This is a genomic window from Haladaptatus halobius (genome assembly GCF_020618475.1).
In the GTDB taxonomy this organism is placed as follows: Archaea; Halobacteriota; Halobacteria; order Halobacteriales; family Haladaptataceae; genus Haladaptatus; species Haladaptatus halobius.
In genome coordinates this window covers 169,655-227,325 of sequence record NZ_CP085340.1, presented here as the reverse complement: position 1 = coordinate 227,325, position 57,671 = coordinate 169,655, and the positions used below count along the sequence as shown (strand labels likewise).

Genomic DNA, 57,671 nt, shown 5'->3' with positions numbered 1-57,671 from the left:
GAATTCCTTCGTGCGTGGAAAGAGTACAAAGAACACGCATTCGGCCACGATCGACTTAAGCCCCTCTCCGAGACGTATGACGAGTTCTTCCTCGAAGATGAGTCTCTCGGGCTGACGATCATCGAGAGTCTCGACACGATGTATCTAATGGGACTCGACGAGGAACTCTCGATTGCCGTCGAATGGATTGAAGAGAATCTCACCTTCGATTACGACCAAGAAATCCAGGTCTTCGAGGCGACAATTCGACTCGTCGGCGGGCTTATAGCGGGCTATAAGGCGACCGAAAACGAGACGCTGTTAGATCTCGCCCAAGATCTTGCGGATCGACTCCTTCCGGCGTTCGAGAAGTCACCGACTGGGATGCCGTATCGGTTTGTGAACCTTCGGACAGGCGAAGTCAGTAGCGGCTTCTTTGACAACCCCGAAAACTTCATGGCTGAAATCGGCACCCACATCGTCGAGTGGGGCGAACTGTCCGAACTCGTCGGCGACGACAAATACTACAACGCAGCGAAGAACGCTCTTCAGGCGGCCTATGAACGCCGCTCGAATCTCGATTTACTGGGCGCTACAATCAACGTGGAAACCGGGGAATGGACAGACACCCTCGCCCGTATTGGCCCGCCCGTCGACTCGTTTTATGAATACCTTTGGGATGGATGGGCCCTCTTCGGCGATTCTGACCTCTTGGAGTGGTATAGCGTCCTGCTAGACGGGATTTTCGACCACCAGGCGGAGTGGTACAATGACTATCTTTGGTTCAAGCGAGTGGATATGAATACCGGTGAACTCGGTGATAGACAGCAAAGCGAACTCTCTCAATTCTTCGCTGGCCTCCTCGTCGAGTCCGGACAGCCTGACCTCGGCGGCGCCTATCACGACTCCTGGACGCAGGTTCACGAAAAATTCGGATTGCCACCGGGACAGATCAATTACAGCGATCTCTCTGCCGTGTGGCCGTCGTGGTATCTTCGTCCGGAGTACCTCGGCCCGGCACTCCTCCTCTATGACGAAACCGGAGACGAGGTGTACCGTGACCGTGCCTACCGTCACTATCAGCAGATGAAAACGCATTCGCAGGTAGAGAACGGCTATACCGTTATCGAGGATGTCACCACGCGTCCGATGGAGCGGGGTGACCTCACGATGGGCTACTGGTTCTCCGAGAATATGAAGTACTTCTATCTACTGTTCGCCGAACCCGACCGGCTTGATCGAGACAATTACTATCTTACGACCGAGGGGAACGTTGTTCGCGGACTCCAGTAGCGCATCTAGCAATTGGTTTTTCAGTTTCGGTTCGTAAGCTGCTTGGAGTTGGCGGTGTACCACCTAGGAGCTGAAAATGCAAGTGGATCGCCTCAGGGTTGAGTAGTTCGAGACGCTGGAGGCGTCTCGTCATCACGGTAGACGGCCGGTCTTCCGAACGACCCGTGGCATTCGCTTCGTCATTCGGTAAACGGTGTCAGCGGATGTCCCTAGCCGTCTTGGAACCGTCTGGAGAGATTACAGAACCGTCCCCCTCCCGCCTGACTAGCTATCCAAGGAGCGCAGCCCCTCGAAGCAGGTTCCGATCGGGTGATAGCCAGGGCCGGCAGTCGAACCCGGCTCGGTCTCGTAGAAATCGTTCTTCCGGGAGAGTTTCTCGTACCAATTCCCACCCTGGTGCGGTCAGATTCGCCTCGGCGTACTCCCACAGGCGGTCGTACCACTTCCGATATCGTTCATTGCCGACCCGTTTGGACAACGCAGCGGCCGCACCGATCCCCTCCGCGACCGGCCAGCCGTATTTGTCCTCGACGATCGGAGCGCCGTCTCTGTCGAAGGTGTAATAGAAGCCACCGTACTCCGCGTCCCAGCTGTGCTCGATCGTGGCGTCGAACAGCTCTTCGGCCCGGTCGAGCGCCCACGCGGTGTCCGTGTAGCGATCGAAGATCGCCAGCAGCTTCGCCCACTTGATATGGTGGTTGGGCTGGTACCCTCATTGACGGAACTGGTGGCGCGGTTGTACTCGATGTCATGCTCCCAGTCAGTGGTGTAGTGTTCCCACAGCAGTCCGTCGGTCGACTCAGCCTGTCGGACGGTCAGGGCGTGGCCGATGTCGGTGCCCCGGTTGAGGTACCGCTCTTCGCCGTTCACCTCGTGGGCGGCGAGCATGGCTTCGCAGGTGTGCATGTTGGCGTTCTGCCCACGGTAGTCCTCGCTCTCGGTGAAGTCAGGCATGAACGCACTCTTGCAGAGGTCGTAGTTGGGCCCCAGAAGCGCTCTATTCTGCACAGCGACCACCGAGCTAATGATCCGATTCGGTGTCTGCGTGGATTGACCTCCTCCCGCGCCTGAAGACGCGGATATGCGCTATCGGTCTGTATCAAAACCTCGCTGAACATGATCAAAGAGCGGAGACAAAACTGGAGAGAGGGACGTTCGTCAGTCGTCACTCATCGACGGCGGCATGTCGACACTCGAGTGCGGCTCGACACCCCAGTCCGTATTCGGGTCGCTGCCCATCGTCAGTTCGAGTGTTCCTCCATCTTCGAGATCCGCGTGCGTGAACCAGCTTTCGCGATGCGGTTCCCCGTTCAAGTGAGCGGTCTCAATGTAACGGTAATCGTCCGGGCTGTAATCTTGGCCGTTGGTCGTCACCGTAAACGTCCCGCCACCATAGTGGTACTTGGGAAGATTGATCTCCAGTTTCTCGAAGAGTGGGCTCCCGATGATGTACGTCCCTTGCGCCGGTGTGACCGGGTAGAACCCCATCGCGCTCAGTACGAACCAGGCTGACATTTGCCCGACGTCTTCGTTGCCAGGGATGCCGCCTGGACCGGTCGTGTACAGTTGGTTCGTGATATCTTGTACCACCTCCTGTGTCTTCCAGGGCTGCCCGGCGTAGTTGTAGAGGTAGGGGTAGTGGTGGTCGGGTTCGTTCCCCTGCCAGTAGTGGGAGAACGATTCGCCCCATCCTGGATAGATGAACTCCGAGAAATAATGGTCGAGGCGATCGACGAATGTCTCCTTGCCCATCAAGTCGATGAGACCGCCGACGTCCTGGAGGACGTGCCACGTGTACGACCACGAGTTCCCCTCAGTGAATCCGTCCCAGTCCGTTGGATCGAACGGCGTCTTCCACGACCCGTCGGAGAGCCGCGGACGCATGAACTTCGACGCTGGGTCGAAGACGTTCTTGTAGTAGCCGGCTCGCTTGATGAACCGTTTGAAGTCGTCGATTTTGTCCATCTCCTTTGCAACCTGGGCGATAGCGTAGTCGCAGTAGGTGTCCTCGAGCGTCGTTGAGACTGACCCCCACGCGCCACCGGTATCGTCGTGTGGGATATAGCCGTGTTCCTCGTACTGCTGTAGGCCCTGCCGACCGACGAAGTAGGTGTCATCGCCAGGGACCTTCGTGGAGTTCTTGTACATCGCCTCATAGGCCTTCTCAACGTCGTAGTCCCGCAACCCCTTCATGTAGGATTCAGCGATGATGGAGGTCGCATGGTCGGCGATCATCACGTTCGTGTACCGGTTCACGAACTGCCACTTCGGCAGCCACCCACCGTGGTCGTACATGTCTAACAAGGATCGGATGGCGTCGGTCTGAACCTCCGGCTCAATGATGTTTAAAAGGGGGTGCTCGGCACGGAAGGTATCCCATAGAGAGAACATCTGGTAGTGGTGGTAGCGCTCACCCTCCCGCTCAGCGACGTACACCTCATCGTCCATCCCCACATACTCACCGTTGGCGTCCTCGAAGATCGTCGGGCCGAGCATCGTGTGGTACAGTGACGTGTAGAACTTCACCTTGTTTTCGGCGTCCCCGTCGACCTGAATCCGTGAGAGGCGCTCGTTCCACGTTTCACTGGCGTCTGTGCGCACACCCTCGAAATTCCAATTCGGTACCTCGGCTTCGATGTTCGCAAGGGCGTTCTCAACGCTGACGTACGAGATGCCGACCTTCATGATGAGTTCGTCGCCCGCCTCGGTCGCGTACGTCGCGTACGCTCCGACGTCCTGGCCAGAGGCACTGGTCGACCCATCGTCGACGCTCGATCCACTCCAGGTTCCAGCCTCGTCGAAGGATTGCGAGAACGCAGCGGCGAAGTATATTGTGAAGCTCTCGGCGCCACTACAGAACGGATCAGGGACAGTCTGCGATCCGACGATGGTCTGATTATCGCGGATTTCGACGCTCGCATCGTCAAGTCCCGAGTCACCCAAATTATACGATGCATCGAGCGCAACGGTCGCCGTGTCGGTCTCGGGGAACGTATACCGATGGACGCCGACTCGGTCGGTAGCGGTGAGTTCGGCATCGACAGCGTAGTCCTCGAGTGTGACCGCGTAATACCCCGGCGAGGCCGTCTCGCTCTCGTGGGAGAACGCTGAACTCACGCTCGGGAGCTCGACCCCGACAGCGTCGCCGTCACCGTCGAAGGCGAGTGATTTCCTGCTCGCTCCGCTCTCCCACATCGGGTCACCGTAGACGACGCCAGGATGGTCGTGACCGGCGAGATCAGAAATCTGCTCGACGCCAGACTCTTCGAAGGAGAACCGAAAGACGGCGCTCTCACTGGCCGTGGCCGTGCCATCGGCGAGCGTCTGCACTTGGTCGGCAGTGAGGGCAGTGTCGAACAACGTGATCTCGTCAAGGGTCCCTTGGAAGTACTCTCCACCTCTATCAATTGCGGCTCCAATAGACCACGGAAGGCTACTCGGTGTCAGCGACCCGACGTTGTCCGAGGTTGCGGCGACCTTCTCTCCGTCGACGTAGATAGCGGCTCGATTGCCGCTTTCATAGGTTATCGCATAGTGGTGCCACTGATCGTCGGCGTACGTCCCAAAGTCGAACGAGAGGGTCTGAAAGCCATCGGCATCCTCGCTGAAGTATATGAGGTTGCCCGTCTCGCCCCCGTCCCACAGCTGGAGAGGCGTGATGTGTCGATCATGGCGAAAGACCGATGTAATCCCACCGGGCATATCGCCATCAGTCTTGAACCAGAACGACGCTGACACCGCCTCCGTCGGATTCAGCTCAGTACTCTTGAACCGCTCCAGCGGGGCAGTCATCGGCGTCGCCAGGAAGTTCCCCAGACCGAAACAGCCAGTGCCGGAGACGTGCGTGTGGCTGAAGCCAAGTATCTTGTTGTCCTCGAAGTGGTATCCTGCGATGTTCCCTCTCCCTGTGTCGGGACTGAGTTGCACCATCCCGTGGGGCCGCGTCGGCCCCGGAAACATGTTGGGATAGGGCATAGCTTCCCCACCGGATCCCGCAGCTTCCGCCCTCGCGGTGCCGATGAATGGATCGACGTACTCGACCGGCTTCTCCGCTGACGCCGGATCGACCCCAACGGGCCCGGTTCCTCGGTCGGCCGCTGTGGTTCCGAACGACGCGCCAAGGCTGGCGGCGGCCATCGCTTGCAATACCGAGCGTCGCGATAGTGTGTCGTATAGCTGATTCGTATCATCTGTTCCGTGAGTATTATGTGAACTCATGGGTGTTCCGTTTCGGTTTGTTCTTATACGTTATCTATTTGATCTGTCTGGATACGTTCGAGAGTACGTGTTTTGTCTATTTTCTTCTGATTATCTCAAGTAAAACACAGTAATGAAGTTAGATAAAGTTTATCCCTATCATATTATAAAAGCGCTCTAGCTTAGTGTTCACAGGTCGTTTTATTGACACACTGCTAAAATCAAATCGACCTCGCCACGAGACGGCGAACAGCGAGTAGATGATCGCTGACGGCGCTCCCATTCACGACACCACGACAGCCACTGATGACACCACTCGACAGCAACCATGGCGTGAGATGCAAATTAAACAAGTGAAGAGTGCACCAAGACTGGTTGACTGCGTGTCGCTCGTCGGCACCCTTCTCCAGTGCGGATACTGGCACCCCACACAAGCGCTCAGTGGTTTCCTCTTCTGTCCCGGCAGGGCAGACTGTCTACTTTTCTCGTCTGTTGCTCTTCCAAGGGTATCACGGCTATTCTCACCTGTGCTGGCCATCGGTAGTCCTATTCTGCTGTCGCGGGCGCGGTAGCGGTTGCTGTGCTATTGTGGCCTCTCCGCTGTGCGGCACACTGCCTGGTGCTGCTCATGGCGGCTTGCTGCCAGTGTTGTGTCGTTTTCCTGTTGTCATCACGTTGTTCTCAGCTGGCCCGCTGGGCGCATTGTTGGACTGTCCCCTTTTCGTCGGTCTATTCCCCTCAGGGTTCGGTACGGCTTGACTGTCCCACAGTCTCGCTCTCTTGTTTCCTCGTGTGACCTCGGGTAGACTGTCCCACTACTGTAGGTTCTCTTTCCTGTGGTTCTGCATAGTGGACTGTCCCATTCGTCGGCGTGTTCTGTCCGTCGCTTCTCGCGGGATTTGCTCGATCCTGCTGGAAACCCTCTGGGGTGCCACTTTCACTGTGTTGGTGGACGGCTAGATGGTTTAGACGTTATCTTATCTGCTTGACGATAGTTATTCAGACAATGATTTCGAGTGACGCTCAGGTTTTCTTTTCCCAATAGCTACGTTCCTTTGTTTGGTCCTATTGTATTCGCCGTTCTGGATTTGATACGGATTCGATACCAAATTATATACCAAGGGGGAGGGTGCATCAAAATATGGGCAAGGATTCGATACACCCAAAACAAGCACAAATTCTCAAAGTAGCGACCCAACTTACCGCACCAGTGACAACTCGTGACCTCACTAGCGAGACCAATCTCTCAAACAATACGATAGGCTATCACGCTGGTGAGTTGATTGAACAAGGCTACCTGGAGAAGGGCGAGATGCTAGACGTCGGCAGTTCCAATCGAGCGAACTCCTACCGACTCACAGACGAGGGAGCACAGGTAGCTGAAGATATTATGGCACCCGGTGAAACGGTCGAGCAGCTCCAGCAGGACGTCGAAGACCTCCAGGAGAAGAACGAGCAACTGGAGAACGAACTGGAGAACTTTCGGTCGGCAGTCCTGGAGCGGTTTACGGAAGTTGCAGAGAAGATTGACGAGATGGACAAGGATCGTTAGGGACTCGCAGGACCAAGTCCGGCTGCGATGATGAGCAGGACGAAGAAGAGGATATTCCTGAGAATACCACGGATGCCATTCACTGTCTGGGCGTTATGGCGGAATAGAACGATACCAGCGACGATAAGAGTCGCTCCTGAGAGGATTCCCCACGACTCTGAGTTCATAGCTACAAGACCGTAAGCTGCAGTCAGAACTCCGACGAATTTCGCGGCCTTTGCGTCTGCCCGATCGCTGAATATGAGTCCCATGCTCTATTTTCCTTTGGTTTCTATTAGGTTTATTCAGTCGCTTTCGTTATTATTCTTTCGTAGGTCTCGTTGAGCATGGAGAAGGAGTCCTTTCCACGTCATCCCGTGTCGTTCTTTGGTTTCCACGAGTTGATCGTATTGGTCTCGCGGAAGTTTGATATTAATATATTTTTGCTCGTCACTGCCGTCTTCATCAGACATTAGGACAACCTCTGTTGTACCTAAGGTTTATGTTAGTGTACATTATACTGTTTGTTGTGGTCTGTAATAAGCCTGAATTGGGCCATTACGACGCATATCGTGCTACTTGTACAGCATGCCAGATAAAACTCCCCTGATGAACCAATGAAATTCCTAAGTCAAACCCTCGAGCAAACTGGTACAGCAATCAACACGACCTGGAAGCGCATTATGGGCGATAGTATGCCACTCACGGCCGGCCAATTCGGTCAAGTCCTCGGCGCCATGCTCGCGACGCGGGCGACTATCGTCGTCGCTGTCGCCCAAAGTGGCCCCGGTCAAAATATCTGTTCGACCAGTCTCGGTCAGATGATTTCCTGGGGCGTTCCATCTGCCATGATCGTTGGTCTCGCTGGTTGTATCATGGCGATCGCAGGCGGGACAGCCGCTGAACCGTACTCTCGCAGCGGCAGTCAGCACTCCTCGCTGTCCCAGATGAAAGGGAAAGGATGGAAAGGAATCGGACAATTGATGATCCTCATTCCGGTGATTGCGATCGCCATCTCCTTCGGTGTGTTCCCGAACGCGATGTCGTGCATCCCGTTGGTCTGAGAACCCCTCTTTCACCCCTTCAGACATGGACTATCTTACCAGAGTCGTGCTTGGACTTCTCGTTGTGGTACTGCTAGCGACTAGCGGTGCCGCACAGGAACTCCCAACGACAGGCAACAACACGACCGCGGCGAACGCAACCACCACGAGCCCGACGACCGTGACGACTACTGCCCCGAATCAAAGCCACTGGACAGGTGGCGGCGGTGGCGGTGGTCTGATTAGCTTTGACCCGCTCGATTACCTGACTGGCCTTCTCGGTGCCTTTGGCAAACTTGCGACCGGGTCGGTGATGTGGCTATTCCGGCAAATCATCGATTTCCTCGTTGGCGTGAACCATCCCGTGAATAACGGTCCGATGGGGATATTCGGAACTCCGACGAATCAGCCGTATAAGGCTCTGTTCTGGCAAATCTATATACCGGTTACAATCGGCTTTGCTGGCGCGGTGTTGATCATGCTCGCCTCCGTCCGTGCGGCGGTGTCGCCGTTCACTGGCCTCATCAGTAGCGGCCGTCAGTCGGCGATTACGGTTGCTGTCATGGCGACTGTGGTCTGGTTCACGCTATGGTGGCCGCTCTCGACGTTCGTGGAGATGTTCGTCGATACGGCGGCGAACGCAATCGCCCCGAGTCCGAAGCAAATGACCAGTTCGTTCGGCAGTCTCGTCAAGCTTGGTTCGGCCCCGATTATCGGAGGCGTGACGTTCGCGGCGATCGGGTGGATCGAGATGGTCGTCCTCGCGATGGTCTACAAGCTCATCGACACTGCGCTTCTCGTCTACAAAGTTGGGATGCCGATTCTGATCACGGGCGCGTATCTTGGGCCACACCGTCGCATGCGCTCGCTGTGTAGTAGTCTCGCGTGGCAGTGGCTGAATTTCGTGACGATGTCGCTCCCGATGGCGTTCATCCTCCTCGTGAGTTGGACGCTGAAATGGTCGATTTCACTGAAAGGGTTGGGTGCCGTTCTGACGAGTATCGCGCTCCTCTTAATCGGCATTTTCTACCCGCTCTATTCGACCTATCTCACCTCTAAGGGTGGAATGGAACGGCTCTCGCGGAAAACCGTACGGAAGACACAGAACCAGTACAAGAAGTTCACCGCGTCAGATGACGACGAAGACAGTGGTGTCCTCGGACGTATCGGCGGGCGCTTCGGTCGCGGGACGGCCGCTGACGGAGGAACCCAACGAACGCTCGGGGACTACAGTCAGTCTTCGACGTACCGTGACCGCTTCAAACACACTCTCAGGAGGAAACCATGAGCAAACATGCGACAATCCTGTCGAACTACTCGCTGAACAGTGAAATTCTCGGTCGCTGGACCGAGAAAGAGATCTTCGTCAGTCTCGTGGCTCCGTGGGCGGCCCTCCTCGGGGCGATTACCGCGGGTGGCTGGCTTCGCATCGTCTTTATCATCGCGTTCGCACTGTCGCTCCTCGGCGGTATTATCGTCCTGTTCTGGGTACCGCCCGAACTTGACGTCGTCCGCTACCTGCGACTGCGCGTTAATCACATCACGAATCAATCCATCATGTTGCATGACTCCAACCCCTCCGAGAGTGGTATCACACAGCAAATCACGCCGTTCGTCCGGCTGACCGAACGCCTGCCGGTACTTCAGCAAATCCCGATCGTTCGGCTCCTCACCGCGCCGCGTCAGCGGACACAGGATATGGTGCCAGTCGAGCAGCCGATTCACGGCCACAATGCCATCAAGCAGTCTGATTCAACGATCTCAGCTTTGATTCGGGTAAAACCGGCGAACGTGATGGACAAAACGCCTGAAGCTTGGGAAGAGACCGTAAATGAGTTCGGGAAAATTCTTGCCGGGGCGATCGACCACGACGCACAGATGGTCAGCCGAATGCGGTCGGTGGACTACGGGAAGCGTCGCTCAACCTTCCGGAAGATGGCCCGGAAGTACGCCGAAGAAGACAACCACGTTCTCGCGGATATCTGCGAGGAGAAGGCGGCGAAAGAGACCCTCCTCGAAAAGACAACGATGCACCGAGAACACTACTTTGTCGTCTCGGTTCGCCCGGACGAAGTCGCATTCAGTGATGAATCCACGACCGGCGGCCTGAAGAACGTGCCCAAGCTCGGCCCGTGGTTGAAAAAACGCCGTCTCAAGCAGAAAATCGCCAGCGGCGAACTTGAACCGTCCATGCTCAAAGTCCTGGAGCAACGTGTCTCACTGATCACGAAGGGTCTCGAACGCCTCGAAGGGCTTCGCGCCTTCCCCGTGAGTGCAACGGAATACAGCCGTGTCCTAGCCGATCACTTCCAGGCGGCGAACGCCTACGCCTACGGCGACTTTGCGGCCCTCGTCCGTCAATCCCCGGCCGAACGCGGGGCGAACGCGGATTACGAAGTGACGAGCGGCTACGAGACGCTCGCCGACCAGCTCGATGCGTCGCCGGAACCGACACTCAACACGTCGTCCATCGCGACAGAAGTCCCAACACTCGGCAAGACGGTGCGCAACCAAGGCCAACCGGCGGCCGAGTCCATCCGGGATCTCGACAAGGGGCTCGCGGTCGAAGAACGCGAGGATACCGAGGAGAGCGACGACAGCGGCGAGAGTTCTATTCCCGTGACGGATGCCGAGTACACGAATCACTATCAGTCGCTCATCGCGCCACAAGAGACAGACACGAGCGACCCGCGAAGTCTCGTGCTGGATGGGACCGAACACACCTGCACACTGTGGATCGAGCATTGGCCCGCGAATCCGCACCCGAATATGCTGGATGCCGCGCTCTCCTACGCCCACCCTGGGGTTGCAGTGGACGTTACAACCCATCTGGTCGGTCTGGATCAGCAAGAGGCGCAGGACGACGCCCGGGACGCGAAACGCTCGCTCAAGTACAAGCGGGACAAGCTCGTCGAGAAGGACCACGACCGAACGGAGGAGTTGCAGGACAAGTATGAGACGGCCGCTGAAATCGAGTTGACGCTCCAGCAATCCGACTCAGGCCTGTTCAAGGCAGGGACGTACATCACGCTCCGGGCGGAAACCCAGGAGAGTCTCCAGGAGGCACGGAGCGAAATCATGTCCCTGCTCAAGGGGACACCCGCAAACTGCCGCCCGATGCTAGCCGACTACCATCACGACGAAGGCTTGCTGACGACTGCGCCACTCGCCTACGACTCGATCGGCAAGCAATTCGACATGCTCGGGCGTGGCCTCGGCGCGCTCTTCCCGTATCACTCACACAACGTCTATGAAACGGGTGGCGCACACTTCGGCACGCATGCCAAGCTGAATGAACCCGTGATGATCGACCCGTTCAAACGAACGAAAGGGTACAACATGGGCTTCTTTGGTGATATTGGGAGCGGGAAAACCATCCGGTCGACCGGCGTCGGCCTCGATCTCAAACTCCAGAATCCCGACTGGAAGTTCGTCGCGCTCGAACCGCTTCAGGAATTCAGCGGCCTGTGCCAACTCTTCGATGGCGAGCGGATCGTTGTCGGCGGTGACACCGGCCTGAATCCGTTGCACATCGAACCGACACCGGAGGACAAGCTGGAGGTTGTTGGGCGGGAAACGCCGTTCCAAGAGGCAAAGGAACGGGCGATTTCGGTGGTTGACCGCTACTACGATATCCGGGGCTACCCCCTCGGGAAGAAGCGCGGGGTCTGGGAGAAAGCAATCGATATCGCCTACCGTGACGCGGGGATCGACGAAGATCCGAGTACGCACGGTGAGGAGAGTCCGACGTTCATGGACGTGATCGACGTCTTCAAACAGATGGTCGAATCACCCGAGGAGTTCGTGCTGGTTGACGACGATGCGGGCGATACCAAGCGCGAACGCAAGACCAACGTCATCGACATTCTGAACAACGATATCGAACCGCTCCTCCCCGGCGGGAGCATGCACTATCTCGCGAAACCGATGGACGTCGATATTTCCGGGAATGACTTCATCTACATCGATCTCCAGATCACCGAGGGCAAGACCGATGACCGCCTGACGGGGCTGTTGATGCAGATCGTCTACTCGCTGGTGTACGAGCAAATCAAGGCTACGGACACGAAGACGCTGTTTTCGGTTGACGAAGCCCATTACATGACGAAATATGCGTCCTCGCTGGAGTTCTTCACCCAGTTCATCCGCCACAGTCGCCACTTCGACGTCTCGTGCATGTTCTCGACGCAATCCATTACAGAGTTCTTCAAGCGTGAATCCGAAGACGGCCTCACTGATGACGCTGATATTATCCTGAACAACTTGGCGACGATTGCAGTCCAGCCACTCGAAGAATGGAATGAGGAGCTGGCAGACGACCTCGGGTTTAGTCCTGCCGAGTATGCCTATGCCGACGACCTCGAAGCGGGGAGCGAACGCCTCGGGTACTCCGAAGCGTTGCTCCGCGTGAAAGGCGAGGGCTGCATCCCGACGCGCTTAGAGATGGACATGGACGTGAATCCGCGCGAGTTTGCTGTCCTGGACTACGACCCGACGGATCACGGCGAAGATTTCTGGGCCTACCTCCGCGAGCGAAGCGAAGCATGCTCTTGGACGGAGTTACCCCAGGGAATACCCGAACATGAGCCGGCACAGACAGCGCTCGCTGCGGATGGGGGCGAACGCGAATGAGTCTCCTGCCGAACCCATTCAGCAACGATGTGGATAAGCGCAAACAGGCGCGGTTGAACAACTACCCACCCCTCTCGATCGGAACGAACGGTGATGTGACACGGGACGCCCTTCGCGAGGAAATATCAGACGCTAGCCAGCATGTTGAGAAGGTCTATCACGTCACGCCGTACAAGAAGGGCGGTGGCCTCCAGAAGGGCCAGCGATTGCTTGAGTCGCTGCATGAGGTCGAGTACGGTGGCCGAAAGAACCAGCGAAACGAGAGCCCTGCACACGCCTTCGAACTGTACTACCATGACGGTCGTCTCGACTTCCGATTCGTGCCGGGGAGCGAACGCACGGCAGGGAAGCTCCGCCGGCAGATCATGAGCAACTACCCGAACGCGCAGGTCGAGGAAGCACCGCGCTCGTTCATGCAAGTACCGGACGGTGATCGGTATCTCGCGGGGGCGACGCTCGAACTCCTCCAACCGGACCCGCACATCCCGATTAAGCACTACGAGATTGAGCCGGATGACTTCGCACAGGATCCATACGGGGCAATCACCTCCGAGATGGTCAACGAGTTTGACCACGCCGAGACGGACGTCCTCGTCCAGATCGTCCTTCGCCCAGCGGAACACAGCTGGACCGAAGGCGTTGTCGAGAAGGCCAAGCGCATGCAGGAGCCGACCGAGACGTTCAACTGGAAATCGATCCCGGTGAACATGCTGATGGACGTTCTCGGGGAGGAGGATCTCGACTACACGCGGACGGAGGAACCACCGCAAGAGGTGAAGAACTCGGCGAGTATCATCGAGAATCAGATCAACGAGAAGGGCTACCACCTGAATATCAATATCTTCGCTCTGAGTGACGATCCGGACGAAGCCAGTCAGCGCGTGCGAAACGTGGCGAACGAGTTCGAGACGTTCTACCTCTCAACGTTCGATCAGGGCTTTGTACCGGTCTCCTATACCGACGACGACCTCCGCAAATTGTTCACGCAAGCAGCGGGTCGTCGGTGGGAAGATCGGAACATGATTCAGTCGACGAGCGCACTTGCTGGAGCGTGTCACCTCCTGGACGACGAGATCAGCACGCCGGGTGTGGAGTTCGTGACCGCACGAGCAGGCAAGGGTGTCCCAGTCGGCACGCCGCGCTTTGACTTCAAGCAGGTCGGCCTCGACCCGATGACCGCAACCCCGTTAGAGAAAGAGGCAGCCATGCTCAGGAACGCCGGGGCGGGGCGACCGTACTGGTACGGCCATGGTGTCCGAAACGGTGTTGAGGCGGGTGTGTGGCCCGAGATGTTCGAAGGCCACACGTTCCTCGATGGTGCCACCCGCCAGGGGAAAACGACGTTCCTCAAGCATCACACGAACCAGGTGATTCAACGCTCAGACGAGTTCATGCTCGCCTATGACCCGAAGGGACAGGACGGGCAAGACTTCGTGAGAGCCATCCCAGAGGCGGACGAGGACGACCTGATTTTCATCGATATCGGGGATCCGGACGCCGATCAACAGGTGACGCTGAATTTCCTTGAACCACCGTCGGACCTCGAACCAAATACACCAGCCTTCGATGAGTGGGCGCAAACGATCATCGAAGGCACGAAAGCACTCCTCGCCCAGTCCGGCGGTGAAGCGGACTTCTGGGGCGCGCGGATGGACCGCATCACCCTGACGATGGTCAAAGCGTTCGCCGACATGGACGAACCCTGTACGCTGATCGACCTCTACTACGCGGTCGCCTTTGCTCGTGAAGAGGTCTGGAGGCGGATTCAGGATCAAGGAATCAGGTGGGTCGAGTATGCCGAGAAAATCGCCGAGATGGATGATCAGGACGTCGATGCCATCTCAGGACGCCTGCAGAAGTGGGTGCAGACGCGGGAGCTACGAGAGTTAACGAGCGCTCCCGAGTCCTCAATCAACATCTTCGACGCCGTTCGTGAGGGCAAGAAGATCATCGTTCGCGATCAATCGACCAACGGCGAAGTCGGGAAGCTCGTCTCAAGCATGTTGCTCCGGCTTGTCTTCGTGGCCGTCCAGTGGTTAGATCGGAAGGGAGAGGCACCCGCGAAAACGCACGTGATTCTAGACGAGTTCAACGACATCATCAAGGGACAGTCGGGGATTACGAAGATTCTCAGTAACGCAGCAGGCTTCAACATGACCGTCATGGCCGCGTGTCAGGATCTCACCTCGCAGGTACCGAAGCCAATCTATCAGCGTGTCCTCGGGCAATGTGACTTCTTCGTAACGTTCTACCCTGGTCGGAAGGGCGAAGCGCAAGCGGTGGCGACGAAACAGGACGACGAGACGGACGCAGAGGACCTGATGGGCCTCGATAAGTACGAGTTCTACATGTGGCCGCGTGACGCCGAGAAGAGCCGGACGCACACCGTCAAGTGCAAAGGCCTGTTTCCGATCGACGAAAACGACCACGCCCGCGACTTCATCCGCTCGGACGACGAGATGGCCTCGCTCATCGCCCAGAGTAAGGAACACTATGGGATCGATCGCCGGACGGACGAGGAGATTGTCGCGGATCTCACGTTCTACAGTGGTGAGTTGCCCACGCCAGAGGAGATTGCCGGGAGTGAACTCACCGACCGAGAAAGCGCACTCATCTGTAAAGCCGTCTACGACGAGCAGCTCGCCCAGAATCCGGCTGATGGCTGGATTGGTGCCGATACCTGCCGAGCGCGTGTGGACGAGTATCTCACCCGTGACGTGCCGCATATGACGCACCTGTGGGACTTGCTCGAACAGATCTCGTCGCGGTACCTCGAACAGAAAACCGAGGGGCGAGATAGCTATCTCCGTGTCACCGAGAAGGGCAAGTACTGGACGCTCGCGACGGGGAAAGATCCGAAGTCGGGGAACAAACCGCACCGTGACCTGCTCCGAGACTCCTACGAGGCATTTACCCAACTCGGGATGACGATTGAACTCCCTGAGCAAGAAGACGCGGGCCATAATGCCCCGGATGGCCTCGGGTGGGTGCCGGTAGCCAACAAGGACGACCGCGTGCTAATGGCGCTTACAGGCGGCCGTGACGTGACGATTGAAGCTGAGTGTACGACTGGCGACGATGCCCCCGGACAAACCTGTCTGAACCTCGCGAAGGCTGTCAATGGCACAAAACGAGAGACGTGCTTATTCGTCGTTCGAGAGGACATTGTTGGCCGTGTTGAGACGACGCTTACAGACCCACCATTCCGTGCGCAAGGCGGCGAGTTCTACAACAGCAAACGAAATCTCCGGATCGACGGCGAGTTGATGGAGCGGCCCGCTGATGGGCCACGATCACTGTGGGAGTCCGAGGGACACGGGTACGTTCTCTCGGACACACAGCGCGAGCTCGCCCGCTTCCCGGATGCTGAGAGCATCTTCACGGACACAAGTCTGTATCCCGATGTCGAGGACGGTTCGCCGGTTAAGAAACCGTTCATCCCGGAATACGAGTTCGAGACCACGCCCTCGGATGACGATTATCGGATTCTCGTTGTCCCTGATCTTGGTCTCGACACTGAGTATACCGACGTCAACCCGGAAGAGGAACTCGCACTCCTACAGGATGGAACACGGCGAACGCTCGCTGAAATTCGAACCGGGAAGAACTCGGTGGACGACGGCGGGTCATGGATTGACCTCGATTCTCTCAGGAACAGCTAGAGCACCGATTAAAAACTATAGAGAACCTGTAACTTTCTAGAAGATGCGTTCTCCGGTTAGCTTTGAAGAATTAACGGGGAATTCAAAGCCTCTCTTCCTGGTTACCTCTATTACGCGGTCATAGAACTCATCATCTGCTTCTGGGCAAACTCATACTTCTTTTACCAAGATATCAATCTCTACCGAGATAGGGATGACATTTGGAATGAATTCATCAATTTCACTTACCGAGATCCCTTCTTCAGGTGTTTCTTTTTGTTGTCGGTGAAGGATTCGATATTTTCGTCGTACGTCACATCACCGTCACGATAGCGCACGTAGATGTCGTTCACGGCAGCTGCGTGTGACGCGGGACGCTCAACGGCGACATAATCCGGATCTGCACGTGTGAGATTCGAGACGAGGGTGTCAAGCTCACGCTGGCGAGTGTCGACGAGGACATCGTTGGCGCTCACATTCACCGTGTCGAGGTCCGGTTTGTCCATATGATACGTTCCGAGGAGAATGACCTAGACCTGCTCGGCTGTCGGCGTTGGCCACGTCGGCGTCTTCTGTGTGACCGCTTTTGGTCTGAGCATCGTGAGATGGAAGGGCAGACAGCCGAATAATTGTTTGTAGAAATACATCTCAATCAACCGAGTGATTGAAATTGACTTCAATACGAGGTCTCGGGAGGCGGGGATCGAAGTCACTTACTGAGTTCCTCCACGAATCTGAATTTGCCGTCGAAGATGAATGTCCGTTCCTCACCAGTCAGTTCTATTGGGCCGATGACCCGTCGCGGGTTCTCGGTCACGCTCGCAGTTCTTATTTCGAGGTGGTCCAGCGACCTCGCCGGTCCGCTCCCGATGCAGATCGACCGCTACCTGCTCGAGGCTGAGTCCGGCCAGCGATTCGACTGGAACGGGTTTCTTGACCGCGTTTGGAAGCGTGAGAACATGGCAGATCCAGACGATCAAGCGGACACTGCCTACCACGCCCGGGTAATCGTCGACGTTATGAGCGACGTCGTTCCCCTCGGTGAGATGCAACAAGTACACGATGGGCTTCCCGACGACGAAGACTGGGATGAACTATTCGAGCTGGTCGGTCAGGATACCCAATAGGAGTGATTTGCAGCAACGCTACGAGAAGACATCAATGCAACTTACGAGGGAATTGCATCGCTAGCGAAGCTAGCAGTCGTGAGATATTCATAAGGAATGGAATTCCGTCGATACTGGGTTTAGAGAGTGATGAGTGGAAGGAAGAGTCCTACTTGCGGTTTATACCGCCGAAGAACAACTCACCGACACTGGCGCTCATGTTACGGAAAATCATCGATCAAATTCAATGTAACGATAATGTGTTTGTAGACTAAACACTATATTTTGTCAACATTAAATCTGACTTAACTATGCAATCTCTCACTCCGTTCCTTCTCCAATGGACTCAGCTGCCTCAAAGAAGACGTCGAACTCGGCGGGCAGCTGCGAACGGACTTTCCGTTCGTCAGATCGCACCTACCCTCGGGTGACGACCGCCGCATACACCGCGCCCAGCAGGGTTCCGAAGATGACGTGTCCCACGAGGCTCTCAACCGCTATTGCCGGAATCACCCCCGCTCTCGCGTGGCCGACGTATCCCAGCCACGTGGGCATAACGATCACCGGCAAAATCGCCCAGATAGCTAACCCGTAGACGAAGCCCGCGGCGATAAGTCGCATCGCCAACCCCGTGCGGGCTAGCGCGTCCGTCTCGACATCGGCGGTGAGCCACCTTGCCACCGCGTCCCGGCTAACTATCGCGGCAAAGGTGACGCCGAGTATCACTCCGTGGAGCAGGTGAATCGCCCAGCCGACGGTCGTCGTCGGCTCCAGACCGTACAGCGCAGGGATAGACGCCTCGAGGAACTCTGGGTCCAGTGCCCACATCAGAACGCCGAAGGCCGCGGCACCCGCGATTCCGCCGAGTACACCACCGAGCAATGCGTTCGCTGCTGTACCGCCGGTGGTGTTCGACCGGGTATTGGCGAGTCCGCTCATCATGCGTGTGGTACGTTATCACAAATGAAAAATCCCCCTGCTATAGTTTGTCTCGAATTTGCTGGCTGTAGAAGCTATCGTTCGCGCTTGTGACTAACTGTAAGACCTTCATTTGTGTACGTTTCCATGGAATCGAGGGAAGTGGCCTTGTTGAACCCCTCAAGCGGTGATCGGTTTTAGTAACTGTGCTGAATAGAGGGCGCATATGCAGCACAAACCGGGAGCCAGTCAGCGAGATTCGCACTTGTTCAGTAGAGAGGAGACCGTTACCAATTTCAGGTCTGATCAGATTCGCCAAGTATGATTTCAGTCGAGTCCGTGATGTAAACCGGTGCTTCAGGTTGGGTATCAGAAACAGTGAGAAGGACAGCTTTGCCCCCATCATCTGGTTGAACAGGGACAACATCTCCGAGAGTGAGAAGGCGGTTCTGAACCTGTCTATGGATCACTTTTCTGGCTTCGACTCCTAAGTCTTCAAGATTCGTTTCGGGGAGGGTAACAGTGACCTCGTCAGGGGTAGTTCGGTTGAAGGTGATGGTATCAGCGTCAGGCCCTCCTACAAAACGCTGTACACTGACACACTCGCCCTTGTCGACGCCAGCGTTCTCACGGATGAACCCGTTCATCCGAATAGTTGCTGGGTTACGGTCAGCTTTCTTCATCGGCTTTGTCGTTGCGACTGTCGTTTGCTCGCCAGTGATCTCGACGGGCATACCAGGGGGGACGTCCAGCTGTTGGAACGTTTCTCGGTGAAGCCGAACAATGTTCTGCCCTTTATCATCCGGATACCCTTGGCCGACCAAGAGGGCAACCTCCCCGCTGATTGTCGGCGTTGCCATCTCGATGACTGTGGCGAGTGCCTCCTGAAAACTACCGGCCTGGTATTCTTGTCGTTCCTCATGGAGTGATTCCACTTCCTCGATAAGTCGGTTAGGTACATTTGGACGTGGCATACTCATCCTTGGTCTGAATTGGGGCTTCTTTTATCCCTATTCAGTACATTATATGTACGATTTTGATCCTTATATCTTTCTAGTGAAGAGTGTGCTAAGCATTAATAAATCGGCAGACTATGGCGCCCCCTCTAGTGGTGACGTCCACCAGTGGGCGAAGAAAGTTGATTTAAGTAAATAAGTTCATAATTTTCTTTACTTAGAATCATTTGCGAAACTCAGGGTCAGTATACATGTCTGCTGAACGGCTAATTCAGCATAGATTTCTCGGAGCAAACGAAGCCGCCTTGCTGCATTCACCCTCTGTATTCGGCATACCAGTTCCGTCAGTTGTTGAGGATTTCAACAGAACCACTCATTCTATGATGACTACCTCTCACTCTCAGTGGCACTGTTTTGCTGAGACCACCCTTATAGGGATTAGCGAAAGAATCCAGACATTGGTTCCTTTTACTCACCAGTGACTGTCAGAAACGTCGTGTGAGATACAGAGCGCGTATCGGTCACTCAACTTTGGTATTAAACACAAATTCTGTCTGATTTCCCGAAAGGAGTACTCGTCAGAGCAGTCCAGGCAGGGAGGCGGAGTTGTGCTACTCCTTGTTACAGCCTGATGACGCAGTCACGTCGAACGCCGCCGGATCGGTGTCCACGACCGCGGGGAGTTGCCGGAGTTGCGGGCATAAAAGTACAATCTAGTCGAAAATGCGGCGAAGGGGTGTTTTGGCGTGATTTCCCGGGGAAACACAGTCAGAAATCTATTCGCCGCGATATGGCCACGAACGATACTACCCGCGCTCGCGGGCAAGTTGCGGGCTGATCTCTTCTTCTACGATGTCACCGCGCTCCTTGGGCGTGAGTTTGGAAAGGTCACGGTTTTCAGACGCAACCTGGGGATCGCTAAACGGTTGTTGCGATTGGTTCGATGGTTTTTGACTCTACAGAAAGGATTTGGTCTTTCAAATTGATTTTAGACCATGAAGAGACGGACATTCCTCGCGAGTGCGATGGCCACGGTGACGATATCGTCCGGTTGTCTGTCCAACCATGGTCGTGGATTCGGGGCGAGTAGCGTATTAAAGCCGACCGGAACGACACCCACTCTGTCCAGCAATAATGAAACCTACAAAGAGCGATTCACCACCGGCGGGAGATGGTCCGTTCACGGGTTCAACGCTGGTCGAAGTGGATACAACCCCAACACGACCCCCCCACGAGGTGCCGTCGGTGCTGCCTGGTTACGGACTCCTCGTGCAGGCCAACGCTCCTCTGGAACGACTCCGCCAGTGACCGACGATAGCCAAGTGTATGTCGGGTCATGCGAACAAGTGAAGGAAAATCAACGACGCGGGATTGTCACCGCCTTTGATGGAGAAACGGGCGACTGGGTCTGGCTTACAACTATTGCTTCGGATACTATCTCAGGTATCGCTTACGGGGATGAGATGATTCTCGCAATCGGTTATACATATGGATCCAACAGTACCACTCTCATTGCCCTCGCAGCGACTGACGGGCATGAACGGTGGCGCATCGATCTATCAGGGAATCCAAACGGTGGGCCGGTCGTCATTCCACATGAATCATATTATGATGTATGGCCATAACCTGAGTAGACTATCAAGCCGCTATATCATCAGATCAATTCTATCCGTCCGTGATTTCACCACCAGTGGATCCGCTAAACTCTATTTGCTTACCCTGAGTCGGAAACTGACGACGAATACACTGTTCGCTGGCGGACACGGCTTTCGTGCTTCTCTGAGGGCGACGATCCGCCAATTTCCACTTCCGCTTATCGCTGAAACCCGGCGTACGTAACTTTGTTAATATCTAGCAAGGTATTTCGCTTAGAGTGGCCAATAGATATCCAGGTTGCTATGGCACAAGACCACTGGACAATAGACGACGCTGCACAGACACTTAGGGAACGGTTCCGTGGTGATCTCCTCCGGCAGGGCGACGAAGACTACGACGAAGTGCGCACGATTTGGAACGCGATGATCGATCGAAAGCCGGGACTCATCGCCCGTCCTACCGGCGCAGCGGATGTCGTGACTGCCGTCGACTTTGCCCGAGAAAACGACCGAGTGACCGCCGTAAAGGGCGGCGGTCACAGCGTCGCCGGTAACGCCGTCTGTGACGGTGGGCTAATGATTGACCTCTCCAACATGAATGATGTACGTGTCGACCCGACGGCGCACACGGTTCGAGTAGGGCCGGGCGCGACGCTGGGCGATATGGATCATGAAACGCAAGCATTCAGCCTCGCCGCACCGGGTGGCGTCGTTTCGACTACCGGTGTCGCCGGCCTCACACTTGGCGGTGGCTTCGGCTGGCTTGCCCGGAAATACGGTCTCGCGATCGACAACCTCCGATCAGTCGATGTCGTCACGGCGGATGGGAAGATAGTGTCCGCGAGTACGGACGAGAACGGAGATCTCTTCTGGGCGGTTCGCGGTGGGAGCGGGAACTTCGGGGTCGTTACATCATTTGAGTTTGACCTGCACGAAGTCGGTCCGGAAATACTCTTCGGGCCGGTTGTTTACCCTTATGAAGATGCGCCCGACGTACTCCGCCACTACCGAGAATTCGCTCGTAATGTACCGAACGAGTGTTGCATCTGGGCGGACAGTATGACGGCACCACCGCTACCGTTTCTTCCAGAGGACATTCACGGTACCACGGTTCTTGTCCTCATGCAATCCTACGCGGGCGACCTCGAAGAGGGCGAGAACGTGCTCGAACCGCTCCGCGAGCATGGCGATCCCATCGCCGACGCTGTCGCACCGATTCCGTACACAGCAGCGCAGAGCACGTTCGATGACTTACTTACTCCGGGCGCACGTAACTACTGGAAGTCACATAATTACACGGAGCTCACCGACAAGACACTCGACACCATCGTCGAATACATCGAACGGCTCCCGACGCCGCAGTCCGAGATCCTCATCCACCAAGTCGGGGGAGCCATCAACGATGTCGCGTCGGATGCGACTGCATATCCACATCGAGACGCGGAGTTCATCGTGACCCCCAGTGCGCGCTGGGAGGATCCGACGAAAGACGATGAGTGTATCGCGTGGGTTCGAGAATGCCACGACGCACTCGCCAATGATGCCACCGGCGGAACGTACGTGAACTTTGAGGGAGAGCGTGAAGGCCAAGAACAGAACGCCTACGGAGAGAACTACGACCGACTGGTCGAACTCAAAAACAAATACGACCCGATGAATTTGTTCCGAATGAACCAGAACGTCGAGCCGACCGTCTGACGATCCACTTTATACCGTTCTCTGTCCATGAAGATGAGCGCAATGAGAGAAACCGCGTTCGCCAGCATCGGTGAAAATCTCATCTAGATCCTGAATCGGTGGCTTCCTCGAAGTCACACAGAATAATGGGGGCAGGAGACAGAATCGTCCCAATTCGTGTCAGTATAGGAAAAGGTTATCTCCGTCGCGAGCGTACTAGATATTGCTATGGCCACACAAGCAACCACTCTCGAGAAGAACAAGCAACTTGCCCGCCGCGTTCCGGAGGACATCGCAACGGAGGGAAATCTCGATCTCATTGACGACCTGTACACGGAAGACGCCATCGAGCATGGCCCCTTTGGTGACGAACATGGCCGAGCGACGATCCGAAAGTCCTTCGAAGACTTTCTCGCTACGTTCGCTGACTTCTCGGCGACCGTCGAGGACATCATCGCCGAAGGCAACACGGTTGCAATGCGCGTCACGCTTCGAGGATCCCAAAAGGGCGAGTTCATGGGAACCGAACCCACCGGGCAAACGTTCGAGGTGCAAAATATGGTCTTCACGCGCATCGAGGACGGAATGATCGTCGAACGTTGGATCCAGCCGGATACGCTCGGGTTGATGCAGCAACTCGGTGTTGTCGAATCACCCACACCGTAATCCTCCAACGTATAGTGATGTTACATGGCTATCTTTCTAGCGTTTCACTTATGAGGTACCTGTTGACGCGGAGGTAACCGGTGGATACATTCATTCATCGGTCGCTCAGCAAGACGTCGGCACAACCATCTATATAGCTGTCCACGCTCGTATCCTCGCCCTACGGGGTTTGCGCGTGGGAACGTTCGCTTCCGTGGCGAACATATGTACGTCAATGCAGTCGAGAGCAACCCGTGATTCATGGCGAACGCATCCGGAAAAGAAAAAGATCGCATGCGGTAAACTCCAACGAAATTATGCCGATTAGCCTGGACTGGAAACCCGGACACGTAGAGTTTCGCATTCTACAAAAACAGCAACGAACGGTATGGCCATGGATCATGTTCGACGGCTCATTCGCTGGCTCACCTGATCCTGATTTGACACTACAGTAAAGGTCTACCTCCAATAGGAAACGTAACCAGGTATGAATTTGTTGGACAATCCACTTAGAACGTTCCTAACCGTCGAGTGATGCATTCGGCTGTCTGTTCATCTCGAATATACAGGATAGGTGAACTGCTATAATTCTCCATGAAAGATTATGGTATGTTGATGGTGTCTAGAATTATGACTCCCCGATAAGGTCGATTATAATTCTTTATCGGAAATCGTCCAGACAGGTCGGCGATCCCAGTAATGGCTTACAACCGACCTTACGAGGAATCAGGAAATTACAATGACAGCCCAAGAAACTCCTGAGATCAAAACTGCAGCGAAGGCCGATGAATAGCACGTTATCGATACTCTCGTACTCGCGTTCAGTTCAGACCCGGTTATGCGGTGGTTCTACCCTAATTCGCATGACTACATGCAATATTTTCCGGAGTTTCTAAAGCGACTCGGTGGCAAGGCATTTGACCACGGTACGGCCCATTACGTTCACGATTTCGGCGCAGCTGCGCTTTGGCTTCCACCAGATATGCCCCTAGACGAAGAGGCGATAGGTGCGCTGTTTCAGGAGACCCTATCGGCGAAGCGCCAAGAGCAGGCATGGTCAGTTCTCGAGCAGGTCGACAACTATCATCCCAACGAGCCATTCTGGTACTTACCGGCCATCGGTGCCGATCCCACCCAACAGCGTAGGGGATCTGGGTCAGCACTGATGAAACACGCACTCGCTACATGTGATGAAGAGGATACCCTTGCATATCTCGAATCAAGTAACCCCCAGAATATCTCACTCTATGTCCGGCAAGGGTTCGAGATACTCGGCACGATCCATGGGGACACGATGCCGCCCCTCATTCCGATGCTACGCGAGCCTCAGGCGTGAGGCACCAGCCGCATTCATCGAATAAACCGCGGTTGTCTTGATGAATCCAACCCCCGTCTTGAGCGATTATACTCCTCAATGGATGCACCTCGGAACATGCTGCATACGCGTACTGTGTCTCATCAGACCATTTCTGTCCGACAAACTCTATTGAATCCTTAACTAACTAATGTCGGAAAGGTCGAGTCATTAGCCAGTTGGTTCGATATTCTGATTCATCCGGAATACGTTCTCCGGATCCCACTCGTTTTTCAACTCCACCAAGCGGTCGTAGTTTTCCTCATAGGCACGATCCTCTTCGCCTTCGCGTTCAGTAATGAAGTTGACGTACGCGCCACCCGTCGCGTAGGGTGCCAGCTTATCGTGGAGGTCGCGAACCCACTCTATACACTCCTCGTCCTGCGAAGCGTCCTCCCATCGGGTATGGACGTTCAATACGTAGTTGACGTCACGATGGGGATAGGCAGTCGCGTCCACCGGAATGTCGTTGACGGCCCCGCCGAGTCGGCCGAAGATGATCTCCGTATGCGGTGATGGAACGGTCCTAGCGTACTCGAGAGCCGTCTCGATAACCTCATCGTTAAGCTCCTCGAAGTTATGCGTCTTCCAGTAATTCCGCAGCCCGGGTTCGAGCAGTGGATCGAATGCCTGCTGCCATCCGACGTAGGGATGCGGTTCGACTGCATCGGCGATGGGATCGCCGAACTCTTGAAGCGGGGCAAGCGCGTCTTTCCCTTCCCCCACACTGCCGGCGTAGAACGCAGCCACGATACACACGTCAGTTCCGTGAGCCTCTTCGGGGAGAAACGGAAGTGGCGGTGCCTTCCGTAGTACGGGCCACGCAACGACTTCGTTCGGTGCATTTTCGCTAAACTCACGGACGAATTCCAGCACTTCTGCCGCATCGTCATGCGAGTAGACGATCGGTCCACAGAACACTTCGGGACCGACTTCGTGGAGTCGGAATTCGAACGAAGTCACGATCCCGAAGTTCCCGCTGCCGCCACGGATCCCCCAGAACAGGTCCGGATTCTCGTCCTCACTGGCGCGGACGAGTTCGCCGTCGGAGGTGACCACGTCGGCTGACAGGAGGTTGTCGATCGTCAGACCATACTTGCGCGAGAGCCACCCGAAGCCGCCGCCAAGTGTGAGCCCCGCGACGCCCGTCGTCGAGTTGATGCCGAGTGGCGTGGCGAGGCCGAACGCCTGCGTCTCGTGGTCGACGTCGCCGAGCGTCGCTCCGGCTTCGACGCGCGCAGTGTTCCCGTCGGGATTAACTTGGACTGAGTCCATCAGCGAGAGGTCGATCATGAGTCCGTAATCGCAGACTGCGTTGCCCGCTACGTTGTGACCGCCGCCCTTGACAGCGATCTGAAGATCATGCTCCTGCCCGAAGTTCACAGAGCTGATGACGTCCGCAGCGCCCGCAGGCTGTGCGATAACCGCTGGTCGGCGGTCGATTATCGCGTTCCAGATTGACCGCGCCTCGTCGTAACCATCTTCGTCCGGTTGGAGTACCTCTCCTCGAAATCCAGTTTTCAATTCTTCAACTGCCTCCTTATTAACCGGGCGGTGTGCGGCAAATGTCATGGTTGAACCCCCGTTGTGCGGTACCATACACCATCACTAAAATATGGTGGTAGGACAGATCACGAACCAAGCTACAAAATTTCTAGTCCAAGTGATGAATATGCGCCCTAAATTAATCATACACTTTCTATCCACTGTCTAGTGGTTTGATTTGACGTTGTGCATCAGGAGAGTTCAATTCCGATATTGTGAACGATGCATTGACCACGAGTTCGCGAAACTGCGTCCACCAGCGCCATGATCACGCGAATACACCCTACTTTTGCTTGGGATTGGCGTTTACCGCTCGCTCTCATCCCTCCTTAAGTGCTATCGATTACATCACTACTCTCACCAGCCTCGCTATGTAAATAGCTCTGGTTCGTGAACACCATCGACGAATGACGCAGCACAGCTTGTGCACCAGTGAGATTTGCCCGATACAATTCAGCGCCGAGACCGCGACGAGCACTGTGTAGCTTCATATACTCACCCTCGACATCCGAGTCCGCCAGACATTCACAGGCGACGGGTATTCCGCCGCGAACTGTTGAAATCATCTGAGAGTGGAAGGGACAGGGCGCATACTCAGCGCTCATTCGAATTTTTTGAACTCCTCAAGCGTAACTGTATACGCGTTTTGATTCTCCAGATAGCGGATGACGTACGTCGTCGGATACCACCCGGCTTCAGGAAACGTTTCGGGCGTCACGATCGAGGTTCTCACTTCCTCATTGCGTTGTTCAAAAAACTCCTTCGTGATCATCGGCTCGAAGAAGATGAGGCGGCCGTCGAAGGCTCCCCAGATGAACGTGTGGGCAAACCGCGTGCCTTGGAACTCCAGCGCGGTCGGGTCGATTAGGTGGTTCCCCATCCGCGGCTCGACAGCCTCCACGTCATTATAGCCTGGCGGCATCTCTTTAGATGGCAGCTGTTCAGTAGCACGTTCATACGTTTCGCAGGAGACGGGTGATTCAACTCCTTCACAGGAGCCCAGGTCGATCTGATTTAAGATCGATCTGTTAGTCAGATAGTAATGGAAGTCGAAGTGTGGGATATTGTAAATGCCGTCGGGAGCGTGGCCGTGTGGATTCCAGTTGATCTGAGCGAACGTAAACGGCGTGATATCTGTTGCCGGAAAATCAATCAGATCCTCCGTGTGATCAGGTGGCAAATCCGATAATGCATCGGTCGAAAACCAAATTCCGACTAAAGTGGGTCTGTCCTTCCTTAGAATCCGCTCTCTGCGTGTCACGAATGTTCTGATTTCACCATTACCCAATCTGACGGATCTACCCCACTCGGTTCCTTTGTCAGGCGGAAAGCCGTCCTGTCCGTCTTGGGCCGCTGTGACTGTTTTTGGGAGGAGTCCGCCAGCTAGACCGGCGCAGCCGGTGACTTTCAAGAACCGGCGGCGAGGCAACCGGAACTTATCATATGCTGTCTCTCCGTGGTGTTTCCCTTTCATTAGTTGGTAATTACGATCAGAGGCTGGCATTAGAACGCCCTTCCTCTAGCTGTACAAGTCCATAGGTCTTTCCCTGCCATTACAGGGTGGTGTCTGAGACAGGAATGAAGATTAGTTTTCAGCCATTGTTATTATCGAAATAGTACTAGAAAAGGCTCATCGAATTTGTGCTTAAATTCAACTAATCATAAGTTTTAGGGAGGCGCCATAGTACCTCCCATATAAAAGAGCCTGAACATATAGAGAAGACGAACCTACGAAAACTTGACCAGACACGAGAAAAACGAAGAAATTTCTTAACAGTGTAAGGCAAATAGATAGATGATAGAGATTGTCTCACAACCTTTTTGCTGGTTCCTCGCCTCTCTATCACTAGGGAGGGGAACAATGTCAACACCAGAAGAGAACAAAGAGCTTGTCGAGCGCACCTCGTTTGAGGTGTACACCGAGGGAAACGTCGATCTCATCGACGAGATGGTGAGCGACGACTACGTGCTGCACGATCCTACTTCTCCTGAGGAGGTGCGCGGACCTGACGGACTCAAAGAGCATGTCAAGACATATCGGGACGCCTTCCCGGATCTCGATGCCACGATAGAATCCCTCATCGCCGAAGATGACCTCGTCGCGGTTCGCTTTGTCACACGTGGAACCCACGAGGGACCGCTACCGGATCTACCAGATCTCGAGCCGACTGGCAAGGAGTTCGAGGTCACCGGCACGGAATTCGATCGGATCGAAGACGGCAAACTGGCGGAAACATGGCTCATGTTCGATACGCTCGGGTTCATGGAACAGCTGGGAGTGATCCCCTCTGAGGAGATCATCGCTGAGGAGACCTAAGAAAAGTGTTCGGAAGATTCACTCTTTTATTCATGCGTTCGCTATCCATGGGAGTCCTGTAGGCGTTACATTGGATAGAGTGATACCTTCTGTTGTGAATAGCCTCGTTCGCGAACAAGAATGCCGGTTACCACCTCCTGCAACGTTGCATGAATCTCTTATTGGACGGCTGGTGGAATGAACAATGGCCACTGGTTGAGCCGCTGATCAAATGTTGCCCCAACTTGTGATGGGCTGGTAGCCTCATTCTTTTCGCCTGGATGCGACTCTTCGAAGTGAAGCCATGAAAGCGAACCAGTAGCGAGAGTGAACAAAAAGTACAGACGAAAACCCTACGACGATGTCTCCGGTACTAAGCCCAGCCAGTTGTATGCAAGCTTACTTTTAGAATTAATTGAATCAGCTCTCTTTGTACCTCGACACAACTCCTCTGTAAATCGAATATCGAGTGATAGATAAATCATAACTTCTGAGGAGGACGCACCACCTCAAAGTACCGGAGATGATCGTTCTCTGGATCCATAAAAGAAAAGAAATGCTGCATTGTCTCTAATTTCGGTACAAGCTTTCGTGCTTGATGGGCCTGTTCTTCGCTCTCCCAGTGCAGATAGTGAACCCACTAGTTATTTTGGTCGCGAAGTAGCTCATGTTCGAGCAATCCGTCGACGTCTTTGAGGTCGAAATGAGTGGCGTCATAGGCTTCGAGAAATTCATCAACCTCTACATCTTCTAACAAGCCGAATTCAGCAAATTCGGAATAACTTGCCGTTGCGTGATTTTCCCCCATGCTTCGATCCACCGACTCTCAACTACGACATCCAGAGTAAAAACGGTGGCCCGATGGACCCCTTGAAGGGTGTACCTATGATTTGGTGCTTTCACGTGGAGTCCTATTCTGAGAATAGATAGCACCAGGTAACATCTGTCTCAATCATAATAATGGACCAATCTTCGCTCTGTTGTAGTTCATTTACTAATGTATTTACCCAATCGAGAGTTCTTCTCATGGTGTATTACATAAATTAGATGATAGTGCGTCTTTCCAAAGATGCTGTCTTCGTCCATCCCTTTCAGAAACTTGTGGACGTATCGTTAGGCGTCTCCGACTTTAGTGATAGAATGCATTGAAATCATCCCTCTTTCGTATTGTCATCCCCTTATTGATGATTTTCCCTGAACTACTCAGTTCCTCTATTCGACCGTTTACAAGATATCTCTCTCCATTAATGGAGTCAAACCAATCAAACACAGGCTAACGAAGGTCGCTGTTTATGCTTGTATTAGTAGTTCCCCAATTGAGGGAGAGAGTCACCATGACAGCGAAACACCAAAGATCTCAGACGGTGATTGAACGATGTGAGAACTGCGACCGTGAGACTTCGCATACAGTTACAGTTGAGATTCGGACAGAGAGCAAAAAGAAAGAGAACGCCGAGTTCTCGCGCGAACCATACCGCATTGCGACGTGCCAAATATGCGGTGAGACGACGAGCCAGCGGATGAACAACGCGTGACGCTAGCACCGTAAAAGGATCTCGGCGATCACTCTCTGGATATGCATCTCAGTGAGAGGAGCTCACACGCAGATTTTCGACTACCCCTCGCGAGGGTATTGCACTTCCGCTTATGATTTTCAGAAGTAGTGAATTTAGACATCTAATTGATAATTTAAAACTCAATACTAATAGATAGCGCGAACAGCTTTGAGACTGAAGCTCAAACATACGCTATGGCAAAATACGTTGCACTCATTGATATTCGCGAGCAGATCCAAAATAGCCAAGAACTTGCATCGACCTGGGGCGATATTCGTGCCGAATTCAATGAATTTGGGGTTGATCTCGAAGGGAGTTTTGCGATTCTTGGCGAGTACGATTTTATGCTGATTTTTGACGCTCCAGATCGAGATACCGCATTCAAGGCTGGGATTGCGGTTGAGAGTCATGGCATGGACATGCAGACAATGGAAATCATTCCAATGGACGAGTTTGCTCAGCTCGTTGAAGACTGATTACCAACAAGTGGAGTTATTCCTCTCGCACGTCGCATCGCTTACTGAAAGTGTTGCAGCCGAGTCATCCGTCGATTGTGATGTGTACGGAGCTTGTGTACTACCAATTCCTCGACGGGCGGTATTCCAGTTAGAGCCCCAGCAATTTCCATGTGAGATGATCCAAGACAGTAGTCGGAAGCATGTACTAATTGACTACCACAGTGATTGGCTGAATACGGTTGCTGGGGCTTGGTATAGGTAAAGTAGACTTCTCACCACACCTTTTGCCAATATTGTCTTGACCAGACTCATTTATAACGAGAAAATCCTACCATCAACATGGGGATAGATCCATCCCGCATCGAATCGGTGGTTGTTGATTCGTACAGCACCCTTGTAGATGTTGAGTCGTCGCGAAAGGCGCTTGAAGCCCATACCCCCGAGGCCACAGCACTTGCCCGGGTGTGGCAACTTCGCACGCGTGAATATGCGATGGTTGGAAACGAAATCAACGTCTATCGGTCAGCAGTAGATCGACACCGGCTCGCACTCAAATACGCCCTCGATGTCTTCGACGTAGACCTGACCGTCGATGAGATCGAGGAGATACTCTCGGTGTACCATGAATTGGATGTATTCGATGATGTTCGAGGAGGGCTTGAGACCATCCGCGATACCGGGTACGACATTCATATCCTCTCCAATGGTGATCTAGCACTGCTCGATTCTTTGGTCGACCATACCAACCTTGCAGACGTCATCACCGGTGTGATTAGCGCCGATGACATCCATCTGTATAAGCCGGCACGGGAGTTATACGAATACACAGCCGAACACATTGGCGTGCCCCTCGGAAACCTCGTTCACGTAACCGCAAGTTGGAGTGATGTGAATGGGGCGCTGAACGCCGGGATGCAAGGCGTCTGGCTCAATCGAAAAGGCCGAGCGTGGGAACCATACGGGAGAGAACCTGATGTGATCATCGAAAGCTTTCACGAATTGGCAGAGTCGCTGACGATGGAGAACACGGAGGTGTGATCCCTAGATAAGTACTCAACGTATTTGAATGCATTTCATTTTTCGATGGCTGGTTACTCTGTTTTCACTTTCTTTGTATCGGCTCTTCCGGTGAGGCCCTGCTGAAACGAAGTGACGAGACAAGTGCTACTTCCATATGCATTGAGCGACGCAGTCTCAACTTCTAGCAAATTCGGGAAGATGAGACTACACCAGCTATAGAGAGCCCAGAATGCACGATTTCAGCCAATCTACCTTCTGCAAGCGCTTCAAACTGGAGTTCAGACATCGGATCTAGTTATTATTCTAACTATTCTCCGAATTAGCGACCGGCCGAATCACAAGCCAGCGGGTCATATGCCTCTACTCTCTATTCGTAGAATAGTTAGTATCAAATAACTTATGGTCTGATTCAGCAAGTAATCAGTCACTCCATGCGTTTATTCTCAGTTGTACATGCATTGAGAGAGCCAGTCTCAACTTCTGCGCTGACGACTTTTGAAAACCAGAGATTCAGAGGACGAGTAGCTGCAAAATTTCATAACTCTTCGACAAGAGATTTACAAAGGGGCATTAGTCTAAAGCGAGTCGTTATTCCGATATTCCCAACTATCAGGCGCACCATCCTGCACATAATGACCGACGAACTCGACGTCTTACTTGAAATGCTTGAGTTGAAGGATGAACGACGTACGGGGTGGGAACTTCGGAATATCGACTCACCGGAATCAGTTGCCGCTCATACGTGGGGAACAGCTACACTCTGTTTTCTGTACGCAGATCAGGTGGAGGTCGAAATTGATCAGCAGAAAGCCACGACGATGGCACTCATTCACGACCTCGCAGAAGCACGTACAGGAGATATCGCAACCCGCGCAGAGCAGGGGCAACAAGCGGTCACCGCCAACGAAAAAGAAGCAGCAGAGCGAGACGCAATGGATGATCTCCTTGAGCCCTTCAAGAATGGCAAGCTACTGGCACTTTGGGAAGAGTACGAGGCCCGTCAAACCCCAACTGCGCAGTTCATTAAAGATATGGATTTGATCGACAGCTGCCTTCAGGCACTCAAATACGAACGCAAAGGGCGCTATGATGAAACTGAGGCAAATGAGCACTTCTCAGTGTTCGGCAATCTCGACGAATTCTTTGCAACCGCTGCTCCGCGTTTCCAGACTCAGCTCGGGGAAGAACTCTTCGAGAACATCAAAACTCGATACGAACAGGAAATCGGAAGACCCTGTCAACTCTGACCGCACTGCAATACTAACATCGGATTCATCGTAGTATTGCGAACAAGACCTACACGAGACTATAGATTGGCCTAATTTACTACTGAAAGACCAATCTGAACTACGAGGACATATGCGTTGAGAGCCCAGGTCTCAACTTATGCAACTCCCCATTTTCTCACAGTTTCGAAGGATACTCGTGTTTTATCCTACCTCCCGCTTGCTTCTTGATTCGTCACCTCAACACAGCTTCAATCTGGAGCTTCTATTCAGAGTGAGTCAGGGGTTGGTAGGAGATTACGTGGCTCTGGATAGGACTATAGAGTGTTGCCACTCACCAGACGGGATTCCGGCAGAACGTCAGCCGGCGGACGATTACTGTTCTATGGTACTACAAGAATTAGTAGAGTGACCAGAACGCGTCAAAATTTAATCTTGAGATGCTTACTGACCTAGCAACAGTTGTGACATTATAGGAGAACATCGTTTTAGGGGGATGACGGCCGTATAACTGCCCATGGGAGAGCATATTCTCGTTCCACTCGACGGGTCGTCGAAAGCCGCGGAGGCGTTCGACTACGCGCTGACGCTTCCCGTCGAGCGAATCATCGCGATTACCGTTATCAATCCGTTCGATATTGATCCGCTGACGCCAGGATATCAGTCGCCACTCGGAAAGGCGGGGATGCCCGCCTTCTCACAGGAGTGGTACCAAAAGGAGTGGGACAACGCAAAGGAACTTCATGAGGAGATGCGCAAGAAAGCAGATGAACACGATGTGCCGTTCGAGTCCGTCGTCAAGATGGGATCCGCGCCGAAAGGGATTGTGACCTACGCCACCAAGAACGAGATCAACCACATCGTCATGGGGACCCACGGAAGCGAGGATATTTCAAATGTCCTGTTCGGTTCCGTTGCCGAGAAAGTGACTCATCGCGCACCGATGTCGGTGACTATCGTTCGGTGACATCCGCCCCCACTCTGAAGGGCGAGGCTTTACGCCTGTTCCGACGTGATAGATACCGATTAGAAAGCGAAATCAGGTAGAGTGGTTTCCTCTCCTCGGTTAATCACTCGTATGTTCTTGAGCCCGAACGGTCAAAATCGGTGTGTCGGCGCGTCGTATCATGCGTCTTGTGACACTACCGAGCATGAGGCGATCCAATCCTGTTCGACCATATGTACCCATGACGACGAGATCAACACCATTCTCGGTTGCGTAGTCACGTAATTCATCAGCAGGGTTACCTTGAGTGATCTCGGTCACGGTGCTGATCCCGGATTGAGTCGCCCGATTCGAAACTGCCATCGTTGCACGCTCGCCTTCTTGTTCGAGGACATCCCGAAACACAGGGGAGTTGAGGAAGCGGTCTTCAACGACATACACGATGTGAAGATTCGCATCGAGTGCAGCTGCGAGTTCCACTGCTTCCGAGGTCGCACGATTCGACCCTGCTCGCCCATCCGTGGCGAGCAAGATGGTCTCCCACTCCGGGGTGTCGCGTGTTTCGTTGGCTAAGACGGTCACGACAGGCACCGATGCGGTTTGAACGACTTGCGTAGTGACGCTCCGGCGGAGAAAGCGTGAGAATCGACTTTCTTGAGTGGGACTCAGAACGATGAGATCACATCCATGTTCGGCTACATACTGCAGAATTTCCGTGACAGGATCTCCTTCTCGGCGTTCCGTCTTGACAGAGAGGCCAGCATCGCTACCATACATCTGGACATCTTCGAACACTGACGCGACATCATCGGCGACTTCTGCAGTTATCGTTTCATCTGGAAGCCCATGCTCTTCGGAGACAGGTAATGCCTCCCGGTCAAGTACGTACAGTGCGTGAATCGTCGCTCCGAAATTGGTTGCAAACGTGACACCATACTCGAGTGCCCGCCGACTTGCGTCGCTTCCGTCGACTGGAATCAAGACATCTGTGTACATGGTTCACCCACACCTAATCAGTTCATTAGAGGCCCCACAACGTAGCGATTCCGATGACAGTGACCGCCGAGAGAAGCAATTGGAGCGGTGCCCCGACCCGGAAGTAGTCCGTGAACTTGTACCAACCGGGACCGTAAACGAAGAGATTCGTCTGGTAGCCCACTGGACCAAGGAAGGCGGTACTTGCCGCGAACGTCACCGCGAGAACGAACGCGAATGGATTTGCACCGGATCGCCGTCGCAGCTGCCGCCGCAACCGGAATCATCAGGACGACACTCGCATTGTTGCTAATGACTTCAGTGATGAGCCCCGTCGCGATATAGAACACCCACAGTACGAGGATGACGGGCAAGAAGTCTGCCGACGCCGCAACAACACGTCTCAGGAGCAGAGCCGCACTGGTCTGTTCAAGCGCGATACCGAGCGGGATGACACCTGCCAACAGGAAGATGACGTCCCAATCGACCGAATCGTACAATTCATTCGGTTTGAGAACGCCTGCAACAACCATTGCAACGACACCTGCGAGGGCCGTTATGAGGATGTCCTGTTGCGCCGTCGCAAGCATCGTGAACTGTTCGTCCCCAGTCAGTGAGGCGAGCATGGTTCCGAGGAACGCCCATGGGGTTGCGACGAAGCCGACGACGCCGACCATGATGGCGACGGCGTGCGGGATTTTGTCTGTCCGATAGTCAGGTTCGTCCGCCTCGTGTGCGAGGATGAAGTCGCGATTCTGTGCGAGTCGGTCGATGCTATTGGTGTCAGCTTGAATCAACAGGGTATCTCCTGCCCGAATGGCGAGGTCTTCGAGTCGGTCGCGGATGGTCTCTCCACGGCTCCGGAATGCCAAGACGTTCGCGTCGTAGCGTTGGCGGAACGTCGAACTGTCGAGTGTCTCTCCGACGAGAAACGAACTCGATGGGATAACCACTTCGACGATAGTCTGTTCGGCGGTCTTCTCGGGTTCGAGTTCTTCGTCGGTCGAGAGCGAGCCACGAATCGCAAGATTGTCTAGAGTGACGAGCCGTCTGAGCGTGCGGCCACTGGCACGGAGCAAGAGAACATCGCCAGCTTGAATTTCCTTCTTTGCAAGTGGTTCGGTGAATCGGTCGTCATCACGAATGAGTTAGAGAATGTCGGCGTCGAATTCGGATTCGTCAATGGCGTTCGCGACCGTCGTTCCGACGAGTGCAGATGTATCCCGAACGACGACTTTGAATCTTTTTGTAAGGGGTATCAGACCTCGAGGCCAATCGTCACACCGAGGAGGCCGATGGTGAACGCGTACAACGGAATAACGTAGCGCCAAACCTGGTTCGGCACGACGCGCACGAGGTAAGGCGCCCCAATAGCCGCCAAGAACCCACCTGTGAAGATGGAGGGTAAGAGGACGAGATCGACAGCCACTCCCTGCGTCGACAGTGCAAAGAACGTAATTACACCGACGAGCGAGACGATGCTCTCCGCGAGTGACGCAATGGCAGTCGCGCTCTTCTCATATACACCCGACAGAACCTGGCCGAGCGTGACGACCGGACCGTAGCCACCACCACCAATACCCTTGTTGACGCCAGCAAGTGCTGCAAAGGCTACTAACCGGCGCGGCTTGTACTCGATCGTCGTCGCGATGCGTGCCCGAATCAATCCGATCAACCCCATCGCGAGGACAAGCAGCGAAACGTATGTTTCGATGTACGACTCAGGTAACGAGAGCGCGAAATACGTTAGCACGATAGAGACAATGCTCGCGACGGCACCGACGCTGCCCAAGAGGAGCATTGTTTTGGTTTCTGAGTTCAGTGGACGAAATGAAAACGAGGCGTTCTTCAGTTCGTGGTGGACAGCCCCTGAGACGAACCCGGTGATCGTCTCGGAGATGAGGAGAACAGGTGTCACCGCCAGCGGGCTGTAGCCCAAGATGAACAAGAGCGGTGCGAGCGCGGTTCCAAAGCCCATGCCAGCCGCCGAGTCCATCAGCTCGAATGAAAGGGCTAGAATGACAACAGCCGGAATGAGTGGCAACAGGAACGTCTCAGTTGTGGTGCCGAAAAACGGCACCATCACTGCCAATCCGAGGAAGTAGATGAATCCGAGGTAGCCGAGACGGCGAAGGGTCGAACGGGGTAAGCGCATCCGCTCGATGAGCGTGCGATTAACGTCTAACTGCTGTGCCTCCTTGCCGATTTCGATTGGTTCGATGTCGACGAGTTCAGCTTCGAGTCCCACGATATTCTGTTCAATATATTTTACTCCATCCTCGATAGTCTGTTCTTCTTCAGAATCCATTGCTATCCCCACCCCGGAAAGCTGGAAGGTGTAGTAATCTGACGATGCTCAACATCTTTACTTTTTCGGACAGTCAAAATCAAAATACTCGCCGTCTTTTTGTAAGACAATTTATATCAAATAAGTTTTGGTCGGGCTTAGCAAGTAGTCAGTCACCGTTACTCGCTTTGAAGATGGAACTTCCAAAGCGAACAACGAGCTGGGAGTGCACCTTCACTCTTTGACCGTTGTCGGTACTCCGGTCACAATCCGACCTGATTTTGAGGAGAATCCAGATGCATTGGGAGCGCTGGTCTCAACTTCTGAGCAACGCCGAAAGACAGCGCGTCGCGAAGCCTGCGTCGATGACACTGCAGGGGGGTGAACACTGTGCTCTCAAGAACATCCCTAATCAGTAGATGCTGGAACCCCATATCTCTGTGAGGGAGAGGCTGTGCATCACGCAATTCCCCGGTATCCCTATGAGAAAACGTCTCTAAGAGAGAGATATGAGTGACCAGTTCGTCCAGCAGACTGAGCCTGAGGAGGCGTTTGCTGCTCTCTCCAACGAGACACGCCTCAAAATCCTACAGGTGCTCTGGAAATCCGATGTTCAAACGATACCCTTTTCGGAGTTACGGCGGACCGTCGGAATGCGCGACCCTGGCCAATTCAACTACCACTTGGACAAGCTCATAGGACAATTCGTCATCAAGACCGATGGAGGATATCAGCTGACACAAGCGGGCAAGCACGTGAACGGGGCGATTGCGTCGGGAATGTACACAGCGGACGGGACTCTCGATCCGATCGTGTTGAATCACTCGTGCCAAAATAGTGGTGACCCTCTAATGCTACGGTATGAAAATGAAACCGTCCGCATCGGGTGTGATTCTTGTTCATCTTGTCCATCCGGTTGGGAGGCTCCCATTCCGCCTTCTGTGTTTGCCGGGTACGACCGGAATGAGATTCCTGAAACTGTGAGTCAGTATTTCCGGACGAAAGTTCAACAAGTCACCAACGGCTTCTGCCCATTCTGTAACGGACAGATGAAGCCAACTGTAGAACTAGTTGACGCGATGGATGGAGATCGATCATCAGAAATTGAGTTTGAAAACTCGAATAGGCAGTCTCTCGATCCAGTAGTTCTGTTTGATTGCCAACAGTGTGGCACCGAGTCGCAAGTTGCATTATACCATGCACTCTTGCTCGCTGAGCCTGGTGTTGCCAGTTTTCACTACGAGAATGGAATTGTCGTTCAGGAGCGGTTTATCTGGGAGCTGTCTGAACTCAGTCCAGTTAAGGTAGATATCGAAAGCCGAAATCCAATCCAATTGGATGTAACGTACCGAGCTGGTGACTCCACTCTTAGCGTTGTCGTTGACGAAGCGTTCGACATCATCGAGATAGACACGTAACTTGATGGTGTTCGCGTTATCTATCGGTCAAAACGGTATTCTCAGTACAGAATCTGATCACTGGGAGCTCTTCGCACGTATTGGAGAAACGGCTCCGTTGGTCGTCAAACGGACTCGCCGTGATCTGATAGAAAACACCTGAAGCTGGTATGAGTTGATTCTCTTCGTGAGACCGAACTTGATTGAATTGCCAACTGAAATACAGAATAAGACTTCTGTACAACCCGTAACAGAAATATCATTCTAATTATATTTATGGCCTCATCGTTCGATTGATCAGAATATGCGTGAAGCCTTTCGAAATCGGACGTTTCGTCGGTTGTTTACAGGTCGTGTAATAACCAATGTTGGTGACAGCTTCTATCTTGTCGCCGCGATGTGGCTCGTCTACAGTTTGACGAATGATCCGGTCTACACAGGAATCGCTGGTTTCGTGACAATGACCCCACAAGTGTTTCAGTTCCTCGCAGGACCACTGGTTGATCGGTGGTCGATTCGCCGAACGCTCGTCGGCACACAACTCATTCAGGCGGTTGTCGTCTCGGTGATTCCGATAACCCATGTTTTCGGATTCCTTACCGTCGAGTTAGTGCTCATCGTAATGCCCGTCCTTTCGGCACTCAACCAGTTAGTGTATCCGGCGCAGAGTACCGCACTCCCACGAATCCTCAATAGAGAAGAACTGGTCGCGGCCAATTCAGCGTTTTCGGTCGCCTACCAAGGGTTCGACATGGTAGCGAATGGGGTTGGTGGTGTCCTTATTGGTCTTTTCAGCGCGATTGCATTGTTTGTCCTTGACGCCATTACGTTCGGAATCGCTGCGATCGTATTTGCAACTGTCTCGATCCCATCTGCAAATACGGTACCGGATGACAACCAGTCCGAAGAACCCTCGACGTTGTCAGGTGACGAGAGGCAAGCCAAGGACAGCGGAAATTCAATAGTTACAGACGGTGACGGTTCATACACGGGAGCGGAAGACTCCGACTTCTACTTGACGCGTATGCGCGAAGGAGTGGGCGTTCTTCGTGGGACACCTCTTGTGCCGCTACTTGCCGGGGCAGTAGCTGCCAACTTTTCGGTTGGGATGATGCTGGCAGCGACACCTGCGTACGCTGACTCCCTTGTCGTTCCAGAAGTGGTGAGTCAAATCGGTGCAGCTGGTGCGTATGGGATTCTCATGGGATCAATCGCAGCCGGCGGCTTCGTCGGAGCCCTCGCCTCAAACTTCATTGCGACACGTCCATTGGGAGGGAGCATGATTGTCGGATACACCATTGCAGGGCTCCTTTGGAGTGGTGCACTCCTCGCGAACTGGCTCCCTTTGACGGGGCTGCTCTTTGCGCTGACTAACATTCCGATCGGGATTGTTTCTGTGTATGTAGCCACAGTGTTTCAAGCCGCACCGCCAGCAGAGAAGGTTGGACGGGTGAGTAGCATTTACGGATCGGCGTCAGCATCCATGGTTCCAATTGGTTCGCTAGCTGGAGGAGTGTTCGCTGGCTGGGTCAGTCCTCGAGCTGCGATGGCTGCACTCGGGGTCGCAGCGATCGCATTGGCGTTGTATGTACTTCTGAATCCAGAGCTTCGTGAGTTACCATCCCCTGATCGTGTAACGATCGAGTAATACACGAAACGGATGTGATAGCTGTTTTGTCGGAGAATGAGTGAACAAATCGAGGAGGGTGAGAATCTATGCATTGAGAGCACCGGTCGCAACTTCTGACTCGGAGTGGAAGATGAGACTACACCCAGTATAGAGGTCCCAAAATGCACGATTTTGACTGATTCATCGATCTACAACCATTTCAAACCGGAGTCTATGGTCAATTCTAGTTAGTATTATAGCGTTTCCGGGATTTGCGGATCGTTTGAGCCAACGCTGTTGCTCATCCACGGGCGTTCACTGTGTCGTACCACCGAACTATCCAATGCCAGTCTGCTTTAGCAGCGTGAGAACCATGTTTGCCGTCACAAGAGGCGGTCGCTCGCATTCGCCAGCCACTTCGACTTGCATCAACAGATCGACTCCGCCGTAATTGACTACATTCCGTAATAGTGGTCCCACAGCAAATCAAAAGCTGTCAACCCTAGATATCCACCTACGACTAAGATTAGAAAGGATTAGATCGCCTCTGACACAGTGTTAATCCCAAATAGTGGTAAACCAGCATTGTTGAGTCCAACTGCGACAACCCCTACGAGGACAAGAAAGACGAGCCGGTTGATATCAAAAAGACGCTCAGTGAATGGCGGATTCGATTTAGTGGAGGACATGATTCTTGTGTGTTAGAATAATCGGTGAACCTATGAGTATTTTGTGAGGGAATTGGTCGCTGCGATCAAAAAAGGAGTACCATATTTTCAATTCAATAGCAACAATCCAGGAACGAGACAATCTCCGAACCTCGCTTCTTCTATTAACACCCGTGTACCAGCCACTCGTCTTCACAATGCATTGAGAGCACCGGTCGCAACTTCTGGCGCATGGCCGGACGATACCACAAAGACGGTCGCACCGATTCTCGACGGGAACCCCAACCAGAATCAGTTGAAACGCTCAGTCGATCAGTTGGTCCGGATACCAGTCTATTCCCTCGTTAACGTCTCTTTGCAGTATGTCTTTCTCTTCAGCCTCTCTGGCAGTCCAAGATGTGGCCTCAACTCCGGTGACGGCCGAGATGCTCGTCGTTTTCGCACTCATTCTCCTCGCACTCGTGCTGTTTGCGACCGAATGGTTTCCGATCGACGTCACTGCCATCCTGGTGATGGTTTTGTTGATGGTTCTCGAACCGTGGACACAAATCTCTCCGCAAGAGGGTATCTCGGGATTTGCCAACCCTGCCACGATTACTGTACTGGCCATGCTCATCCTGAGCACGGGGATCAACCGAACCGGCATCGTCCAACTGATCGGTCGGAAGATGGCCGCGTTCGCCGGTACCGACCAGCGCAAGCAACTTGCCACGACGATCGGCGTCACCGGGCCGGTTTCGGGGCTCATCAACAATACGCCCGTCGTTGCTATTCTGGTCCCGGTCATCGCCGATCTCGCACACAACGGCAAGACATCACCGTCAAAGCTGCTCATCCCGCTGTCGTTCGCCTCGATGCTCGGGGGAACGCTGACGCTCATCGGAACGTCGACGAACATTCTCGCCAGCAATATTGCAGCCCAACTCGGTGCAGAGTCACCCAACCTCGGGTTGCACGCGTTCGGGATGTTCGAGTTCACCAAACTCGGCATTGTCGTTTTCGCGGTCGGCGCCGTCTATCTCATGACGGTCGGCGTTCGGTTACTTCCCAAGCGGATTCCAGCCGACGAGGACCTCGTCGAGGAGTATGCTCTCCAGGAGTACCTCGCAGACGTCGTCGCTCCGGCGAATTCGTCGTTGATCGGGCAGTCTGTCGAGGAAGCGTTCGGTGAGGATGACCTCGACATCGACGTGTTACAGTTGATTCGAGACGGGGAGCGCTTCTCCGACCCGCTGGCGCGCAAGGAGATTCGCGAGAACGACACGCTCCGGCTCAGAACGAACCGGGAGACGCTCGAACACATCATGGACGCGGAAGGACTCACGCTAGTGGGAGGTCCCCGAACCGAAGACGACCTCCATCCGGACGAGGAGGAACCCGTCCTCGTTGAAGTGGTCGTTCCGTCGGGTTCGTTCCTCGTCAGCGAAACCCTTGCGAGTTCGACCTTCCGACAGCGCTACGACGCGAACGTCCTCGCCTTTCGCACTCGTGGTGACGTCGTCCGGGATCGATTCGAAGATATCCGTATTCGAGTCGGTGACACGCTCCTGGTACAGGCACCACCCGATAGCCTCACTCGACTCGTCGAGAACGAGGACTTCATCATCGCCCACGAGTTCGACGAGGTGACCTATCGGAGCGAGAAGATCCCGTTCGCGGTCGGCATCATCGCCGGCGTGGTCGCGCTCCCAGCGCTGAACATCCTCCCGATTGTCGTCTCAGCGTTAGCGGGGGTGGTGGCGATGGTCTTCACCGGTGTTCTCAAACCGACCGAACTCTATTCGTCTGTCGAGTGGAACGTGATCTTCCTCCTCGCAGGTGTTATCCCGCTGGGAATCGCCCTTCAGCAGACTTGGGCTGCTGCGCTTCTCGGGGGCGCCGTCGCCTCGACGGCGACATTCCTGCCCACGATCGGCGTCCTGTGGGTGTTCTATCTCGCGACCGGCCTGTTGACGAGCGTCATCAGCAACAACGCGAGCGTCGTATTGATGATTCCCGTCGCTGCCAGCGCCGCCCAGTCGATCGGGGCGAACGCGTTCGCGTTCGTCCTGGCCGTTACGTTCGCGGCCTCGACAGCGTTTATGACCCCGATCGGGTATCAGACGAATCTCTTCGTCTACGGGCCTGGTGGCTACACATTTTCAGACTTCCTCCGCGTCGGCGCGCCGTTGCAGTTCCTTCTGTCGATCGTCACTGTCCTCGGGATCGCGTTCTTCTGGGGCGTCCGTGTATGAGCTGGGTCCCCGGATCGAGGACCGCTCCTGAGCGCCCAACAGCGACGCTGCCGTGAACGGTCGGAGGATTTCGGGGCAGTTTCGCTGTTCGTCGCTCGTCCGTACGGGACCGTCGATCCAGCCTGCGGTTTTATCCGACGGCTGTGACAACTGTTCCTATGGCCGATCAGTCCGTCGACGCCGAACCCGCTGGCCGGAATATCGCTGGTGAGGCTCCCGTCGAAGAGCCGGAAGCCGTCACCGACGACACGACCGTCCACGACGACGACGTCGAGCTCGAACGGACCATCGGGCTGGTCGGCGGATTAGCGATCGGGATCGGTACCATGATCGGTGCGGGTATCTTCGTCTTCCCGGGGCTGGCGGCCGCCAACGCCGGTCTCGCAGCCACCCTCTCGTTTGCGATAGGCGGGCTGATCGCGTTGCTCGTGGCGCTACCAACCTCGGAACTCGCCACGGCGATGCCCCGGAGCGGTGGCGGCTACTACTTCGTCTCGCGGGGGATGGGGTCAGCCTACGGTGCGATCGTCGGGCTGGGGCTGTGGCTAGGCCTGATGTTCGCCGCCGCGTTCTATCTCGTCGGGCTCGGTCACTACGCGAGCGCCGTGTTCGCCGAACTCGGTTTTGGACTCCCGTTCAGTCCCGTTGTCGGGATTGGACTGCTGTTCGGGGCAGCTCTGACGGCGGTGAGCATCGGCGGCACAGAGAACACCTCGAAGATTCAGAACGTGGTGGTGGGAATCCTCCTCGTGGTGCTCACGGGCTTTCTTTCGTACGGTGTCCTCGACGCTGTGGGCGTGTTCGGAGGTGGAACCGTTCCGGAGCAGTTCTTTTCCAGAGGATACTTTCCGGTGTTGACGACCGCGGCGCTCGTGTTCACGTCGTACCTGGGGTTCGCCCAGGTCGCGACCGTTGCGGGCGAGATCAAACAGCCGGGTCGGAACCTCCCGCTGGCGATGGTCGGTTCGGTCCTGATCGTCACGGTCTTCTACGTCGTGACGATCTTCGTCGCGACCAGCGCGTTCGGTGCCGACCGGCTGGGGCAGTTCGGGGAGACGGCGATGGTCGAGGTGGCACGCGACTTCCTCGGGCTGCCGGGTGCGATCGCGATTCTGGGCGCCGGGCTGTTGGCGACGTTCTCCAGCGCGAACGCGTCGATCCTCAGCGCCTCGCGAGCGGTGTATGCGCTGAGCCGTGATGCCTTACTCCCCAGAAAGGCGAGCCAAGTCAACCTCAGGTACGGCACGCCACACGTCGCGCTGCTCGCTGCTGGAGGACCGATCCTCGTCCTCGTCGCGACCGGTCAGGTCGAACTGCTCGCGGAGGTCGCCTCGTTCCTCCATCTGATCATGTACGGACTGATGTGCGTCGCGCTGCTCGTGTTACGACGGCGCAATCCCGAGTGGTACTCTCCCAGCTACCGTGTTCCCGGATATCCGGTGGTTCCGGCGGTGGGTGCCCTCGCGAGCTTCGGATTGATCGCCTTCATGCAACCCGCATCAATTGGCATCGGTATCGTGATCATGATCGTGTCCTACGTGTGGTACCGATATTACGCGGGAAGCGTTACCCTCAAAGGAGACATCTGACAATGATAGACCAGCCATCGATACTCATCCCGATCCGCGTGCTCGAAGGAGAATCGGTCCCAGAGGGTGTGCCCGAACTCCTCGCGAACGCCAACGTCGTATTGCTTGGTTATCATGTCATCCCGGAACAGACGGCACCGGGACAGGCACAAATGCAGTTTGAGGAGCGGGCCACCCAGCGGCTCGACAAATACGAGCGGATTTTCGAGGAGGCGGGGGCGACCGTCGAGCGGCGCCTCGTGTTCACCCACGACGGGCAGAAGACGATCGATCGCACGATTGCTGAGCACGACTGCATGGCCGTTCTCGTCCCGAACGCGACAGGCCCGGTCGAAGACGTACTGGTTGCTGTCCGTGGTGCCGTCGGGATTGACCGTCTTGCCCGTGTCGTCGCCGGCGTGTTCGGGGACACGGATGCCGCCGTGACGTTATATCACGTCGCGGATGAGGACGAAACGGACGACGATATCCAGACACTCCTTGATGGGGTGACAGACCGATTGGCAGAATTCGGCATGGACGCGTCGACTATCGAGACACGGATCGATCGCGACCAAGATACCCTCGACGCGATCGTGGACGTAGCTGACACGTTCGATGTGGTGGTCATGGGTGAATCCGACCCGTCTCTGGCGACGTTCGTGTTCGGGATGCCAGCCGACCAAGTCGCCGATCGGTTTCTCGGTCCGGTATTCGTGGTTCAGCGCGAACCAGCTTCGGACGATGAGGCGGAGTAAGGAGAGTACGGAAATAACCGTGATTGAAACCGCTCCAACGGAGTTTGCGACGAGTGGATTGGGGGGGGGCGTACACACTCCGAACTACCAAAGAACAACATATTTAAAATAGGCTTGGAACTTTGATACAATGGTCGGCAACGCCGACGACCGCGTGTATTACGTGATCAGCGACCTCCATATCGGCGGCGACGAGCAACTGGAAGAGCTCCCGTTTCTCGACGAGTTACTCCACTTCCTCGAGCGGCTAGAAAAGACTGACGAAAGCGTCGAACTCGTGATCAACGGCGATGCCTTCGGGCTCTGGGAGTTCACAACCGTCGAAGGGATGAGGAAGTTCGATATTCTTGTGGAAACGTACCCAGCATTGTTCGAGCAGTTGCGTGCAACCGGCGAGATCATCCCCATCACCCTGTTGCCGGGCAACCACGACCACGAACTCGCGGCCTACGACGAGTACGTCGAGCGCTTCGCAGAGTACAACGTCACCCTCGTCCAGACGGAGTCAATCACACGCCCGGTCGGCGACCGCGCGATCCACTTCGAGCACGGCCACCAGCAGGATCCAAACAACCGAATCGAAGACTGGGGGAACCCCAATGCGACCCCGATCGGCTACTACTACAACACGCTCGTGACCAGCCGGGCGGGTCAGCTCTCCGACCGGGGGCGAGGTCGATACAACTGGCTGAAGGATCTCCAGGCGGTTACACCGACCGAGCGGATGCCGGTGTGGCTGCTCTCGAAGTACTTCTACCGCGAGATGAACCCGCTTCTGCGATACGCCTTGGTCCCGTTCCTGCTTCTATTCAACGTCAGTGCCGTCCTCGCGGTACTCGCCGGACTCGATCTGATCGGTGTCTGGTCGACACCCGTCGAGTGGACCACTGCGTTCCTCGGTCAGTTTGGCACTGCCGGGACTGTGGTCTGGTTCCTGCTCGCGATCAACGTGTCCGTCGCTGGACTGCTGTTGCTCGTGGGCGTTCCGTTGCATCTCCTTCGTCGGGACATCAGGAAGACGATCGGCCGTTTCGGTGTCTTCGAGACCGAACTCACCGTCGACACCGAGGCTCCCTACGAGGAAGCCGCCCGCAAAATCTTCGCCGAGCGTCCAGAGACGGCAATCTTCTGCCACGGCCACACTCACCGCCCGACGGTCCAAGAAGTCGGAGAAGGGCTGCTCGTCAACAGCGGAACGTGGCTCAAGCGCCTCCACCGTCGTGACGGCATCATCGGACTCCTCCCGTCGGTTTTCTATCCGTCATACCAGCTGTGCGCCGTCCGCATCGCCGTAGAATCCGAGCACGTGACAGTCGAGTTCGAAGCGATCGAAAAGCCGAGCCCCGGAACGGAGGAGCTCACCCTCACCGAGCGCCTTCTCACGCTCGGTCGGAAACCGAAGCCACAGCTTCCCCGCCGAGCAGTTGTTGAGGATACGCCGCCTGAATCGACCCCAGAGGTGGTTGAATGAGCGGCCAAGGATGATGAGCAGTCGGCCCGAGTCCCGGCTATTCTTCGTTTGGAGCAGAATCGTCGTCTGTGTCGCCGACTCGCTTCTCCACATTAACGCTGTACTCCGAAAGGATATCACGGCCGAGCAACACTGGGTATTCCATGTGGCTGCGGTCTTCGATGCTCGCAGCGACCGTGTGTCGAGTGCCGCCGATTCCGATTACGACGTCAACGACGGGACGGCTGCGGCTCGATCCAGTGGTCGCCGATCTAACGGTAGTAGTGGTCTGAACCGGTCCGGCTCCGATCGCCGCCGCAATATCCGTGTCGATACTCGTCCGGCTGGCACCTGTGTCCGCCTTTGCGATAATCCGCTCAGATCCCGAGGTCCCACTTACGACGATATGTTCAGTATACCCAATTGTCACGTCACCTTGGGGGTGACACTCGATTGGCGTGGGTTTGCACGATGGTTCGGAATCGTCCAAGCGCATGGCGATATCGCTGACGCGATCCGCATCGATGTCACGGCCAGCGGTTTCGATAGCCAGTTTCGCAATGTAGGGGGCGACGCTTCGGCCGGTCGCTTCGAACAGTGCTTTAAATCCGGCCGTCGTATTCACCTCCAAGACCGACCATCCGTCATCGCCCTCGACCAAGTCGACGCCAGCGTAGTCAAGCCCGAGAACGTCGGTGGCCTCCCGTGCGAGGGTGGCCACCTCCGACGAGAGTGTGTCGGTTGCGTTCTCGACATCCCCTCCAAGCGAGGCATTGGTTCGCCAGTCGTCGTCAGGAGCGTACCGGTACATTGCGCCGATGATTTCATCGCCGACGATATAGACTCGGAGATCGCGATGGCGCTCGAAGTCGCTTTCGAGAAGGGTTTGGAGAAACGCTTGACGCTGTCCGACCCGGGCTCTGAGCGGTTGTGAGGTGTCAACTTTCCATGTTCCGCCACCATGGGTGCCAATTGCAGTCTTGTAGACGCATTCCGGGCCGAACTGTTCTTGGGCTTCGTTGAGCCGGGACGAGTGGAGCGCCAGCAACGCATCAGGGACGCCCTCGCGGGCGAGTTGCGTCGCCGCTGCGAATTTGTGAATCGCTGTGAGGACGGGAAGTGGTCGATTGAGCATCGGCCCAAGGCCGGCGTAACAATGGAGCAGTCCTAATTTCTCCTAGGGGTGGTCCGTGTTCGTTAGGAGGAGTCGGTTGACAAGAACATCGACTGCGGGATCCGGCTGGACGTGGGTGGAGTCGATTCGGATGGTTCTGTTTTCGTCGCGCAACCAGATCGGCTCGTGCCCAAGGTCCTCGACGGCATTGAGAATCGCTTTGGTCTCTTTGCTATTGTGCAGGCTCAACACCCCGACGCTGATCGATTCACTCGCCGCCATTGCAACGTGAATAGGGGCATCACGTGGATAGTAGTCCCGGATTTCTTGGCAAGGATGTGTTTTGATCACGCTCAATCTGATCGGTCGTACCCTGATCAGGACAGGGTTGAAGTCCCATCATCAGATTGATATCACAATTTCTGTTGACATTGTGACCATCACCAGCGGCCAAGTGTTCGAATTTCTGACCGGTGTTCTTTGACGTGATGGAGCAGCCGCTCCGAGATAGTGATTAGGACCGGCTTGCCGCGATCGTCGCAGCCGGGTACTGGGACGTTCTATCGTTCGGAAGTGGCTGGCTGGTCCCTAATCATAATCATTATTTTCTATTAATCGAATAGTGGAATCAGCTAAGATTGAGGTTGGGTCTTGGCCGTCGGAGTCTCTCTGGCACCCCGCCGCCCTGGATGACGGTAAAGGCATGCATCAAATCCGTTCGAGAGATAATCCCGACGAGAGTTCCCGTGTCGTCGACGACGGGCAGGCGGCCGACGTTGTGCTGTTGCATGCGCTGGAGCACCACCATCGCGTCAGCGTCGGGCATGACCGTCTGAATATCGGTCGACATCACGTCCTCGACACGGTATGCGTCCTGTTCGATCTCGTCGACGTCGGCTGCATCCTCCAGCGTGACCATGCCGACGAGGTCGTCGTTCCGCACCACGGGATAGCCGATGTGGCGCTCGTCGAACATCCGATTCACGAGGTCACTAATCGAGGTATCCTCGGTAACCGTCTTGAGGTCCTCCTTGTCCGTCATTACATCGCCGACGATCATCCCTTCGAATGCTGCCTTGATGGTGGTCGGTTGTGCCTTGCTAACATATTACTCCGCCAGTCTACCCAAGAGCGAGAGCGGTTCAAACACCTCCCCTAGTACCATATGAAACTGGATCAAAGCTTCTCTGCATCCCGGGCCTGCGCGGACCGTCTGCGGGACTATTCGAGACGGCGGTTGATCGCGCGTTCGAGGTCGTCCGGCAGATCCTCGCCCGCATCGGCGAGTTTGGAAGAAACGCGGTCGAGACGATCTTGGACGGTATCGAGGCTCTTATCGGCCCCGGCCCGATCGCCTGCCGCAGCCCGGTCGGCCGCGCATCGAGCCGCTTCAGCGACAGTCTCCAGTGCCCGAGCGAGTCCCTGGACGGCGTTCCATGAGCCGTTTTCAGATCGGCCCTTCGATTCGGAGCCGTCCGCGTCACTTCGGTCGTCGACAGCCGCCACAGCTGCGCTGGTTTCCTCGGCTACGTCCGCGAGGTACTCTGCGAGTGAGCCCTTCCCCGTCCACGGTTCCTCGATGCGGATTCTCGGTTCATCGGCTGGATTGACGCGGAAAGCCCCGATCTCGTCGTCGGCGTCTCTGACTTCCGTCGTGTAAGCCCCGCCGCGGTGAACGTACACCGCATCCGGCCCCGAAAGCGGTGCGTCGTACAGGCGGCCAGCGAAGTCATCCTCGATGGCTAGGTCCGTCAGATCGGCGTCGGTTCCCCCGGCGTCTACTTCGAGCTTCGTCGCGCTCTCGCGGGCGACCAGCGGAACTTCGCCATCGACGCCGGCTGTCGTCGCTCCGGTATCGTCGTCCGCCACGACGACAGTCTCGCTGTAGGGTTCGACCCCGGAGCAATTCACTACCAGGCAGTGTTCATCCTTCGGAACGTCCTGAACAACCACGAACCCGCCAAATGTCGGAACGGCCTCGGGCTCGCTCTCGAGGAGCGCAACTGCCTCGACGGAGACGTCCCGCGTGGTCAGTCCCTCGTCCTCGGGAGCGTCGTCATCGGTGACCGCCTCCGTTACTCGAGCAGCGATGGTGTTGATCGGCGCTGGCTCGCCGATGGCGTCGTAGCGGTCGGCCAATACCGCACGGTGGTTCGGGTCCGAGATGTCCGCCGCCGGGTCGTCATATCGGGGTTGGTCCCACAGGACGCCGGTCGTCGTGATGTGGTTCGCGATCGCGTCTTCGGCGAACGCGGGGGACCGAACTGGAGCGACAGGGCGGCGACGGTGTCTGGGCGACCGATCAGTACGGAATCCACACCGCTGAGACCACACGTTCGGACAGTTCGGTTGGAATCGTCTGTGTGTATCATCCGCAGATCACCAAGGATTTCGTCCTTCGTGGGGGAGACGATCTCGACGACGAGACCGAAGAGCGACTCAACGCAGCACTCTGGAGATATGGCGAGCGCGTCGCGACACTCATCGAAGACGAACTCGACGAGTTTATTCGCCGGACACAGGACTAGTCCTTCGTTCTCGTGGTCCGTCGACCGTGGACCGTACCGGCTGATCGGTGGAGAGGCGTTCGCTGAACCTGCTTTTCGAAGTCTATCCTGTGCGTTCGGGAGCACCCGTCACCGACCACAGGACTATCCGACTAGAGATCCAAAACCCAAGCATGGTAGATGACAAACAGGGCCGAGACGAGCAAGCGGATAACGAAAAACGTCGCCAGCGAGAGCGGATGCAAGAGGAGGCACGTACCCGCGCCGATGAAGAAGAGCCGATGCGCGTCGACCCTGGTGAGCAGCTCGGTGACCTTGATGAAGTACTCGAAACCCACGACTATCCGACGACAACGGATGAATTGGTCGAGGCCTATGGCGACTATGAGATCGAAACGCAGGGCGGGACGGAAACCCTCGATGAAGTACTTGCCGCAACCGATAACCAGACGTGCGACTCCGCCGATGACGTTCGAAGACGGCTACTGGGATTGATACATCGCTAAACCCTGTAGTCCCGATATTCACTACTGGCCGTCGTCTCATTGTCCACTCTTAGCTAGCTCCCGCCCGACGTTTCGGATATGGCTGCAGGAGTCGAGATGTTGTTGCTCAAGGTGCTGCCCGTGTTCATCATCGCGGCAGCCGTCGGATCGTCACCAAGGTCTGGTAGCATCCCTACACCATCGCACTCTTGCTGGCCGGACTGGCCGTGTCAGTATTGGGCGTCATCACCGAATTACTAACAATCGACATCTAACTCTCCCACGACATTATCTTCCTCGTTCTGCTCCCACCGCTCCTCTTCGAGGGCGCGGCCACTGCGGATTTAGCGAAGAGTTTTCCGAATAGAGAAGGGTGGGTTGGGACGGACAGCCTATGCATTGAGAGTACTAGTCTCAGCTTCTGTCGCAAGAGGGGTTGGGGTGGGAAGGGGTACAACCGGTCTGCGCGTTAGTACTACATGCTAACCTTGAAAGTAGGGGCGAAATGCCCCCGCCCTTCGAGCTTACGCCGGCACGACCGGCACGGGCAACTTACATACACCCACTGTATAGGCTTTGTGCTGATGACTGACGTGTGTCTGACTGAATTACAATACATCCCGCGAGAACACGGTGTGACATGGAACAGATTACGGTTCGAATCCCAGAGGACACGCTAGAGGATATAGGACAGGAGGCATCAGAACACGGCGACACACGGTCAGAAATATCGGAGGTTTCCTACCCGGAGAGTGTTGAGCAGCTTGGCGGCGGTCGGCGGCTTCTCTTAGAGTCGGAGACTCTTGGCCCCTTTCTTGGAAAGAATTGGTAACCTGTATGCTGTATCCCTATGGCTGGGTATCTTGCACACGCGCTGAAACCTATCACTATCTGAGTATTTCAACAAAGCCACTTTTTCACAAAATGCGAACGGGGGTGGAATCGAACCACCGGAGCCACAAAATGGCCGCCATCGACGCTGCTCAACGATGTTCGTGACCAGCTCTAACTAGCTGATCCGTGAGGCTTCCAAGTGAGGGAACACCATCTAACCCACCTCCGATAAAAGCCTTAACCATTTACCATAGATCCGCATTAGCGGTTCGACCATCTGAATACGAGATCTCGCACCTTCTCGCTATCAAAATAGAAGAGCGTGGCGACAAACAAAAGCGCAAGAATCGCGCCAAGCATCCCAAACAATTCGACAGCCTCCAGGACGACTAATGCCGCAACAAGCATCGTTAATCGAGACACAGCACTGTCTGAGAGTTTCACGCTCATATTTCTATATTTCGTTCCCAATAACAAAAATACAGAGGGGAAACAATCGCTCTGCCACTCCCATCCTAGGCAGTCAAATGCAAACTCCAGGAGAACTGCTGCGCGTTCGCCTGATGAGAAACCTAGTCCAGTGGAAGATTTTCCGGTCTATTCATCAAAGCAGGCCTCATATGCTAGGGCTTACTCCTTCTATATACAGTATAGTTGAACCATAGATTTGGAAAGAAACACAGAAGGGTATTGACTCACTATCCCCGGGATAAGTAAATGAGACAGTCGAGAGTAGACAAAATCGCCGAAAAAAGCGAAATGAAAGAAGCACTAACGACAGTGCTCTCGCAGTATGAGGAGAAGGATTCAGTCTCATGGCAAGACGTCCGAAACGAGATCACAAGTGGAGAATGGGGCCGACTTATAGAGACCGGAATACTCGAAGATGCAGATAACGGTGATGGATTCATCGTTGCAGATCCGAAAGCCGTTAGAAACGCCGTAGACGATATTGACCAGTCTTCAGATAGCGATAGCAGTTCGGTGCAGTTGGATGATGTAAGTACCACTGAGTGGACAATATACGATAAATTAGCAGCCGTAGGATCCATCGGGCTTTTTGCGGGCTATTCAATTTCTCAAGTCCGAAATATAGTTGGGTCAGCTGTCGATATTTTCTTGGGACCAATTAACAGCGTCGTTCCATTCTATGTCATGATCTTAATTGCAGCTATGATTACGGGTCTCTACTCTACGCTTTTGCAAGACAACTTGATGAATATGGAGAAGATGGGGGCCTACCAGCAGCGGATGAAAGATATTCAACAACGCCAGAAAGAAGCCAAAGAACGCGGCGATGAGGAGGCACAACAGCGCATTCGCGAAGAGCAGATGGATGCAATGGGTGATCAGGTGGGCATGTTCAAAGAGCAGTTCCGCCCGATGGTGTGGACGATGTTCATCACTATCCCTGTCTTCCTCTGGATGTATTGGATGATTGGTCCTGGTAAGTCGCCCGGTCATCTTGCTCCAGGCCAGGAGGCAATGGTTATGCCCCTCATTGGGAGTCTCAATTGGACAGATTCAGTTCTTGGCCCAATGCAGGCGTGGATTGTCTGGTACTTCCTCTGTTCAATGGCGTTTACCCAGCTTATTCGGAAGTCATTGAATATCCAGACAACACCAACATAGCGATCCCCATGTTCTCACCTAGAGAAAAACAACTTGTCCTCCCTCTAGGGGTTGTTATAGCACTTGCTATGGGCCTTTTGGCAGTTTGGACGAAAAGAGTATCTGGGATAGTTCCAACGATCATTCTAGTATTATCTTTCTTTGTATTTTACGCCATAATTTCATCTGTATCAGCTCGAGTATTTGATAAATATCTATAAATATTTACTTAGATAAACATCCTGCTGAGTTGCCGGAGAGTGTTACAGTTCTCTATTGAGATCTCCTAGGAAAATTCAAGTTGGGACAGTCGAGTGAGTCTGTTGGGGCAACGTCAGAAGCAGCATGGTCATCTCTACGGCGCTCCCCCTGACTTCACCCTCCCCGTCTCATCTTGTACGACTGTAACGACGACGGTTAGTCTATTGTTCTACTTCACTGCACAGTAGACGAGAGTACAACGTCACGAGTGTGAACCGAGAAACGAACCAATACCGTACATTTTTTGCCTCGTGCTACATCGAATAATTCGTCTGTGAAACAAAAGTAACAGACAACACGAATGGAACGACGTGATTCCATCATCGTCGCTTCCAGCTTGATCACCATGGGTGGAACGATAGTCGCTGCAAACAGTGCAGTGGGCTATCTGCTAATCATCAGTGGTGTTCTGGTATGGAAGTTGGACGAGTAGTAGAGTTCCAAGGCTCTACTCGTCCACATCTACCGTTTTTATCGTATTCGCTCGCCGAGCAACGACGCTCGACAAATGTAAATAGCGTATCGAAGTAAATCAGTCTTTCCACTAGAACCCAATAGAATTCCACTACTCCCTACAATCCCACTTTGGAAGACAGCGTGTGTCTTCCATCGGGGGTGAATTACTCCTTCGAGAGGATTCACGCCACTTCCGCTTATAGTCTAATCAGCAGTGACCGCCAGTTTCTCCGTCGAAAATTGTCAATTTAGAGCAGCTAGAAGGGAGCAGGTCGGATTGATATTAGGATACTCTCTGACCAAGAGAAGACCACTGAACAGGGAGATTTCAACGAAAATAATAGGTCTCCTCTGTGGCCATACTGTTCTTGTATCTTGTCAATTAGTAGCCCAGCACTTGTTCTCGTATTATCCTGCTCGCTATCATCAGCGTTGTTCTTGGCGATGGCTATCCCAGTCTGGGCATTCTCGTTGGATTGGTCGTTCGTCTAAATGGCAATAGCGTCACCGTCATCTTGTGACAGTGCGCCACCGGCCAACATCGTTGTGACGAACGCCAATGAGATACGGAGTGCGGTCGACGATTAAAGGAAGCCATCGTTTTTACTTTTTATAACATACGTAAGATTTCCATCTAGTTCTACACGTATTATAATGAGGTTTCCATTTGGAGTGCCATATGGGTCCTGACAATAACAACAGAACGAAGATATGATAAGATAGGATAAAACCACGAACTGCGCACAGATTGATTCGGGATCCCGGGTAGATACACTTCCACTTAACGTTTAAACGGGAGCTAACGGAGATACTGCCACTACCTACTGTGGCCAACAGTAGCGTTCACGTTGTTACTTTGATATTTTTAGTAATTTTTAGTAATTAGTGGAGGTACTATTCTACTGATTGGAGTGGTTCCTTCGACTTAGCGATACGGTCATGCACATACCGTGCACCGACTCCAACAATGAAGGCTGTTGTTCCGACGACATCGGTGTACAGCCCTGCAGAAAGAAGGAGAGTGTTAATCGCCCCAACTATTGTTGGCTCTCGCCCGAGTGGAGCGTCCGTGAATGCAAACGAAAATGTGAACGGGAGCAATCCTGACACAGCAAGAAACCAGCTTAGAAAGAAGCCACTGTTAAGATAAGCGCTCACTGCCGCAGCGCCAAACGTGACGATGACGAGTAACTGGGAGTAATGTGTACTCGAAAGCCATTGGCCAGCAGGCGTGTAAGTAAGCACCGTAAACAAAATTGCGATAGCTAGTCCAACAACCAAGAAACTAGTCGATACACGGTAGTCCCGACCAAAAAGGAATGTGTACAGATTAGTTTCTGCTATGAATACATGATTCGAATTCAAGATAATAAGCTTTCTCTGCCTCTTAGGTATTTGCAGAACCTCGGAAAAAGGACGAAAACATCCAATCAGTAGTTAATAGAGTACCCAAATAGAACTGATTTTTTATATCTTCGTTCCCTTCGGAGGTGAGCTTGAACTAAAATTGCATCCTCTAACTGATGAAAATAGAATGTACGCTCCATCGAAGGCGGCGAGATCGCCATTTCCGCTTCTGCTTATTTTGTGCAGAAGTGTAAAAGAAATATTTCACTGTACACGAAGCTTATTATCTAATAGAAACATCTCTGTACATGAAACGCCGAACCACACTACTCAGCCTCCTATCTCTCTTCTCAGTCTCTGCTGGCTGTCTTGGAAACGCATCGTCAGGTGACTCACCATTCCGAAAACGAGTTTCAGTAAACCAGACTGACGCGATCCCAGAACACTACCCTGTTGACTTAACTATCGACGTCGTTCAGGCGGAACTCACTAAAACACAAACTGCTCATCTGAAAGCGACAGCGAAAAACACAGGTGAGGCGACGAGGGAGTTCGAGCCAGCCTACTACAAAGGTGCAAGCTCACGGGCAGGTGATTCAGGTATCCTCCTGTATTCCCTCCGTGCCCCAGATAGCCCACCAGCTGATTATACTCCTGACTGCATTGGGTCGGACGGTAAATCTCAGGGAAAGCTACGTTGGTCAGGTGAGTACTCCGGGACGGAAACCCTCGAACCCGGTGAATCAGCAAGCGAGGAACTGCTTATTGTTGATGATCCCACTATTGGCGGTTGTATTCCGACCGGGAAGTACAGATTTGAGACTCCGTATAGCATCAGCGACGAAAATGGGTACGATGAGCAGTTTATGTGGGGATTCACGCTCCGAGTCGATGACGTAAGTACGGAGAAAACTCAATGATGGGGTAAGAAAGAGAGAATTGACGGCGGGTTATTTTACCCTCTCAAAATAGATCGATTGTTTCGGCGTTGGTTGGCCTCGGGTTAAATTAGAGAGCGTGTATTTCTCACACCCTTGTTTCCGTCGAATCGGTCGGATTACGTCGGTGCGAAAATACAAGAAGACTGATTCCAACGAGAACAATGAGAATTCCAGGGAGCAAATAGACAATATTTGGTGAGCAGTGATCCCCGGGGCCACCTACCATTAGACACATCTGCCGCTGGAATGCATACCAGATTAAGATACTACCGCTAACGATACCAAGAGTGCCGATTGCCTGGAAGAGACGTGTTGAATACATACCAAATGGGAATGCAGGACATGGTAAATCTCTTCTGTAAAGCCAAAAATAGTTGTGAGTAATCTGCACTACGAACTCCGCACAGATTGATTCGGGGGTACTGTGGGATCCCACTGCCGCTTATTATGAAGCAGAAAATCGGCTTCATGCTGAATGACGGGACTGTACTACTCAATCTAAAAGTCGTCACTTGCCGCATGAAATTCATTTCACAAGGTTAAATTACCTCGTATATTGTTCAGATGGTTATTATTATTATTATTATTATTTCGCGGCCCATGAAATGATACGATATATGACCGACTCCGAATCTGAACCGGCTCGCACGTTCAAATCGCTCGACAAGGCGGTTCCTCGGTATGAATCGTTTCTCACAGTCGACGAACACCGCGAACGCAACCAGGCTCTCGCGCGTAACCACAATCAGGTCAGATACGAGGAACTCGGCGAAAGCAAGGGCGGAGAGGCGATCTGGACGGTCACTATCGGCAAAGGTGACCGAAGTGCACTCTTGTTTGGTGCGCCTCACCCAAACGAGCCGATCGGCTCGATGACAATCGACTTTCTTATCCATGAACTCGCGACAAACGACGAGCTACGGGCGTCTTTGGACTACGAATTCATCTGTATGCCGATTGCCGACATAGACGGTGTCCGATTCAATGAAGGTTGGTTCGACGGGCCGTTCACGCTCTCGAACTATATACAGAACTTCTACCGTCCACCGCCGGACGAGCAGATCGAAGCAACGTTCCCAGTCGAATATGAGGACTATTCGTTCGATGAGCCGATACCAGCGACTCGTGTATTGGCAGATCTAATCGAATCCCACCAGCCGGATTTCATCTATAGTTTCCACAATCTGGAATTCGGGGGATGCTACTACTATCTCACCGAGCCCCTCGAACCGCTTCACGACGCCCTTTCATCGCTCCCAGAAGAGTACGGAGTCCCACTTCACCATGGTGAGCCAGAGTGGTTCGAGAACGAAGCGTTTGATAATGCGATCTATCGTCTCCGAACCTTCGAAGATCAATATGAGATGGTACATGACGATAATGATATCGAACCCGAAGAGGTGCTGCTCGGTAGCAATGCCTATGACTACGCCAGCCGGTTCGACGACGATGTCATTGAGTTCGTCGTTGAATTACCGTATTTCTACGACCAACAGATTCAGGATCAAACTGAACTGAATAGCACCCGTGAGGAGGTTATCCGAGAGGGTGTCCA

Annotated in this window: 40 protein-coding genes and 6 pseudogenes (2 of these 46 running past the window's edge); 29 read left to right on the top strand and 17 right to left on the bottom strand. The window is 54.3% G+C overall.

Features of this window, described 5'->3' with window-relative positions; translation table 11 throughout:
- Positions 1-1,272, top strand: the 3' portion of a protein-coding gene (locus LIW51_RS34445) for a glycoside hydrolase family 47 protein (RefSeq protein WP_227380506.1). The gene continues 204 nt to the left of window position 1, outside the view; 1,272 of the gene's 1,476 nt are visible here — the last part of the coding sequence; its start codon lies off the left edge, out of view; the stop codon is at positions 1,270-1,272.
- A 268-nt stretch (positions 1,273-1,540) separates the two neighbouring features.
- Here LIW51_RS34445 and LIW51_RS38890 read toward each other — a convergent pair whose 3' ends face one another.
- The 3 genes and pseudogenes from LIW51_RS38890 to LIW51_RS34435 all read right to left on the bottom strand — a co-directional run bounded on the left by LIW51_RS38890 (position 1,541) and on the right by LIW51_RS34435 (position 5,490).
- Positions 1,541-1,939, bottom strand: coding sequence for an AGE family epimerase/isomerase (locus LIW51_RS38890; protein WP_255767733.1), 399 nt, complete (start codon positions 1,937-1,939; stop codon positions 1,541-1,543).
- Between the two features lie 122 nt (positions 1,940-2,061).
- Positions 2,062-2,280: pseudogene (locus LIW51_RS38885) on the bottom strand (AGE family epimerase/isomerase); the annotation flags it as partial.
- A 150-nt stretch (positions 2,281-2,430) separates the two neighbouring features.
- Complete coding sequence (locus LIW51_RS34435; RefSeq protein ID WP_227380505.1) at positions 2,431-5,490, bottom strand: GH92 family glycosyl hydrolase; 3,060 nt, start codon at positions 5,488-5,490, stop codon at positions 2,431-2,433.
- 1,120 nt (positions 5,491-6,610) lie between these two features.
- Here LIW51_RS34435 and LIW51_RS34430 point away from each other — a divergent pair.
- Positions 6,611-7,021: a coiled-coil domain-containing protein gene (locus LIW51_RS34430; RefSeq protein WP_227380504.1), complete on the top strand. Its 411-nt coding sequence runs from the start codon at positions 6,611-6,613 to the stop codon at positions 7,019-7,021.
- On the opposite strand, the gene LIW51_RS34425 is transcribed toward LIW51_RS34430, so the two are convergent.
- Positions 7,018-7,272: a hypothetical protein gene (locus LIW51_RS34425; RefSeq protein ID WP_227380503.1), complete on the bottom strand. Its 255-nt coding sequence runs from the start codon at positions 7,270-7,272 to the stop codon at positions 7,018-7,020. The two genes, LIW51_RS34430 and LIW51_RS34425, sit on opposite strands and share 4 nt — an antisense overlap.
- A gap of 423 nt (positions 7,273-7,695) precedes the next feature.
- Here LIW51_RS34425 and LIW51_RS34420 point away from each other — a divergent pair, with 423 nt between their 5' ends.
- The 4 genes from LIW51_RS34420 to LIW51_RS34405 are packed head-to-tail and all read left to right on the top strand — an operon-like array spanning position 7,696 to position 16,337.
- Entirely contained in the window at positions 7,696-8,064 is a 369-nt protein-coding gene (locus LIW51_RS34420) for a hypothetical protein (RefSeq protein WP_227380502.1), read from the top strand.
- Positions 8,065-8,089: 25 nt separating this feature from the next.
- Positions 8,090-9,331 carry a TrbL/VirB6 family protein gene (locus tag LIW51_RS34415; RefSeq protein ID WP_227380501.1) on the top strand — a complete coding sequence of 414 codons (1,242 nt, stop codon included), beginning with the start codon at positions 8,090-8,092 and terminating at the stop codon, positions 9,329-9,331.
- Positions 9,328-12,675, top strand: a complete 3,348-nt coding sequence (locus LIW51_RS34410; RefSeq protein ID WP_227380500.1) for a VirB4 family type IV secretion system protein — start codon at positions 9,328-9,330, stop codon at positions 12,673-12,675. The genes LIW51_RS34415 and LIW51_RS34410 overlap by 4 nt, the downstream gene beginning before the upstream one ends.
- On the top strand, positions 12,672-16,337 hold the full coding sequence (locus LIW51_RS34405) for a DUF8128 domain-containing protein (RefSeq protein WP_227380499.1): 3,666 nt from the start codon (positions 12,672-12,674) through the stop codon (positions 16,335-16,337). The genes LIW51_RS34410 and LIW51_RS34405 overlap by 4 nt, the downstream gene beginning before the upstream one ends.
- Positions 16,338-16,561: 224 nt before the next feature.
- Here LIW51_RS34405 and LIW51_RS34400 read toward each other — a convergent pair whose 3' ends face one another.
- The gene (locus tag LIW51_RS34400; protein ID WP_227380498.1) at positions 16,562-16,822 is read right to left on the bottom strand and encodes a hypothetical protein; all 261 of its coding nucleotides are present in this window, start codon (positions 16,820-16,822) and stop codon (positions 16,562-16,564) included.
- 285 nt (positions 16,823-17,107) lie between these two features.
- Between LIW51_RS34400 and LIW51_RS34395 the strand changes: the two genes are divergently transcribed.
- Positions 17,108-17,443 (top strand): DUF2267 domain-containing protein, encoded by a 336-nt coding sequence (locus LIW51_RS34395; RefSeq protein WP_227380497.1) that lies wholly within the window; start codon positions 17,108-17,110, stop codon positions 17,441-17,443.
- Between the two features lie 396 nt (positions 17,444-17,839).
- Here the strand turns inward: LIW51_RS34395 and LIW51_RS34390 are convergent, their stop codons facing one another.
- Positions 17,840-18,361: a histidine kinase gene (locus LIW51_RS34390; RefSeq protein ID WP_227380496.1), complete on the bottom strand. Its 522-nt coding sequence runs from the start codon at positions 18,359-18,361 to the stop codon at positions 17,840-17,842.
- A 275-nt stretch (positions 18,362-18,636) separates the two neighbouring features.
- A complete protein-coding gene (locus tag LIW51_RS34385) occupies positions 18,637-19,200 on the bottom strand; it encodes a hypothetical protein (RefSeq protein WP_227380495.1) in 564 nt (187 codons plus the stop codon).
- A gap of 1,400 nt (positions 19,201-20,600) precedes the next feature.
- Here LIW51_RS34385 and LIW51_RS39705 point away from each other — a divergent pair.
- From LIW51_RS39705 to LIW51_RS34365, 4 genes are all read left to right on the top strand, one after another.
- Positions 20,601-20,921, top strand: a complete 321-nt coding sequence (locus LIW51_RS39705; protein ID WP_368411910.1) for an outer membrane protein assembly factor BamB family protein — start codon at positions 20,601-20,603, stop codon at positions 20,919-20,921.
- A 273-nt stretch (positions 20,922-21,194) separates the two neighbouring features.
- A complete protein-coding gene (locus tag LIW51_RS34375; protein ID WP_227380494.1) occupies positions 21,195-22,589 on the top strand; it encodes an FAD-binding oxidoreductase in 1,395 nt (464 codons plus the stop codon).
- 207 nt (positions 22,590-22,796) lie between these two features.
- Complete coding sequence (locus tag LIW51_RS34370; protein WP_227380493.1) at positions 22,797-23,234, top strand: ester cyclase; 438 nt, start codon at positions 22,797-22,799, stop codon at positions 23,232-23,234.
- Positions 23,235-24,084: 850 nt separating this feature from the next.
- Entirely contained in the window at positions 24,085-24,549 is a 465-nt protein-coding gene (locus LIW51_RS34365; RefSeq protein WP_227380492.1) for a GNAT family N-acetyltransferase, read from the top strand.
- A gap of 189 nt (positions 24,550-24,738) precedes the next feature.
- On the opposite strand, the gene LIW51_RS34360 is transcribed toward LIW51_RS34365, so the two are convergent.
- Together LIW51_RS34360 and LIW51_RS34355 are read right to left on the bottom strand one after the other, a co-directional pair.
- Positions 24,739-26,139: an FAD-binding oxidoreductase gene (locus LIW51_RS34360; protein ID WP_227380491.1), complete on the bottom strand. Its 1,401-nt coding sequence runs from the start codon at positions 26,137-26,139 to the stop codon at positions 24,739-24,741.
- A 574-nt stretch (positions 26,140-26,713) separates the two neighbouring features.
- Positions 26,714-27,586 carry a hypothetical protein gene (locus tag LIW51_RS34355; RefSeq protein WP_227380490.1) on the bottom strand — a complete coding sequence of 291 codons (873 nt, stop codon included), beginning with the start codon at positions 27,584-27,586 and terminating at the stop codon, positions 26,714-26,716.
- 387 nt (positions 27,587-27,973) lie between these two features.
- Here LIW51_RS34355 and LIW51_RS34350 point away from each other — a divergent pair, with 387 nt between their 5' ends.
- Positions 27,974-28,429, top strand: a complete 456-nt coding sequence (locus LIW51_RS34350; protein ID WP_227380489.1) for an ester cyclase — start codon at positions 27,974-27,976, stop codon at positions 28,427-28,429.
- A gap of 619 nt (positions 28,430-29,048) precedes the next feature.
- On the opposite strand, the gene LIW51_RS34345 is transcribed toward LIW51_RS34350, so the two are convergent.
- Positions 29,049-29,216: a hypothetical protein gene (locus tag LIW51_RS34345; protein ID WP_227380488.1), complete on the bottom strand. Its 168-nt coding sequence runs from the start codon at positions 29,214-29,216 to the stop codon at positions 29,049-29,051.
- A 526-nt stretch (positions 29,217-29,742) separates the two neighbouring features.
- On the opposite strand from LIW51_RS34345, the gene LIW51_RS34340 reads away from it, so the two are divergent.
- From LIW51_RS34340 to LIW51_RS34320, 5 genes are all read left to right on the top strand, one after another.
- Complete coding sequence (locus LIW51_RS34340) at positions 29,743-29,943, top strand: DUF7835 family putative zinc beta-ribbon protein (protein WP_227380487.1); 201 nt, start codon at positions 29,743-29,745, stop codon at positions 29,941-29,943.
- 215 nt (positions 29,944-30,158) lie between these two features.
- Complete coding sequence (locus LIW51_RS34335; protein WP_227380486.1) at positions 30,159-30,440, top strand: GYD domain-containing protein; 282 nt, start codon at positions 30,159-30,161, stop codon at positions 30,438-30,440.
- 321 nt (positions 30,441-30,761) lie between these two features.
- Entirely contained in the window at positions 30,762-31,460 is a 699-nt protein-coding gene (locus LIW51_RS34330; protein WP_227380485.1) for a haloacid dehalogenase type II, read from the top strand.
- Between the two features lie 611 nt (positions 31,461-32,071).
- Complete coding sequence (locus tag LIW51_RS34325) at positions 32,072-32,689, top strand: HD domain-containing protein (RefSeq protein WP_227380538.1); 618 nt, start codon at positions 32,072-32,074, stop codon at positions 32,687-32,689.
- Positions 32,690-33,185: 496 nt separating this feature from the next.
- A complete protein-coding gene (locus tag LIW51_RS34320) occupies positions 33,186-33,635 on the top strand; it encodes a universal stress protein (RefSeq protein ID WP_227380484.1) in 450 nt (149 codons plus the stop codon).
- A 99-nt stretch (positions 33,636-33,734) separates the two neighbouring features.
- On the opposite strand, the gene LIW51_RS34315 is transcribed toward LIW51_RS34320, so the two are convergent.
- From LIW51_RS34315 to LIW51_RS34305, 3 genes and pseudogenes are all read right to left on the bottom strand, one after another.
- On the bottom strand, positions 33,735-34,610 hold the full coding sequence (locus tag LIW51_RS34315) for a universal stress protein (RefSeq protein WP_227380483.1): 876 nt from the start codon (positions 34,608-34,610) through the stop codon (positions 33,735-33,737).
- Positions 34,611-34,635: 25 nt separating this feature from the next.
- Positions 34,636-35,827, bottom strand: a pseudogene (locus LIW51_RS34310) (SLC13 family permease); the annotation flags it as partial.
- A 20-nt stretch (positions 35,828-35,847) separates the two neighbouring features.
- Positions 35,848-36,897: a TSUP family transporter gene (locus LIW51_RS34305; RefSeq protein ID WP_227380482.1), complete on the bottom strand. Its 1,050-nt coding sequence runs from the start codon at positions 36,895-36,897 to the stop codon at positions 35,848-35,850.
- Between the two features lie 488 nt (positions 36,898-37,385).
- Between LIW51_RS34305 and LIW51_RS34300 the strand changes: the two genes are divergently transcribed.
- The 6 genes from LIW51_RS34300 to LIW51_RS34275 all read left to right on the top strand — a co-directional run bounded on the left by LIW51_RS34300 (position 37,386) and on the right by LIW51_RS34275 (position 46,581).
- On the top strand, positions 37,386-38,294 hold the full coding sequence (locus LIW51_RS34300) for a winged helix-turn-helix domain-containing protein (protein WP_227380481.1): 909 nt from the start codon (positions 37,386-37,388) through the stop codon (positions 38,292-38,294).
- 283 nt (positions 38,295-38,577) lie between these two features.
- A complete protein-coding gene (locus LIW51_RS34295; RefSeq protein WP_227380480.1) occupies positions 38,578-39,921 on the top strand; it encodes an MFS transporter in 1,344 nt (447 codons plus the stop codon).
- A gap of 1,054 nt (positions 39,922-40,975) precedes the next feature.
- Entirely contained in the window at positions 40,976-42,784 is a 1,809-nt protein-coding gene (locus LIW51_RS34290) for an SLC13 family permease (RefSeq protein WP_227380537.1), read from the top strand.
- A gap of 158 nt (positions 42,785-42,942) precedes the next feature.
- Positions 42,943-44,373, top strand: a complete 1,431-nt coding sequence (locus tag LIW51_RS34285; protein WP_227380479.1) for an APC family permease — start codon at positions 42,943-42,945, stop codon at positions 44,371-44,373.
- A gap of 2 nt (positions 44,374-44,375) precedes the next feature.
- Positions 44,376-45,110, top strand: coding sequence for a universal stress protein (locus tag LIW51_RS34280; protein ID WP_227380478.1), 735 nt, complete (start codon positions 44,376-44,378; stop codon positions 45,108-45,110).
- Positions 45,111-45,240: 130 nt separating this feature from the next.
- Positions 45,241-46,581, top strand: a complete 1,341-nt coding sequence (locus tag LIW51_RS34275; RefSeq protein WP_227380477.1) for a metallophosphoesterase — start codon at positions 45,241-45,243, stop codon at positions 46,579-46,581.
- A gap of 37 nt (positions 46,582-46,618) precedes the next feature.
- Here the strand turns inward: LIW51_RS34275 and LIW51_RS34270 are convergent.
- The 3 pseudogenes from LIW51_RS34270 to LIW51_RS34260 all read right to left on the bottom strand — a co-directional run.
- Positions 46,619-47,956, bottom strand: a pseudogene (locus LIW51_RS34270) (putative ATP-dependent zinc protease).
- Positions 47,957-48,302: 346 nt separating this feature from the next.
- Positions 48,303-48,773, bottom strand: a pseudogene (locus LIW51_RS34265) (CBS domain-containing protein); the annotation flags it as partial.
- 122 nt (positions 48,774-48,895) lie between these two features.
- Positions 48,896-49,930, bottom strand: a pseudogene (locus LIW51_RS34260) (hypothetical protein); the annotation flags it as partial.
- A 2-nt stretch (positions 49,931-49,932) separates the two neighbouring features.
- Between LIW51_RS34260 and LIW51_RS34255 the strand changes: the two are divergent.
- From LIW51_RS34255 to LIW51_RS34240, 3 genes and pseudogenes are all read left to right on the top strand, one after another.
- Positions 49,933-50,202 (top strand): annotated as a pseudogene (locus LIW51_RS34255) (DUF7539 family protein); the annotation flags it as partial.
- A 152-nt stretch (positions 50,203-50,354) separates the two neighbouring features.
- The gene (locus LIW51_RS34250) at positions 50,355-50,687 is read left to right on the top strand and encodes a DUF5789 family protein (RefSeq protein WP_227380476.1); all 333 of its coding nucleotides are present in this window, start codon (positions 50,355-50,357) and stop codon (positions 50,685-50,687) included.
- Between the two features lie 619 nt (positions 50,688-51,306).
- A complete protein-coding gene (locus tag LIW51_RS34240) occupies positions 51,307-51,498 on the top strand; it encodes a hypothetical protein (RefSeq protein WP_227380475.1) in 192 nt (63 codons plus the stop codon).
- Between the two features lie 263 nt (positions 51,499-51,761).
- Here LIW51_RS34240 and LIW51_RS34235 read toward each other — a convergent pair whose 3' ends face one another.
- Positions 51,762-51,950 carry a hypothetical protein gene (locus LIW51_RS34235; RefSeq protein ID WP_227380474.1) on the bottom strand — a complete coding sequence of 63 codons (189 nt, stop codon included), beginning with the start codon at positions 51,948-51,950 and terminating at the stop codon, positions 51,762-51,764.
- A 267-nt stretch (positions 51,951-52,217) separates the two neighbouring features.
- Here LIW51_RS34235 and LIW51_RS34230 point away from each other — a divergent pair, with 267 nt between their 5' ends.
- The 3 genes from LIW51_RS34230 to LIW51_RS34220 all read left to right on the top strand — a co-directional run.
- Positions 52,218-53,132 (top strand): DUF106 domain-containing protein, encoded by a 915-nt coding sequence (locus LIW51_RS34230; RefSeq protein WP_227380473.1) that lies wholly within the window; start codon positions 52,218-52,220, stop codon positions 53,130-53,132.
- A gap of 2,351 nt (positions 53,133-55,483) precedes the next feature.
- Entirely contained in the window at positions 55,484-56,095 is a 612-nt protein-coding gene (locus LIW51_RS34225; RefSeq protein WP_227380472.1) for a hypothetical protein, read from the top strand.
- 638 nt (positions 56,096-56,733) lie between these two features.
- A protein-coding gene (locus tag LIW51_RS34220; protein WP_227380471.1) for a M14 family zinc carboxypeptidase crosses the window boundary here: on the top strand, positions 56,734-57,671 show its 5' portion. Its footprint extends 460 nt past the window's final position; only the first 938 of its 1,398 coding nucleotides appear in the window; it begins with the start codon at positions 56,734-56,736; its stop codon lies beyond the right edge, outside the window.

Excerpts from the sequence above, each read along its gene's own strand:
- LIW51_RS34275 (WP_227380477.1), top strand. The coding sequence starts at position 45,241 with ATGGTCGGCAACGCCGACGACCGCGTGTATTACGTGATCAGCGACCTC.
- LIW51_RS34250 (WP_227380476.1), top strand. The coding sequence starts at position 50,355 with ATGGTAGATGACAAACAGGGCCGAGACGAGCAAGCGGATAACGAAAAA.
- LIW51_RS34240 (WP_227380475.1), top strand. The coding sequence starts at position 51,307 with ATGGAACAGATTACGGTTCGAATCCCAGAGGACACGCTAGAGGATATA.
- LIW51_RS34305 (WP_227380482.1), bottom strand. The coding sequence starts at position 36,897 with ATGGATTCTGAAGAAGAACAGACTATCGAGGATGGAGTAAAATATATT.
- LIW51_RS34385 (WP_227380495.1), bottom strand. The coding sequence starts at position 19,200 with ATGGCAACGCCGACAATCAGCGGGGAGGTTGCCCTCTTGGTCGGCCAA.
- LIW51_RS34435 (WP_227380505.1), bottom strand. The coding sequence starts at position 5,490 with ATGAGTTCACATAATACTCACGGAACAGATGATACGAATCAGCTATAC.
- LIW51_RS34290 (WP_227380537.1), top strand. The coding sequence starts at position 40,976 with ATGCTCGTCGTTTTCGCACTCATTCTCCTCGCACTCGTGCTGTTTGCG.
- LIW51_RS34315 (WP_227380483.1), bottom strand. The coding sequence starts at position 34,610 with ATGTACACAGATGTCTTGATTCCAGTCGACGGAAGCGACGCAAGTCGG.
- LIW51_RS34375 (WP_227380494.1), top strand. The coding sequence starts at position 21,195 with ATGGCACAAGACCACTGGACAATAGACGACGCTGCACAGACACTTAGG.
- LIW51_RS34410 (WP_227380500.1), top strand. The coding sequence starts at position 9,328 with ATGAGCAAACATGCGACAATCCTGTCGAACTACTCGCTGAACAGTGAA.
- LIW51_RS34320 (WP_227380484.1), top strand. The coding sequence starts at position 33,186 with ATGGGAGAGCATATTCTCGTTCCACTCGACGGGTCGTCGAAAGCCGCG.
- LIW51_RS34230 (WP_227380473.1), top strand. The coding sequence starts at position 52,218 with ATGAGACAGTCGAGAGTAGACAAAATCGCCGAAAAAAGCGAAATGAAA.
- LIW51_RS34235 (WP_227380474.1), bottom strand. The coding sequence starts at position 51,950 with ATGAGCGTGAAACTCTCAGACAGTGCTGTGTCTCGATTAACGATGCTT.
- LIW51_RS34350 (WP_227380489.1), top strand. The coding sequence starts at position 27,974 with ATGTCAACACCAGAAGAGAACAAAGAGCTTGTCGAGCGCACCTCGTTT.
- LIW51_RS34400 (WP_227380498.1), bottom strand. The coding sequence starts at position 16,822 with ATGGACAAACCGGACCTCGACACGGTGAATGTGAGCGCCAACGATGTC.
- LIW51_RS34335 (WP_227380486.1), top strand. The coding sequence starts at position 30,159 with ATGGCAAAATACGTTGCACTCATTGATATTCGCGAGCAGATCCAAAAT.
- LIW51_RS34405 (WP_227380499.1), top strand. The coding sequence starts at position 12,672 with ATGAGTCTCCTGCCGAACCCATTCAGCAACGATGTGGATAAGCGCAAA.
- LIW51_RS34370 (WP_227380493.1), top strand. The coding sequence starts at position 22,797 with ATGGCCACACAAGCAACCACTCTCGAGAAGAACAAGCAACTTGCCCGC.
- LIW51_RS34395 (WP_227380497.1), top strand. The coding sequence starts at position 17,108 with ATGACCCGTCGCGGGTTCTCGGTCACGCTCGCAGTTCTTATTTCGAGG.
- LIW51_RS34390 (WP_227380496.1), bottom strand. The coding sequence starts at position 18,361 with ATGAGCGGACTCGCCAATACCCGGTCGAACACCACCGGCGGTACAGCA.
- LIW51_RS34430 (WP_227380504.1), top strand. The coding sequence starts at position 6,611 with ATGGGCAAGGATTCGATACACCCAAAACAAGCACAAATTCTCAAAGTA.
- LIW51_RS34295 (WP_227380480.1), top strand. The coding sequence starts at position 38,578 with ATGCGTGAAGCCTTTCGAAATCGGACGTTTCGTCGGTTGTTTACAGGT.
- LIW51_RS34340 (WP_227380487.1), top strand. The coding sequence starts at position 29,743 with ATGACAGCGAAACACCAAAGATCTCAGACGGTGATTGAACGATGTGAG.
- LIW51_RS34365 (WP_227380492.1), top strand. The coding sequence starts at position 24,085 with ATGCAATATTTTCCGGAGTTTCTAAAGCGACTCGGTGGCAAGGCATTT.
- LIW51_RS34420 (WP_227380502.1), top strand. The coding sequence starts at position 7,696 with ATGCCACTCACGGCCGGCCAATTCGGTCAAGTCCTCGGCGCCATGCTC.
- LIW51_RS34225 (WP_227380472.1), top strand. The coding sequence starts at position 55,484 with ATGAAACGCCGAACCACACTACTCAGCCTCCTATCTCTCTTCTCAGTC.
- LIW51_RS34345 (WP_227380488.1), bottom strand. The coding sequence starts at position 29,216 with ATGGGGGAAAATCACGCAACGGCAAGTTATTCCGAATTTGCTGAATTC.
- LIW51_RS34415 (WP_227380501.1), top strand. The coding sequence starts at position 8,090 with ATGGACTATCTTACCAGAGTCGTGCTTGGACTTCTCGTTGTGGTACTG.
- LIW51_RS34300 (WP_227380481.1), top strand. The coding sequence starts at position 37,386 with ATGAGTGACCAGTTCGTCCAGCAGACTGAGCCTGAGGAGGCGTTTGCT.
- LIW51_RS34360 (WP_227380491.1), bottom strand. The coding sequence starts at position 26,139 with ATGACATTTGCCGCACACCGCCCGGTTAATAAGGAGGCAGTTGAAGAA.
- LIW51_RS34425 (WP_227380503.1), bottom strand. The coding sequence starts at position 7,272 with ATGGGACTCATATTCAGCGATCGGGCAGACGCAAAGGCCGCGAAATTC.
- LIW51_RS34355 (WP_227380490.1), bottom strand. The coding sequence starts at position 27,586 with ATGAAAGGGAAACACCACGGAGAGACAGCATATGATAAGTTCCGGTTG.
- LIW51_RS34285 (WP_227380479.1), top strand. The coding sequence starts at position 42,943 with ATGGCCGATCAGTCCGTCGACGCCGAACCCGCTGGCCGGAATATCGCT.
- LIW51_RS34280 (WP_227380478.1), top strand. The coding sequence starts at position 44,376 with ATGATAGACCAGCCATCGATACTCATCCCGATCCGCGTGCTCGAAGGA.
- LIW51_RS34330 (WP_227380485.1), top strand. The coding sequence starts at position 30,762 with ATGGGGATAGATCCATCCCGCATCGAATCGGTGGTTGTTGATTCGTAC.